General features: G+C 65.0%; 48 protein-coding genes and 1 other RNA gene. 30 read left to right on the forward strand and 19 right to left on the reverse strand.

Going from position 1 to position 56,380, the window contains the following annotated elements; all coding sequences use genetic code 11:
• Positions 1–765 precede the first annotated feature (765 nt).
• The 3 genes from argS to ACR9ZH_RS11870 all read right to left on the reverse strand — a co-directional run bounded on the left by argS (position 766) and on the right by ACR9ZH_RS11870 (position 4,410).
• On the reverse strand, positions 766–2,496 hold the full coding sequence (argS, locus tag ACR9ZH_RS11860) for an arginine--tRNA ligase (protein ID WP_481290953.1): 1,731 nt from the start codon (positions 2,494–2,496) through the stop codon (positions 766–768).
• Between the two features lie 90 nt (positions 2,497–2,586).
• On the reverse strand, positions 2,587–3,441 hold the full coding sequence (locus ACR9ZH_RS11865; protein ID WP_481290996.1) for a PA4780 family RIO1-like protein kinase: 855 nt from the start codon (positions 3,439–3,441) through the stop codon (positions 2,587–2,589).
• Positions 3,442–3,546: 105 nt separating this feature from the next.
• The gene (locus ACR9ZH_RS11870) at positions 3,547–4,410 is read right to left on the reverse strand and encodes a YicC/YloC family endoribonuclease (protein WP_481290954.1); all 864 of its coding nucleotides are present in this window, start codon (positions 4,408–4,410) and stop codon (positions 3,547–3,549) included.
• Positions 4,411–4,490: 80 nt separating this feature from the next.
• Between ACR9ZH_RS11870 and rph the strand changes: the two genes are divergently transcribed.
• From rph to pepQ, 8 genes are all read left to right on the forward strand, one after another.
• Complete coding sequence (gene rph, locus ACR9ZH_RS11875) at positions 4,491–5,222, forward strand: ribonuclease PH (RefSeq protein WP_481290955.1); 732 nt, start codon at positions 4,491–4,493, stop codon at positions 5,220–5,222.
• Positions 5,219–5,728, forward strand: coding sequence for a GNAT family N-acetyltransferase (locus ACR9ZH_RS11880; RefSeq protein WP_481290956.1), 510 nt, complete (start codon positions 5,219–5,221; stop codon positions 5,726–5,728). The genes rph and ACR9ZH_RS11880 overlap by 4 nt, the downstream gene beginning before the upstream one ends.
• A 3-nt stretch (positions 5,729–5,731) precedes the next feature.
• A complete protein-coding gene (rdgB, locus tag ACR9ZH_RS11885; RefSeq protein ID WP_481290957.1) occupies positions 5,732–6,325 on the forward strand; it encodes an RdgB/HAM1 family non-canonical purine NTP pyrophosphatase in 594 nt (197 codons plus the stop codon).
• The gene (hemW, locus tag ACR9ZH_RS11890; RefSeq protein ID WP_481290958.1) at positions 6,322–7,479 is read left to right on the forward strand and encodes a radical SAM family heme chaperone HemW; all 1,158 of its coding nucleotides are present in this window, start codon (positions 6,322–6,324) and stop codon (positions 7,477–7,479) included. The genes rdgB and hemW overlap by 4 nt, the downstream gene beginning before the upstream one ends.
• A 133-nt stretch (positions 7,480–7,612) precedes the next feature.
• Positions 7,613–9,823: a DUF1631 family protein gene (locus ACR9ZH_RS11895; RefSeq protein WP_481290959.1), complete on the forward strand. Its 2,211-nt coding sequence runs from the start codon at positions 7,613–7,615 to the stop codon at positions 9,821–9,823.
• A complete protein-coding gene (locus tag ACR9ZH_RS11900; protein ID WP_481290960.1) occupies positions 9,820–10,167 on the forward strand; it encodes a PilZ domain-containing protein in 348 nt (115 codons plus the stop codon). The genes ACR9ZH_RS11895 and ACR9ZH_RS11900 overlap by 4 nt, the downstream gene beginning before the upstream one ends.
• A 58-nt stretch (positions 10,168–10,225) precedes the next feature.
• Complete coding sequence (locus ACR9ZH_RS11905; RefSeq protein WP_481290961.1) at positions 10,226–10,837, forward strand: hypothetical protein; 612 nt, start codon at positions 10,226–10,228, stop codon at positions 10,835–10,837.
• Positions 10,838–11,006: 169 nt separating this feature from the next.
• The gene (gene pepQ, locus ACR9ZH_RS11910; protein WP_481290962.1) at positions 11,007–12,329 is read left to right on the forward strand and encodes a Xaa-Pro dipeptidase; all 1,323 of its coding nucleotides are present in this window, start codon (positions 11,007–11,009) and stop codon (positions 12,327–12,329) included.
• Between the two features lie 10 nt (positions 12,330–12,339).
• On the opposite strand, the gene ACR9ZH_RS11915 is transcribed toward pepQ, so the two are convergent.
• Positions 12,340–13,632 (reverse strand): aminopeptidase P N-terminal domain-containing protein, encoded by a 1,293-nt coding sequence (locus ACR9ZH_RS11915; protein ID WP_481290963.1) that lies wholly within the window; start codon positions 13,630–13,632, stop codon positions 12,340–12,342.
• On the reverse strand, positions 13,629–14,195 hold the full coding sequence (locus ACR9ZH_RS11920; protein WP_481290964.1) for a UPF0149 family protein: 567 nt from the start codon (positions 14,193–14,195) through the stop codon (positions 13,629–13,631). Before ACR9ZH_RS11920 ends, ACR9ZH_RS11915 begins: the two co-directional genes overlap by 4 nt.
• 94 nt (positions 14,196–14,289) lie before the next feature.
• On the opposite strand from ACR9ZH_RS11920, the gene ACR9ZH_RS11925 reads away from it, so the two are divergent.
• The 11 genes from ACR9ZH_RS11925 to ACR9ZH_RS11975 all read left to right on the forward strand — a co-directional run bounded on the left by ACR9ZH_RS11925 (position 14,290) and on the right by ACR9ZH_RS11975 (position 23,953).
• The gene (locus ACR9ZH_RS11925) at positions 14,290–14,514 is read left to right on the forward strand and encodes a TIGR02449 family protein (protein ID WP_036116258.1); all 225 of its coding nucleotides are present in this window, start codon (positions 14,290–14,292) and stop codon (positions 14,512–14,514) included.
• An 8-nt stretch (positions 14,515–14,522) separates the two neighbouring features.
• On the forward strand, positions 14,523–14,831 hold the full coding sequence (locus ACR9ZH_RS11930; protein ID WP_481290965.1) for a cell division protein ZapA: 309 nt from the start codon (positions 14,523–14,525) through the stop codon (positions 14,829–14,831).
• Positions 14,832–14,839: 8 nt separating this feature from the next.
• Positions 14,840–15,022: non-coding RNA, 6S RNA (ssrS, locus tag ACR9ZH_RS11935), on the forward strand.
• Positions 15,023–15,130: 108 nt separating this feature from the next.
• Positions 15,131–15,742, forward strand: coding sequence for a 5-formyltetrahydrofolate cyclo-ligase (locus tag ACR9ZH_RS11940; RefSeq protein WP_481290966.1), 612 nt, complete (start codon positions 15,131–15,133; stop codon positions 15,740–15,742).
• Between the two features lie 11 nt (positions 15,743–15,753).
• Positions 15,754–16,197: an EVE domain-containing protein gene (locus ACR9ZH_RS11945; protein ID WP_481290997.1), complete on the forward strand. Its 444-nt coding sequence runs from the start codon at positions 15,754–15,756 to the stop codon at positions 16,195–16,197.
• A complete protein-coding gene (rpiA, locus tag ACR9ZH_RS11950; protein WP_481290967.1) occupies positions 16,194–16,850 on the forward strand; it encodes a ribose-5-phosphate isomerase RpiA in 657 nt (218 codons plus the stop codon). The genes ACR9ZH_RS11945 and rpiA overlap by 4 nt, the downstream gene beginning before the upstream one ends.
• Before the next feature lie 154 nt (positions 16,851–17,004).
• Positions 17,005–18,369: a DNA recombination protein RmuC gene (locus tag ACR9ZH_RS11955; RefSeq protein ID WP_481290968.1), complete on the forward strand. Its 1,365-nt coding sequence runs from the start codon at positions 17,005–17,007 to the stop codon at positions 18,367–18,369.
• Positions 18,370–18,555: 186 nt separating this feature from the next.
• Positions 18,556–19,152: a GTP cyclohydrolase I FolE gene (folE, locus tag ACR9ZH_RS11960; RefSeq protein ID WP_481290969.1), complete on the forward strand. Its 597-nt coding sequence runs from the start codon at positions 18,556–18,558 to the stop codon at positions 19,150–19,152.
• A gap of 2 nt (positions 19,153–19,154) precedes the next feature.
• The gene (locus tag ACR9ZH_RS11965; RefSeq protein WP_481290970.1) at positions 19,155–20,465 is read left to right on the forward strand and encodes a hypothetical protein; all 1,311 of its coding nucleotides are present in this window, start codon (positions 19,155–19,157) and stop codon (positions 20,463–20,465) included.
• The gene (locus ACR9ZH_RS11970) at positions 20,458–21,168 is read left to right on the forward strand and encodes a hypothetical protein (RefSeq protein ID WP_481290971.1); all 711 of its coding nucleotides are present in this window, start codon (positions 20,458–20,460) and stop codon (positions 21,166–21,168) included. The genes ACR9ZH_RS11965 and ACR9ZH_RS11970 overlap by 8 nt, the downstream gene beginning before the upstream one ends.
• Complete coding sequence (locus ACR9ZH_RS11975) at positions 21,161–23,953, forward strand: AAA family ATPase (protein ID WP_481290972.1); 2,793 nt, start codon at positions 21,161–21,163, stop codon at positions 23,951–23,953. The genes ACR9ZH_RS11970 and ACR9ZH_RS11975 overlap by 8 nt, the downstream gene beginning before the upstream one ends.
• 129 nt (positions 23,954–24,082) lie before the next feature.
• Here the strand turns inward: ACR9ZH_RS11975 and ACR9ZH_RS11980 are convergent, their stop codons facing one another.
• Both ACR9ZH_RS11980 and cysK read right to left on the reverse strand, forming a co-directional pair.
• Positions 24,083–24,463 carry a hypothetical protein gene (locus ACR9ZH_RS11980; protein ID WP_481290973.1) on the reverse strand — a complete coding sequence of 127 codons (381 nt, stop codon included), beginning with the start codon at positions 24,461–24,463 and terminating at the stop codon, positions 24,083–24,085.
• Between the two features lie 189 nt (positions 24,464–24,652).
• Entirely contained in the window at positions 24,653–25,609 is a 957-nt protein-coding gene (gene cysK / locus ACR9ZH_RS11985; RefSeq protein WP_481290974.1) for a cysteine synthase A, read from the reverse strand.
• Positions 25,610–25,704: 95 nt separating this feature from the next.
• On the opposite strand from cysK, the gene ACR9ZH_RS11990 reads away from it, so the two are divergent.
• From ACR9ZH_RS11990 to ACR9ZH_RS12005, 4 genes are all read left to right on the forward strand, one after another.
• Positions 25,705–26,049 (forward strand): EF-hand domain-containing protein, encoded by a 345-nt coding sequence (locus ACR9ZH_RS11990; RefSeq protein WP_481290975.1) that lies wholly within the window; start codon positions 25,705–25,707, stop codon positions 26,047–26,049.
• 294 nt (positions 26,050–26,343) lie between these two features.
• Positions 26,344–27,525 (forward strand): cation:proton antiporter, encoded by a 1,182-nt coding sequence (locus ACR9ZH_RS11995; RefSeq protein ID WP_481290976.1) that lies wholly within the window; start codon positions 26,344–26,346, stop codon positions 27,523–27,525.
• Positions 27,526–27,540: 15 nt separating this feature from the next.
• Positions 27,541–28,800: a TCR/Tet family MFS transporter gene (locus ACR9ZH_RS12000; protein ID WP_481290977.1), complete on the forward strand. Its 1,260-nt coding sequence runs from the start codon at positions 27,541–27,543 to the stop codon at positions 28,798–28,800.
• Between the two features lie 65 nt (positions 28,801–28,865).
• On the forward strand, positions 28,866–30,224 hold the full coding sequence (locus ACR9ZH_RS12005; protein ID WP_481290978.1) for a GGDEF domain-containing protein: 1,359 nt from the start codon (positions 28,866–28,868) through the stop codon (positions 30,222–30,224).
• Positions 30,225–30,343: 119 nt separating this feature from the next.
• Here ACR9ZH_RS12005 and ACR9ZH_RS12010 read toward each other — a convergent pair whose 3' ends face one another.
• Positions 30,344–31,042 (reverse strand): VIT1/CCC1 transporter family protein, encoded by a 699-nt coding sequence (locus ACR9ZH_RS12010; RefSeq protein WP_481290998.1) that lies wholly within the window; start codon positions 31,040–31,042, stop codon positions 30,344–30,346.
• Positions 31,043–31,177: 135 nt separating this feature from the next.
• Here ACR9ZH_RS12010 and ACR9ZH_RS12015 point away from each other — a divergent pair, with 135 nt between their 5' ends.
• The 7 genes from ACR9ZH_RS12015 (at position 31,178) to ACR9ZH_RS12045 (ending at position 49,849) form a co-directional block, all read left to right on the forward strand.
• A complete protein-coding gene (locus tag ACR9ZH_RS12015) occupies positions 31,178–31,684 on the forward strand; it encodes a DUF1993 domain-containing protein (RefSeq protein ID WP_481290979.1) in 507 nt (168 codons plus the stop codon).
• Positions 31,685–31,837: 153 nt separating this feature from the next.
• Positions 31,838–46,444 carry a hypothetical protein gene (locus ACR9ZH_RS12020; RefSeq protein ID WP_481290980.1) on the forward strand — a complete coding sequence of 4,869 codons (14,607 nt, stop codon included), beginning with the start codon at positions 31,838–31,840 and terminating at the stop codon, positions 46,442–46,444.
• Positions 46,441–46,767, forward strand: a complete 327-nt coding sequence (locus ACR9ZH_RS12025) for a hypothetical protein (RefSeq protein WP_481290981.1) — start codon at positions 46,441–46,443, stop codon at positions 46,765–46,767. Before ACR9ZH_RS12020 ends, ACR9ZH_RS12025 begins: the two co-directional genes overlap by 4 nt.
• An 80-nt stretch (positions 46,768–46,847) precedes the next feature.
• The gene (locus tag ACR9ZH_RS12030; RefSeq protein WP_481290982.1) at positions 46,848–48,047 is read left to right on the forward strand and encodes an HNH endonuclease signature motif containing protein; all 1,200 of its coding nucleotides are present in this window, start codon (positions 46,848–46,850) and stop codon (positions 48,045–48,047) included.
• A gap of 1 nt (position 48,048) precedes the next feature.
• Positions 48,049–48,669, forward strand: a complete 621-nt coding sequence (locus ACR9ZH_RS12035) for a T6SS immunity protein Tdi1 domain-containing protein (RefSeq protein WP_481290983.1) — start codon at positions 48,049–48,051, stop codon at positions 48,667–48,669.
• Between the two features lie 177 nt (positions 48,670–48,846).
• Positions 48,847–49,383, forward strand: a complete 537-nt coding sequence (locus ACR9ZH_RS12040; RefSeq protein WP_481290984.1) for an SMI1/KNR4 family protein — start codon at positions 48,847–48,849, stop codon at positions 49,381–49,383.
• Entirely contained in the window at positions 49,355–49,849 is a 495-nt protein-coding gene (locus tag ACR9ZH_RS12045) for a hypothetical protein (RefSeq protein ID WP_481290985.1), read from the forward strand. Before ACR9ZH_RS12040 ends, ACR9ZH_RS12045 begins: the two co-directional genes overlap by 29 nt.
• Before the next feature lie 107 nt (positions 49,850–49,956).
• Here the strand turns inward: ACR9ZH_RS12045 and ACR9ZH_RS12050 are convergent, their stop codons facing one another.
• The 11 genes from ACR9ZH_RS12050 to ACR9ZH_RS12100 all read right to left on the reverse strand — a co-directional run.
• Positions 49,957–50,526 (reverse strand): tetratricopeptide repeat protein, encoded by a 570-nt coding sequence (locus ACR9ZH_RS12050; RefSeq protein WP_481290986.1) that lies wholly within the window; start codon positions 50,524–50,526, stop codon positions 49,957–49,959.
• A 5-nt stretch (positions 50,527–50,531) separates the two neighbouring features.
• A complete protein-coding gene (locus ACR9ZH_RS12055; protein ID WP_481290987.1) occupies positions 50,532–51,305 on the reverse strand; it encodes a sigma-70 family RNA polymerase sigma factor in 774 nt (257 codons plus the stop codon).
• A complete protein-coding gene (gene fliP / locus ACR9ZH_RS12060; RefSeq protein ID WP_481290988.1) occupies positions 51,302–52,075 on the reverse strand; it encodes a flagellar type III secretion system pore protein FliP in 774 nt (257 codons plus the stop codon). Before fliP ends, ACR9ZH_RS12055 begins: the two co-directional genes overlap by 4 nt.
• Positions 52,072–52,416, reverse strand: coding sequence for a hypothetical protein (locus ACR9ZH_RS12065; protein ID WP_481290989.1), 345 nt, complete (start codon positions 52,414–52,416; stop codon positions 52,072–52,074). The genes fliP and ACR9ZH_RS12065 overlap by 4 nt, the downstream gene beginning before the upstream one ends.
• Positions 52,413–52,721, reverse strand: a complete 309-nt coding sequence (gene fliN / locus ACR9ZH_RS12070; RefSeq protein WP_481290990.1) for a flagellar motor switch protein FliN — start codon at positions 52,719–52,721, stop codon at positions 52,413–52,415. The genes ACR9ZH_RS12065 and fliN overlap by 4 nt, the downstream gene beginning before the upstream one ends.
• A 16-nt stretch (positions 52,722–52,737) precedes the next feature.
• Positions 52,738–53,478: a FliM/FliN family flagellar motor switch protein gene (locus tag ACR9ZH_RS12075; protein ID WP_481290991.1), complete on the reverse strand. Its 741-nt coding sequence runs from the start codon at positions 53,476–53,478 to the stop codon at positions 52,738–52,740.
• A 23-nt stretch (positions 53,479–53,501) separates the two neighbouring features.
• Positions 53,502–54,698, reverse strand: a complete 1,197-nt coding sequence (locus tag ACR9ZH_RS12080; RefSeq protein WP_481290992.1) for a flagellar hook protein FlgE — start codon at positions 54,696–54,698, stop codon at positions 53,502–53,504.
• Positions 54,699–54,708: 10 nt separating this feature from the next.
• The gene (locus tag ACR9ZH_RS12085; RefSeq protein ID WP_481290993.1) at positions 54,709–55,116 is read right to left on the reverse strand and encodes a flagellar hook assembly protein FlgD; all 408 of its coding nucleotides are present in this window, start codon (positions 55,114–55,116) and stop codon (positions 54,709–54,711) included.
• The gene (locus tag ACR9ZH_RS12090; protein WP_481290994.1) at positions 55,113–55,787 is read right to left on the reverse strand and encodes a hypothetical protein; all 675 of its coding nucleotides are present in this window, start codon (positions 55,785–55,787) and stop codon (positions 55,113–55,115) included. Before ACR9ZH_RS12090 ends, ACR9ZH_RS12085 begins: the two co-directional genes overlap by 4 nt.
• Positions 55,784–56,188, reverse strand: coding sequence for a hypothetical protein (locus ACR9ZH_RS12095; protein ID WP_481290995.1), 405 nt, complete (start codon positions 56,186–56,188; stop codon positions 55,784–55,786). Before ACR9ZH_RS12095 ends, ACR9ZH_RS12090 begins: the two co-directional genes overlap by 4 nt.
• A 41-nt stretch (positions 56,189–56,229) precedes the next feature.
• The coding region (locus ACR9ZH_RS12100; protein WP_481290999.1) for a hypothetical protein at positions 56,230–56,380 on the reverse strand (151 nt) is incomplete at its 5' end.

Here is a 56,380-nt window from a genome sequence, read left to right on the forward strand (position 1 = left end):
GGTAACCGGTGAAGGTGCCGCCGGTGGGGAACCGGCGGGCGAGCGAGTGATTTACCATGGCTGCAGCCTCATCAACTGTTATGTAGTTGGTCAGGTCAGCGGCCCCTGGGTGTTTGCTGCACCCTTGGGCCGCGCTCTCACCGCTTCGATGCGATGGTTGCCTGCGACGCCCTTTGATCAGAAGTGCAGGCAACGGGCCGAACATAGCAAGTGAGTTGGGGCTTGTCTGTACGACGTAACTCAAACGACGCGCGCGTGTGCGCACGCGCTGCGGGAATCGCCCGCGACGCGCGACCTACACGATGTCGCCTCCCTTCCTACCCGTCGCTCCCGCGAAGGCGGGAGCCTAGTGACTCTTGCTGCAGGGTTGCGAAAACGCTCAGTGCGTACGTGTAGGTGGTCGCGAAAAGATGTCGCGCGCAAGGCGCGCTCCTACAGGACGGCGTGCGGTGTGGTCGCCAAAGCGGGCGCGCCGTTGCTTTGGCTTTTGCCGCATGCGTCCGCTGTGTTGGGAGGAGCCGGTGGCTGCCGTTTTTGGAGCGATTCCGCAGGGAGGCGTAGGCCGGACGAGGACTTAGCGAGAAAAACGGCAGCCACCGGCGACCCGCCGCCACGCTCAAGCAAAATGCGATGGCGAACAGCCGAGCCGGGGGTCAACGCTCCCTGCGGCGAAGCCGCTTAAGACATGGGCACGCGCAAGCGGGTCAACCGATGCGAAAGGCGGTCGCGCGCAAGGCGCGCTCCTACAGGGCGGTTCTTGGTGTGTTACATGCGGTTGGGGACGCGGATGCCGAGCAGGTCCAGGGCAACGGTGAGGACGCCCAACGTCAGTTCGGCAAGTGCCAACCGCGATTCGCGTGCCTTCGTGTCCGAAGCGCCGAGCACGGGGCACTCGGCGTAGAAGCGACTGAATGCCTGTGCGAGGTCATAGGCGAAGTCGGCTATGTCGTTCGGGGCGTAACGCGAGGCCGACGATTCGACCACCTCCGGGAACCTCGCACACAGCAGCACCAGCTGACGCTCGCTTTGTTCGCGCACGTCGATGGCCCCGGACACGGCGCCTTCGCGGGCAGCCTTCTCCAGGATCGAGGAGATGCGGACACAGGCGTACTGCACATAGGGACCGGTGCGGCCTTCGAAGGAAACCATCCGTTCCGCGTCGAACACATACCCCGACGTGCGATAAGTCGAAAGGTCGGCGAATTTCACCGCGGCGATACCGATAGCCGCCGCGAGTGCGGGGTCGCTTTGTTCCTGCCGCGCCCGCGCCTTGTCCAGCGCATCGGCGAGCAGGTCGCGCAATTGCGCCACGCCGCCGTCGCGCGTCTTGTACGGCTTGCCGTCGGCGCCGTTCACGGTACCGAAGCCGACGTGGATCAGTTCGGTTTCGCCGGCGAATCCGGCCGCCCTGGCGGCGCGGAAGACCTGGGCGAAATGCAATGACTGGCGCTGATCGACGACGTAGACGATGCGGGCCGGATGGTGCCGGCGCTGGCGGTCGACGATGGTTGCGAGATCGGTGGTTGCATAGAGGGATGCTCCGTCGGATTTTTCGAGGAGCAGCGGCGGCATCGGCGATTCGTCATCGTCCCGGGCCACCTCGATCACCAGCGCGCCGTCGCTGCGAACCGCCACGCCACGGGCGACGAGATCGGCGACCATGTCCGGAATCAACGGCTGCACGTGGCTTTCGCCCAGCAGTTCGTCGAAATGCGCATCGAGCGTGGCGAAGTCGCGCGCCTGCGCTTCCAGCGACACACGGCGGATCACTTCCCAGATCCGCATGTGCCGTTCGCTTCCCATCTGCAGCTCGGCCGTGGCGGCGCGCGCCCCGGCCATGCGCGCGGGATCGGCCTTACACGCGGCTGCCACGCGCGGATAGAGCTCCTGCAAGGTCTGCATGTCGAACGGTGGCGCCTCTCGCCAGGGGCCGTCTTCGCCGAGTTCGGGCCAGAGCACGAGCGCCTCGGAGATCAGCATGCCCATCTGCAGGCCCCAGTCGCCGAGATGCACGTCGCCGATGACCCGATGTCCCTGCGCCTGGAGGATGCGCCGCAGGCTCTCGCCCAGCACGAGGGAACGGAGGTGACCGACGTGCAGCGGCTTGGCGACGTTCGGGCCGCCGAAGTCGATGACGATCGTCTCCGGCGTCTGGGCCACGATGCCGCCGCGCGGCGCGGCAGCCTGCACGCTCGCGAAATGCGAGAGCAGGCGGTTGGAGAGCTTGATATTGATGAAACCGGGCCCCGCGGCGCTGACGTCCGCGAAGTCGTCCAGCGGTTGAAGCTTCGCGACCACGGCTTCCGCCAATTCACGAGGCGGGCGCTTCAGTCGGCCGGCGAGCGCCATGATGGCGTTGCATTGAAGGTCGCCAAGCTCGGGCCGCTGCGCCGGCACGGCTCGAACGCCTTCGGTTTCCAGGCCACATGCGGCGAACGCATCGGCTAGAAGGCGATCAACGTGTGCGAACAGGGTCGCACCGGCGGGCGATGGCATATCAGTAGTTCCACGTGGATGAATCGCGAGACGATTGGCGAGCAGCCGTTGCACACTCGATGTTGCGGGCATTATGCCAAGGAACAGGCCCTAGCCTTCTTCCGCCGCCTCGCGGCCCTGTTGGCGTATGAGCGCTTCTTCGCGGGCATCGTCAATGGACTGCCGGATGCTGTCGACATCCACCTCGGACTCATCCGGCTCGAAATGACCTGTCAACTCTGTATCGGTGCGAAGCTCGCCGGCCTGTAACAAGGCCCACATTTCCTCGCCATACCAGGTGTCCAGCAGCTCGGGCGCCGAGCGTCCAAGGTAAGCGGTAAGATTGTTGACGTCGCGCAGCAGCATCGTGCGGGCCGCATTGTTTCCCGCAGCACTGACGACCTGCGGAAAATCGATCACTACGGGGCCATCCGGGCCGATAAGGACGTTGTACGCGGAAAGATCGCCGTGGATCAATCCCGCACACAGCATCAGCACGACCTGCTGCATAAGTATGCGGTGGCATTCACGCGCATCGTCGGCGCTGAGATCGACATCATCCAGGCGGGGCGCGGAAAGGCCATCGGCGTCCGTGACCAGTTCCATCACCAGCACGCCGTGGAAATAGCCGAACGGCTCGGGCACGCGAACGCCAGCCTCGCGCAGCTGGTAAAGCGCATCGACCTCAGCGTTCTTCCAGGCGACTTCCTGTTGCTTGCACCCGTACTTGCTGCCCTTGCCGATGGCACGTGCCTCGCGACTGCTGCTTACCTTGCGGCCTTCCTGATACTGCACGCGTTGCTGAAAGCTACGGTGGGCCATGTCTTTGTAGACCTTGGCGCAGCGTATGTCGTGGCCGCTACGGACAACGTACACCGCCGCCTCCTTGCCGCTCTTGAGTGGCCGGAGCACGTCATCAATGATGCCGTCGTCGATCAACGGCTGCAGGCCTTGCGGGGTTTTCAAGGTATTTTGCGGGTCAGTGGCATGGCGAGGACTGCCATTGACCGTCAATCTTCACATTTTCCCGGGCAACGCGCCAACTCCGCCCCGAGTCTCGCGCCAGAGACATCATTCGATGTTCTGAACCTGCTCGCGCATCTGCTCGATCAGGACCTTCAGTTCCACCGCGGCATTGGTGGTGCGCGAATCGACCGACTTCGAGCCCAGCGTGTTCGCCTCGCGGTTGAATTCCTGCATGAGGAAGTCGAGGCGCCGGCCGACCGGTTCCTTCAGGGCCAGCACGCGGCGCGCTTCGGAGATATGGGTGGCGAGGCGGTCGAGCTCCTCGTCCACGTCCATGCGGGTGATCTGCAGGACCAGTTCCTGCTCGAGGCGGCCGGGATCGGCCGGCTGGCGGATATCGGCAAGGCGGGCCTCGAGGCGGGCGCGCAGCGCCGTGCGGATCTCCGGGAGCCAGCCGCGGACGTCGGTCACGATCTTCTCGACGCCGTCGAGGCGCTCGCGCAGCATCTCGCCGAGCTTGCTGCCCTCGCGGCCACGCGTGTCGCCGAGCGCCGCGAGCGCCCTGTCGAGCACGTCCAGCAGGGCGGCCTGCAGCGCATCGGCGTCCGCTTCGGGCTGCTGGAGCACGCCAGGGAAGCGGAGCAGCTCGGTGAATTGCACCTGCATGCGCGGGAAGCGCTGTTCGAGGTCCAACGCCAGTTCGGACAGGCGCGAGAGCATGGAGCCGTTGATGCGCAGGCCCTCGCCGGAGCCCGCGTCGGCCCGCAGGCGCACGGTGACGTCGACCTTGCCGCGCGACAGGCGGGCGGCGATGCGCTCGCGCAGGGCGCTCTCGAAGCTGCGCATCTCGTCGGGCAGGCGCGGGCTGATCTCGAGGTAGCGATGATTGACCGTGCGCAGCTCGCAGGTGAGCGTGCCGGAGGGGCCGGCGTGTTCGGCGGAGGCATAGGCGGTCATGCTGCGGATCATCGATGGCCTCGCGGCATGCGCGTCGGGAAAGGAGGGCAATGGTAAACTGACCCACCGCCCGTGCCCAAATCAGGCCCCCCATGACCTCAACCCGCCCTAGCGGACGCGCCGCCGACCAGTTGCGCGCCGTCAGCATCGAACGTCATTACACCCGCCACGCGGAGGGCTCCGTGCTGGTGTCCTTCGGCGACACCAAGGTCCTGTGCACCGCGTCGGTGGAAGAGCGCGTGCCGCCCTGGCTGCGCGGGAAGGGCGAAGGCTGGGTCACCGCCGAATACGGCATGCTGCCCCGCGCCACCACCGAGCGCACCCAGCGCGAGGCAGCGCGCGGCGGCCAGGGCGGCCGCACCATGGAAATCCAGCGCCTGATCGGCCGCTCCCTGCGCGCCTGCGTGGACCGCGCCGCGCTTGGCGAGCGCGTGATCACCCTCGACTGCGACGTCATCCAGGCCGACGGCGGCACGCGCACGGCCGCCATCACCGGCGCGTACGTGGCGCTGGTCGATGCCGTGGCGACGCTCACGAAGCGCAACGCGATCAAGCGCAACCCGATCCTCGGCGCCATCGCCGCCGTGTCGGTAGGCGTCTACAAGGGCCTGCCCGTGCTCGACCTCGACTACGCCGAGGACTCGAACTGCGACACCGACATGAACGTGGTGATGAACGACGGCGGCGGGTTCATCGAGGTCCAGGGCACGGCCGAGGGCCATGCCTTCCGGCGCGACGAGATGGACGCGCTGCTCGACCTCGCCAGCAAGGGCATCACGGAACTGGTCGCCGCGCAGCGCGCCGCGATCGAGGCGGCGCCGTGAGCGACGTCCGCGCCGCGACCGCCGCCGACCTGGATGCCATCGTGGCCGTACACCGCGCGGCGTTCCGCCGCGACGCGGAAGCCAACCTGGTGAAGCGCCTGGTCGAGGCCGGTCGCGACACGATCTCGCTGGTTGCGGTGGACGATGACGATGCGGTGCTCGGTCACGTGATGTTCTCGCCGGTGACGGTGGAGGAAGGCGACGACGGCAAGGCACTGGGGCTGGCGCCCATCGCGGTGCTGCCGGAGCGGCAGCGCCAGGGCATCGGGCGCGCGCTCATCGAGGAAGGCATCGGCGCCTGCTTCGTGCGCGACGCGCGCGCCATCTTCGTGCTCGGCTCGCCCGCGTATTACGCGAGCTTCGGTTTCGCCAAGGCCTCCGCGTACGGCCTGCACGACGCCTTCCAGGGCGGCAACGCGTTCCAGGTGCTGGCGCTCACGGTGGACGGCCTGGGCGACTACCGCGGGCGCGTGAGCTACGCGCCCGAATTCTCCGAGGGACTCTGAACGATGCGCATCGTCCTCGCCTCCGGCAACGCGGGCAAACGGGTCGAACTGGAACAGCTGCTGGCCGGCAGCGCCCTGGAACTCGTCGCGCAGAGCTCGCTCGGTGTGGACGACGCCGACGAGACCGGCCTCACCTTCATCGAAAACGCGCTCATCAAGGCGCGGCATGCCGCACGCGCCACCGGGCTGCCGTCGCTCGCCGACGACTCCGGCATCTGCGTTGACGCGCTTGACGGAGCGCCCGGCCTTTACGCCGCGCGTTATGCCGGCAAGCACGGCGACAACGCCGCCAACCGAGCGAAGCTGCTGCACGAACTCGACGGCGTCCCCGCGGAACGGCGCAAAGCGCACTTCATCGCCGTCCTCGTGCTGCTGCGCCGTGCGGACGATCCGGCGCCGATTATCGCGGAAGCACGCTGGCACGGCCGTATCCTGGAGGCGGAGCGTGGTACCGGCGGTTTCGGGTACGACCCGCTGTTCCTGCCCGACGGCTACGAGCTGTCCGCCGCGGAGCTCAACCCCGAGCTCAAGAACCGCCTGAGCCATCGCGGCCAGGCCCTGGCGCTGCTCAAGGCCCGTCTCGTCGAATTCGCATGATGCTGTTGCCGCCGCCGCTGTCGCTGTACGTCCACATGCCGTGGTGCGTGCGCAAATGCCCGTACTGCGATTTCAACTCGCATGGGGTGCGCGGCACGCCCGAATACGCGGCGTACGTCGATGCATTGCTCGCCGATCTCGACGCGGACTTGCGCGACTTCGGCGAGGCGGTGCACGGCCGCACGGTGGAAACCGTCTTCTTCGGTGGCGGCACGCCAAGCCTGTTCTCGCCCGAACTGGTCGGCCGCTTCCTCGATGGCGCGCGCGAGCGCCTGCGCTTCGCCGACGCTGCCGAGGTCACGCTGGAAACCAACCCCGGCACCGTCGAGCACGGACGTTTCGATGGTTACCTCGCCGCGGGAGTGAACCGTATTTCGTTCGGCGTGCAGAGCTTCGACGACGACAAGCTGCGCCGCCTCGGGCGCATCCACTCTTCCAACGACGCCGCGAACGCCGTGCGCGAGGCGCAGGACGCCGGTATCGACAACATCAACATCGACCTGATGTATGCCCTGCCGGAGCAGACCCTGTCCGGCGCGCTCGATGACGTGGCGCGCGCGGTCGCGCTGGCACCGGCGCATGTCTCGCACTACCAGCTCACCCTGGAGCCGAATACCGCCTTTGCCGCGAACCCGCCACCGCTGCCTGACGACGATGAAGCGTGGGCGATCCAGGAAGCCTGCGAGGCGCGGCTGGCCGAAGCGGGCTACGGGCAGTACGAGGTGTCCGCCTATGCCCGGCCTGGACGGCGTTGCGCGCACAATCTCAATTACTGGCGCTTCGGGGATTACCTTGGCATCGGTGCGGGCGCGCACGGCAAGATCAGCGGCGCCGCCGGCGTGCGCCGGCGTTGGAAGACCCGGCTCCCGGCTGCCTTCCTGGCCAGCGCGGGCCAGCCATCCCGGATCGGCGGCGACGGCCCGGTGGCCACGGCCGACCTTCCGTTCGAATACATGCTCAACGCCTTGCGCCTGATCCACGGCGTCCCGGTGACCGATTTCGCCGAGCGCACTGGGCTGCCGCTGGACACGATCGCCTCCGGCCTGGCCACGTGCAAGGCACGCGGCTGGCTGGTGGACGACCCGGCCCTGCTGAAAACCACGGCGCTGGGGCAGCGTTTCCTGAACGACGTCATCGAAGCGTTCATGGCCTGACTGTCTTTCCACAGCCTGTCTTCCCGCGACACCTATTCCAATCGCCCTAAGCCATAAGCGAGCCGTCTGTACGCTGGCGCGGCCGCCGTACGGCCACCTAAACTCGGCTTGCAAGGTTGGGAGAACCTCCGGAATGAGTGCAGGCACGCAGCCGCCGTACGGCCGGACGGGACCGCATCCCGTCGCCCTGTCGCCGCGTGCCGAACGCGAAGCGCAGCAGGGGCTGTCGCTGTGCCTCACCTGGCTCGACATGCCGCTGCGCGAAGCGCTGCGCGATGTGGACCGGCGTCTTTTTGCCGCCGCCGAAGCGAGCCGCAATCATCTCGAACAGCAAGCCTGTTTCGAAAGCCGCGGCATCGTGGAGCGCGAGGGTCCCGGCTTCCGCAACCGCTTCGCCGCGTACCTCTCGGACCGCTTCCGTCACCTGGGCGCGGCGCCCGGCGGTAAGTCCGGCACGGGAGCCGAACCCATCACCCTCAGTCTCGTCGATCCCGAGGAGCAGGAGCAGGCCGACGCCCTGGCGAGCATGGCCGCGCGCTGCGAGGCGCGCAGCGCCAGCAGCCTGTTCGAACTCGGCTACCGCCTGGCGGTACTCGCGGGCACGGCGCCCCTGGAGGGAGAGGCGCTGCCGGCGGGTCCACGCGCGCTCACTGCCGCGCTCGAGGCCGCGGTGACGCCGATGCCTCTCTCCGTGGCGCATCGCCTGTTGCTGTTCCAGGCGATCGACGCACACGTACTGGGTCGTGGCGAAGCCTTCTACGGCGCGCTCAATGAGCACTACCGCACGCGCGGCATCCTCCCGGGCTTTCGTGTGTATCCGAACGTACGCGTCGCGGCGACGCCCGCCTCGGACCGGCGTGCGAAAGGCGCGGAGGGGGCGTTACCGGAAACACCGGGGGCGGCGGCCGCACCCGTCACGACGACGGTCGAGGGGCATATCGGCGTACTCGAAGGGCTGCGCGCCCTGCTCGCCAGTCGCGTACAGACCGGCCGCGGCGCGGGCTTCGCGCCCGGCCGGCTGGCCTCGGACGACGAACTGCAGACGGCGCTGCTCGCCCTGCAAGGGCACGTGACCGAGGTGGCCGACGCCGCCCAGCGCGAGATCCGCAGTGCGCAGGCACTGCGTGAGGAACTGATCCACCAGCTCAATCTCGGCCGTCCCGCCGGCTCGCCGCCCGCCGAACTCACCATCGAGCAGGACGATACGGTGGAACTCACCGCGATGCTGTTCCAGAGCCTTGGGCAGCAGATCGCCGAGACGAGCCCCGGACGCGCGGTGCTCGGCGGCCTGCAGTGGCCCATGCTGCGCGCCGCGGTGAACGACCGCGGCTTCTTCGACCAGGCCGAACACCCTGCGCGCCAGCTGCTCGACACGGTGGGCGAAGCGGCGCAGCACTGGCTCGATCCGGCGGAAGGCGAGCCGGATGCCGCACTGGTCGACCGCCTCGAACGGCTGGTGGTCGAGGCCAGCCACGCGCAGGTGATCGATCCCGCGTGGCGCGCCGACATCGAGCAGCAGATCGCGCTGCTCTCGCGCAAGGCGCACGTGGCCGAACGCCGCCAGATCGAGGCGATGGAAGGCCGCGACCGCCTCGAGCGCGCGCGCCAACGTGCCACCGAAATCATGAACGAGCACATGGTGCGCGGCGCCGCGCCGCGCGGCGTGCTGCGCATCCTGCTCGAACGGACCTGGGCGGACGTACTCGCCCTGCACATCCTGCGCGGCGGGGAGAATGGCGAAGCTTTCCTTTACTGCCTGGGCGTGACCGACCAGCTGTTGGGCAGGCGCCCCATCACCGATCCGCAGAAGCTGCGCCAGGACGTCGAACGCGGCCTGGAGCACCTGGGCATGCACGCTGCCGAAGCGGCGCAGGTGGCCGCCGGCGTCTTCGAGCCGCCCGGCCGGCAGGCGAATGCCGGCCTGACTCCTACCGACGTCGCGCTACGTCTCAAGCAACGGCCTCGCCTCGGTGAAGGCACGGCGCACGGCGAAACGGTGGCCCCGGTACAGCCCACGCCGCTCGATCCGGCTGCGCAGGCGGTATACGACGGTTTCGCCAGCCTGCGCTTCGGCACCTGGTTCGAATTCGTGCAGCCGGACGGCGCGATCGCGCTGCGCAAGCTCGCATGGTTCTCGCCAGGCACGGGACGCTGCCTGTTCGTGAACCAGCGCGGCGGCCGCGGCGAGGACATCGACCTCACCCGCCTCGCCCGGCTCATCGCGAGTGGGGAGGTGCGCGAATGGAAGGAACAACGCCTGTCCATCGTGGACCGTGCATGGCGCGCGGTGGCACGTAACCTCCGGCGTGAAGGCGCGTTCGAACGCATGGCGGGCCACGCATGAGCAACACCTCCGACCAGCGCCGTGCCGCACGCAAAAGCGCAACCGCACCGATCCCGGTGGTCGACGTGATACGCGAGCGGGTGATCGGCCAGCTCGGCAACCTCTCGACGAGCGGCATGATGTTGCTGGTTTCCAGCGCACCGGTGCACGGCGGGGTGTACCAGGTGGCCTTCACCTTGCCTGACGCCCAGCACCGCGATCATCGCGTCGAAATCGGCATCCAGGAGCAATGGCACGAACCGGCGGCTTCGCCAGGACATTTCTGGTCCGGGTACCGCATCGTTTCCGGCGGCGATGACGCCGTGCGTGCCATCGACGAATGGATCGGACCACCCGCGGACTGAACGGAAGCCCTAGACCATGCTTTACGACGCCCCCGGCGGAAGCCCAACATCCCTCGCCATGAGCGACGCCACCACCATCCTGGTCGATACGGACCTCGAACGCGACGACGCCGCGGCCGCCGCAATGGGGCTGTACTTGCGCCTGGTGGGCGACGGAACCATCGCGGCACGTCCCGATGGCGACGAGGAAGCGCGCTTCCGCGTGCTCGACGAGCGCTTCGTATCCGAGACCGGGATCCAGGCCATTGGCCTGCATGCCAGCGGCCATCGCTGGTGCGGGGACGGCCAGGGTGGCGCCCGGCTCGTCGACGGTGGTCGCGAAAACGGCATCTTCTGCCGCTACGACCGCAACTTCACCATCCGCTGCCCGGATTGCCACGCCAGCCTCTCGCTGGGCGACGAAGGAAGCGACGCCCTGGAAGAGGCCCTCGTGCTCTGGTGCGACGCACCCGACTCCGCCTATGTGGCCTGCCCCGCCTGCGCGACCTGGACGTCCCTGCACCTGTGGCGCTCGCCGGAACACGATTTCGCGGTGGGGCATTTCGCCATCACTCTCTACGGCGCGCACCTTCGGGGCCTGCTCGGCGGCGACGAGTACGCCGCCACGACCCTCCGCCATCGCCTGGGCGACATCGCCGGCGATTACACCGTCGTCTTCGCCAAGGCGTAGGAGCGCGCCTGCGCGCGACATCTTTTCGCCCCAGTCAACGGAATCACGCGCCAGCTCCAGGTCACGGCCTCAAGACATGTCGCGCGCAAGGCGCGCTCCTACGGGCTTGGCTAGAGCGCGATGGAGGCGCACCATTGGCGTTTGCCCCACGTCCCTCCGGAGATTCCCCATGAACGACGCGCTGGCCGCGCTCTACCCCCAGCACCTCGCCACCTTGCGCGAGCGCACCGACATCGCGCTGGCCCGCGGCAAGTTCGACCATCTGGTGGTCCCGGCCGGCCGCCCGATCACGAAATTCCTCGATGACCAGGACTATCCCTTCATCGCCAACCCGCACTTCAAGCACTGGCTGCCGCTGGTCGATGCGCCGGGAAGCTGGCTGGTGTACACGCCGGGCGAGAAGCCGAAGCTGGTGTTCCTGCAGCCGCGCGATTACTGGCACGTGGTGCCTGAAGCGCCATCGGGCTATTGGGTGGAACACTTCGACATCGTGGTGGTGCGCAAGCCCGCCGATGCCATCGCCGAGCTGCCGGCCACGCTGTCGCGCTGCGCGATCATCGGCGACCAGTACTGCAACCTGCAGGAAGTCTGCGCGAACAACCCGCCGGCGGTGATCGATCACCTGCATTACCACCGGGCCTACAAGACGCCGTACGAACTCGAGCTGATGCGCGAAGCCAGCCGCCGCGGCACGCGCGGCCACCGCGCCGCGGAGCGCGCTTTCCGCCAGGGCGAGAGCGAACTGGGCATTCACCTCGCCTACCTCACCGCCGTGGGCCAGATCGACGCGGAACTTCCCTACGCCAGCATCGTCGGCCTCAACGAACACGGTGCGGTGCTGCATTACACGAACTTCGACCGCCGTGCGCCGGCGGAAAGCCGCTCGTTCCTCATCGACGCCGGCGCGAGCGCGTCGGGTTACGCGAGCGACATCACGCGCACTTATGCCGGCAGCCAGGCCGCGGAGTTCCAGGCGCTGATCGATTCGGTGGATGCCGCGGAGCGTTCCTTCGTGGCGAAGGTGCGCGCGGGCCAGAGCTATCCCGACCTGCACGTGCACGCCCACCACGCGCTTGCCGGCGTGCTGCGCGACCACGGCTTCATCCGCATGAGCCCGGAGAGCGCTGTCGAATCCGGCGTCTCCTCAGCCTTCTTCCCGCACGGCCTCGGCCATGGCATCGGCTTGCAGGTGCACGACGTCGCGGGCTTCCAGGCGGCGGAAACCGGCGGCACGATCGCCAAGCCCGACGGCCACCCGTACCTGCGGCTCACCCGCAACCTCGAGCCGGGCATGGTGGTGACCATCGAGCCGGGCATCTACTTCATCGACATGCTGCTGGCCGAGTTGAAGAACAAGCCGTTCTCGTCGGACATCGACTGGACGAAGGTGGATGCGTTCCGCAAGTACGGCGGCATCCGCATCGAGGACGACGTGGTGTGCACGACCGGCGAGCCGGAGAACCTCACGCGCGACGCGTTCGCCCTGCTTTGAAGCGGTGAAGTCAGCGCTCGAGCGCGTCGGGCGCTTTGGGCACCATCGCGGTCATGACCTCAGGGGCGCCCTTGGTCACTGCGACGTCGTCCTCGATGCGGATGCCAATGCCACGCCAGCGCTCGTCCACGCGCTTGTCGCCAGGCGGCACGTAAATACCGGGCTCGACGGTGAGTACCATGCCTTCCTCGAGGACGCGCGGTTCGCCGTCGATGCGGTAATCGCCGACGTCGTGCACGTCGAGGCCGAGCCAGTGGCCGGTTTTGCTGGGGAAGTACGCCTTGTAGCTGCCTTCGGCGATGACGCGATCGGCCCCGCCGCGCAGGATGCCGACGGCGCAGAGGCCTTCGGCGATGATCCGCACGGCCGCCTCGTGGGCTTCGCCGAAGGAACGGCCCGGACGCACGGCATCGATGGCCGCCAGCTGCGCCTCGTGCACGATCTCGTAGAGGGCTCGCTGCTCCCTCGTGAAGCGTCCACCCACGGGGAACGTGCGGGTGATGTCGGACGCGTAGTAATCGACTTCCGCGCCCGCGTCGATCAGCAGCAGGTCGCCATCCCGCAACGTGGCCCGGTTGGCCTGGTAATGCATGATGCAGGCGTTGGCACCACCGGCCACCGTGGGTGGAAACGCCGGCACGGCGCCCTGGCCGCGGATGCTGCGCAGGATCTCGCCCTCCACCTCGTATTCGGCCACGCCCGGACGGGCGGTCGCCATGGCGGCGAGGTGGGCGGCCCCTGCCACTTCGGCCGAGCGGCGCATGAGGGCCAGTTCGTCGCGGGATTTGAACAGGCGCAGGTCGTGCAACAGATGGCCGAGAGCCACGAGGTCCTTGGGCGCCACGCCGCCGCCCCGCGCGGTGCGCAGGCGGCGCATCCAGGCGAGCAGGCGGGCGTCGAAATCGGGCTCCTGGCCGAAATGGCAGTACACCCGCGACCTGCCTTCGATCATGCCGGGCAGGATGTCGTCGATGTCGTCGATGGGAAAGGCATCGTCGAGGCGCAACTCGCGCGCCGCACGATCGGTGCCCATGCGCTCGCCGTCCCAGCGTTCGCGGTCGGCGTCGCGCTCGCGGCAGAACAGCACGCTTTCGCCGTGGGCGCGCCCCGGCAGCAGGGCCAGCACGGCATCCGGCTCGTCGAAGCCGGTGAGGTAATGGAAATCGGAGTCCTGCCGGTACGGCCAGGGCGCGTCCGAGTTACGCATGCGCTCGGGCGCGGCGGCGAGGATCACGACCGCGTCCTCGCCGGCCATGTGCATCAGCTCCCGGCGGCGCCGGGCATACTCCGCCGCGGCGATCAATGCAGCGTATCGCTCGACGGCTCGTTCCCGCCGCCGGCTTCGGCGTGAAGCAGCAGCGCGCCCACGCGGACGAATTCCTCGATCTCGGTAAGCGATTCCTCGTCGCCCTCCACGTCCTCGTCGAGTTCGAACTCGGACGCGGCGATGGTCGCCATGTCCTTCAGCACCTCGCGCGCATCCTCGCTCAGGCCTTTCGCCGTTTCGACGGAGCCGCCGAGCCCGAATCCGCCCAGGAAACCGCGCGTCCATTCGGCAAGGCTTTCGGCACGTTCAGCGAGCGGCGCGTCGTCCTCCGGCAGCCAGGGGCCGAAGGTCAGGTCGCTGTCGGCCAGCCAGGCCTCGGTCTGGTGGCGCAGGCGCTTCAGCATCGCCTGCTCGTCGGCGGTGGGGACGGGATCGGGCTCCAGGCGCAGGGCATCCAGCAGTGAATCGCCCGGAAACCGGCCGCCGGCGCTGATGTAACCCACGAGCGAGCCATGGAATTCGCTGACCGTGGTGGCCAGGTTGCAGCGTCCGATGAGTTCGGCGATGTCTTCGGGATCGACGGTCTGATTGGCCGGCATGGCGGGCACTCCTCGGGGCTGGAACCAAAGTCTAATGCAGAGGACGCGCCCGCCGGGCTGCCGGGAAGCCCGGACGTCCTGTTATAGTCCGCGCATGACGAACCCGGATGCCTTCAAGACCGAACTGGAAGCCTTGAGCGCCACGCTCGACCGGCTCGTCGACACCGTACGCCGGCTTACCGAGGAAAACCGCAGCCTGCGGCACAGCCAGGAACAGCTGGCGAACGAACGCGCGGGACTCATGGCACGCAACGAACAGGCGCGCAGCCGTGTGGAAGCGATGATCCAGCGCCTGAAGGCGCTCGAGAACACGGGCTGATCCGTCACATGAATGCACCTGCCAGTGAACCGGTATCCCTCCGCCTGCTCGATCGCGAGTTCCATATCGCCTGCGCCCCCGAGGAGCGCCCCGGCCTGATCGCCGCGGCCCAGTTCCTCGACGGCAAGATGCGTGAACTGAAGTCCAATGCGAAGGTGCCGGGCTTCGATCGCATCGCCGTGCTGGCGGCCGTGAGCATCGCTCACGAACTGCTCACGCTGCGCAAGGAGCACGACTCGCAGGAACAGGTGCTGACCGACGGACTGGCCGCCCTGCGCAGAAAGCTTGATGGTCTGCTCGACGCATCGGTAAAATAGACCCCGGGCGTTCCCTGCGATGTGCGCCAGCGCACTTTACATTTGCCTTGTTCCTACATACGACCCCGGGTCGGCTTTTCGCGACTGTTGTGCATGTCCGCCTCGTACGGAAAGCCTCGAAGTTGCGTAGCTCTCCCACCTGATCCTTTGGATCAAGGTCGTTTGGTGCGCAGCGGCATCGCGGAGAACGCCTCTCCATTCCAGCCGATCGGCCCCCAGGGGCCGGTCAGCGTCGCACCCGCGGCACCGGGTGCGGCGGCTCGACGGCGACCTTGCCTGTGCCGTTCAGCTGAACGACCATGCCAAAGCTTCCCGAGAGACGTGAACTGCGAGCCGACCTCGTGCAGCGCCGCCGCCAGCTGAAGCCGGCCGAACGCGTTGCGGCAGCCCAGGGGCTGCGCCAGTCGCTCGAAAAGTTGCCGGAATTCCTCACCGACAAGCACGTGGCCGGCTATTGGGCCACCGGTGGCGAATTGCCGCTCAACATGGCCATCGCGCCCATGGCCGAACGCGGCCAGACCTTCTACCTGCCCATCGTCACGAAGTCCGGCGGCAAGCGCCGTCTCACCTTCGCGCCGTGGACCACCGGCCAGGACGTCGAGGCCAACGAGATGGGCATTCCCGAGCCGAAGGCCGCGGAACGCATCATCGAGGCCAGCGCGCTCGACCTCGTGCTCGTTCCCCTGCTCGGCTTCGACCGCCGCGGCAATCGGCTCGGTTTCGGCGGCGGCTACTACGACCGCAGCTTCGAGTTCCTGCGCGGGCAGAAGCGCCCGGCGCAACCGTTGCTGGTCGGCGTGGCCTACGATTTCCAGGAACTGGACGACATCGAGACCGCCGAGTGGGATATCTCGCTCGATTACGTCGCGACCGACAAGGAACTGATCGACTGCACGGGTGACGACGCGTGAAGTACTGGCTCATGAAAACCGAGCCGGACACCTTCTCGATAGACGACCTGAAACGCAAGGGCGTCGAAGCCTGGGACGGCGTGCGCAACTACCAGGCGCGCAATTTCATGCGCGATGGCATGAAGGTCGGCGACAAGATCTTCTTCTACCATTCGAACACGGAGGTGCCCGGCATCGTGGGCATCGCCACCGTCGCGTCGCCGGCGTATCCGGACGAAAGCCAGTTCAACCCGAAGTCCAAGTATTACGACGAGAAAAGCACGCGCGAACAGCCGCGATGGGTGCTGGTGGACGTGAAGTTCGAGCGCAAGCTCACTCGCACCATCTCGCTCGAGGAGCTCAAGGGATACGACGAACTCGCCGACATGCCGCTGGTGCGCAAGGGCAACCGCCTTTCCGTGATGCCTGTGGCGAAGGGCGACTGGGATTTCATCCTGAAGCTGGAAAAACAATGAGCCAGGACAACGAGAAGCGCCTCGCCGCCGAAACCGCCGCCTTCCGCTACGTGGGCAACGGTACTTTCAAGGGTGGCATCATCGGCGTGGGTACCGGCTCCACGGTGAACTTCTTCATCGACGAACTCGGCCAGTACCGCGACCGGATCAAGGCCGCGGTGTCCAGCTCCGAAGCGTCCTCCGCGCGCCTGCGCAAGCTCGGCATCGACGTGATCGACCTCAACGCTGCCGGCCGCCTCGACCTCTATGTCGACGGCGCCGACGAATGCGATCCGCACAAGCGCCTGATCAAGGGCGGCGGTGCCGCGCTCACGCGCGAGAAGATCGTCGCCGCGGCGTCCGACCGCTTCGTCTGCATCATCGACGCGAGCAAGCAGGTCGACGTGCTGGGCAAGTTCCCGCTGCCGGTGGAAGTGATTCCCATGGCGCGCAGCCACGTGGCGCGCGAGATCGTCGCCCGCGGCGGCCAGCCGGTATGGCGCGACGGCGTGGTCACCGACAACGGCAACTGGATCCTCGACGTGCACGGCTGGCGCATCACGAACCCCGTGGAACTGGAAGCCGACCTCAACCAGATCGTCGGCGTCGTTGCCGTCGGCCTGTTCGCGAAGCGTCCGGCCGACGTGGTCATCGTGGGCAATCGCGAAATCTGAGACGCTCAAAGGCGAAGCTCCTGTAGGAGCGCGCTCTGCGCGCGACAGCTTTTGGGGCCAGGAGCAACAGGCCCTGATGCTCCTGGCGAAAAACTGTCGTACCCGACGCGGGCATAAACGCGCAAGGCACGCTCCTACACGGTAACCTCGCTCAATGACGCTCGAAACCATCCTGCTTATCGTCCTGCTCCTGCTTGCCGCAGCCTGCCTTGGGCTGCTCACCATCCTGCTGTCCAGGAGCCGCCAGGACGACGGCAGCGCCGCCCGCTTCGACGTCCTCCGCGACGAGACCCGCCGCCTCGAAACGCTGATCCGCGAGGAGCAGCGCGCGGGCCGCGGCGAACTGGGCGAACGCCTCGGCCAGTTCGCCGAGCGCACCGACAACGGCCTGCAATCGCTGCGCCAGGGTCTGGCCGACGATTCGCGCAAGAATCGCGAGGAATCCGCGCTTACGCTGCGTCGCTTCGGGGAACTCATCGACCAGCGTTTCGCCGCCCTCACCGGCGAAAACGAGAAGCGCCTGGGCGAGGTCCGCGCCACGCTGGAAACCCGGCTGGGCGCCATCCAGCAGGACAACGCGGCCAAGCTGGAACAGATGCGCGCGACCGTGGACGAGAAGCTCCAGGCCACGCTGGAAACGCGCCTGGGCCAGTCGTTCCAGCTCGTTTCCGAGCGCCTGGAGGCCGTGCAGCGCGGCCTTGGCGAAATGCAGGCGCTGGCTGCCGGGGTGGGCGACCTGAAGCGCGTGCTGACCAACGTGAAGACCCGCGGCACGTTCGGCGAAGTGCAACTGGGCGCCCTGCTCGAGCAGATCCTCGTCGCCGAGCAGTACGCGGGCAACGTGGCCACCGTGCCCGGTTCCGCCGAACGCGTGGAGTACGCCATCCGCCTGCCGGGCGCGGACGAGGGCAGCCCGGTCTGGCTGCCCATCGACGCCAAGTACCCGGTCGAGGACTACCAGCGCCTGCTCGACGCCCAGGACGCCGCGGACGTGGAAGGCGCGCATGCGGCCGGCAAGGCCCTGGAACTGCGCGTGCGTGAGGAAGCAAAGCGCATCCGCTCCAAGTACATCGCCCCGCCGCATACCACGGACTTCGCCATTCTCTTCCTGCCCACCGAAGGGCTGTACGCAGAGGTGATCCGCCGGCCGGGCCTGTCTGAGCAGTTGCAGCGCGAATGCCGCGTCACCGTGGCCGGCCCCACCACGCTCACGGCCCTGCTCAACAGCCTGCAGATGGGTTTCCGCACGCTGGCGATCGAGAAGCGGTCCTCCGAGGTCTGGCACGTGCTGGCCGCGGTGAAGAACGAGTTCGGGAAATTCGCCACCGTGCTGGAAAAGACCCGCAAGCAGCTGGATACGGTGCGCAACAGCATCGACACGGCCGGGGTCCGCACCCGCGCCATCGAGCGCAAGCTGCGCGGCGTGGAGTCGCTCGGGCCCGAGGAATCCCAGGAGCTGCTAGACCTGGTACCAGGGCTGGACGACACGGACACCCCCTCCGAGGACGCCGAGGGTTAGAAATGCGCCTTACCCACAGGTAGGAGCGCGCCTTGCGCGCGCTGAGCTTTTGGAGCCAAGAGCAACAGGGCCAGATGCTCCTGGCGAAAAGCTCAGCGCGCGCGGGGCGCGCTCCTACCCCCGTGGGCCTCTTGCAGCCGCCAACAACGCTACAATGCCGGTTTGCACCCGAAGGAACCAGCTCTCATGAGCGACGACGCAAAGTCCCGTCCGGTCAGCCGCGAACAGGCCGAAGAGGCCGTGCGCACGCTGCTTTTGTGGGCAGGCGAAGACCCGAAGCGGGAAGGCCTGCTCGATACGCCGAAGCGCGTGGTGAAGGCCTATTCGGACTGGTTCAGGGGCTATGACGAAGACCCGGCCGATTACCTGCGCCGCACCTTCGAGGAAGTGGAAGGCTACGACGAGATGATCGTGCTGCGCGACATCGAGTTCGAGAGCCACTGCGAACACCACATGGCCCCGATCATCGGCCGCGCTCACGTGGGCTATGTGCCCACCGACCGCGTCGTGGGGATCAGCAAGCTCGCCCGCGTCGTGGATGGTTACGCCCGCCGCTTCCAAGTACAGGAAAAGCTCACCGCGCAGATCGCCCGTTGCATCGAGGATACGCTGCGTCCGCGCGGCGTTGGCGTGGTGATCGACGCCAGCCACGAATGCATGACCACGCGCGGCGTGCACAAGCGCGGCGTGTCGATGGTCACCAGCCAGATGCTCGGCAGTTTCCGCGAGGATCCGCGCACACGCGGCGAGTTCCTCCGCTTCGTCGGCGTCGATCGTCGCTGACCTTGAACGGTCCGGCCGACACCACCGTCCACGACGAACGCCTGCAGGATCTTTTCCGTGACGGCGTCGTCGCGGAAGACCTGCCCATGGTCTTCCCGCTCCTGCGCGGGCGTGGCCTGTTGCGCACGTTCTCGGCGCTGTTCCATGGCAGCGAGGCACAGGTGCTGCTGCGCCTGCTCGTGCTGCGCACGCTGGGCGGCCGCGCGCACGCCACGGAATGGACGCCACAGGAAATACGCGACCAGCTCGCTTTCGTCGATCCGGTGAAGCTGGAAACCGTTGTCCAACGCCTGAAAGACCACGACCTGCTCGTGTACGACGGCGAGACGATGCGTTATCGCGTCGGCCCGCCCGGCCGCAAGGCGCTGGCCGCGCTGGCGGCCATGCTCGAGTTCGAGAACGACGATGACGACGGCCTCGGCTACCTCACGGCCCAGCTCGCTGCGGGCCAGGCGGTGGGCCGCGTGTCCGTGGACGAACTCGGCCATCTCCTCTCGCGCCTCACCGAGCTGAAGGAAGACTTCGACCGCGCCGTGCTCTCCGGCTCGGAGCATCGCATCCGCCAGGCCGCCGAGCGGCTGGATTCGGTGTGGACCTGGGTGGAGAAAGGCACCGGCGTGGTCGCCGCCATCACGGAGAAGGACGACCTCGAACCGGCCGCGCACCGCCTCGCCCAGGCGGTGGGCCGGGCACAGAGCGCCCTGCTCCGCCAGGCCGGCACCTTCCAGCGCGAGCTCAACAAGATCGACCAGCACCGCGTGCACCTCGGCCGCACCGGCCTGTCCTCGTCGGACCTGGTGGGCTGGCTGCGCGCGCAGGACATCGACACCCTGGCGTCGTTCGAGGATGGCCAGCTCCTGCTGCCGCTGCCGGCGCCGTTCGTGCACGACCAGATCGCGCTGGACGTCGCCGAGTACGAACTGCTCGAACGCGAACGGCTGGCCGCCGAGAGCACGGCGCTTCCGGGCGCCGAGGAGCCGCCGGATACGGCCGACCTGCCGATGGATGAGGAAGACCTGCGCTTCCTGGAACAATGGCATGCCGAACTGGCCGCCGTGAGCGCGCCGCTGGAACTGGAAGCCACGCTGGTCGGCGACGACTACGCCCTCTCCGCCTACCGGCTCTCGCTGCTCGGCCTGCTGGGCGATCCGGAATCGGCTGCACTGGAAGGCGGCACCGCCGACCTCGCACGCCTGCCGCTCGCCCTCGAGATCGAGCCGCGCCTGATCGAGACCGACCTGCCCCAGATCGCGCTGGTGAGCGCGGGACGCCTGCGTCCGCGCGACACCGCGAAGGACACGACCGATGCATGACGACACCGCCAGCCTGGTTACCCGCCTGCTTGCCCAACGCTGGCTTCCGCGCGACGACGTGCAGGCGCGCAAGGCGCTGCTGGACGAAGCCTTCCGCGAAGAGCTCGACCGCCGCCTCGAAGCAGTGGGCCTGGAGTTGCGCGAACACCCGTACGCCGCCTACATCGGCCTCGCCGTGGCGAGGAAGAGCGAACGCGCCGTGTTCGGCGGCAGCGACAGCTGGATCTCCAACACGCTGCAGCTCGACCGCGATGGCGTGGCGCTGCTGGTGGTGATCTGGGCGCTCATCGTCCTGCCCAAGCGCCAGCGCCAGGTGGAACGCCAGGAGGTCGAGGCCGCCGCTTCGCAAAGCCAGATGTTTGCCGAGGAAAAGCCTATCCCGCGCGATCCGTCGGTGTCGCCCGTCATCGCCGAGCGCACGCTGCTCGCGGACTTCGGGGAAAAGCTCGGCGGCAAGACGCGGGTCGGCTTCAACCTGGGCACGCTGAACCGCCTCGGTTTCATCGTGCGCCGCAAGGGCGAGGTGGCCGAGGGCCCCTTGCTCGACCTCGCGTTCGATTACGAGCGCACGGCGCGGCGCATTCTCGACGGCGCCCTGGGCGATCTCCTGGGCACCGCGAGTTCCTCCTCAACCGTGGCTTCCTTCGCAACCATGGATTCCTCTGAAACTGAGCCCACAGAGAGCGACGACGGCAATGTTTGATTTCCGCAGCCTCGAGGTCGTGCACTGGGATTACTGGCAGCGCTTCAGCCTGCCGCTGGACACGAACATCGTCACCGTCGTGGGCCCGAACGGATCGGGCAAGACCACCCTGCTCGACGCCCTGCGCACCCTGCTGACCATCGACTGCGCGGGTAACCGCGACTACAAGAGCTACCTGCGCCACAACGGCAAGCCGTTCGCATGGTTGCGCGCCCGCGTGGGCAACACACCGGGTCCGAGCGGCGAGCGGCCTTTCTTCCCGCTGATGGATCGCGAGGTCACCCTCGCCTGCCGGATCCAGAAGAAGGGTGGCGAGTGGACGCGCCAGTACGCCGTGCTCGGCGGCGACGTGAGCGTGGAAGAGATCGAAGCCAGGGGCGAGTTCCTCGGCCTGCGCGAGTACCGCGTACGGCTCGAAGGCGCCGGCCTGTCGCAGGCGATCCGCCGCGTGCTTACCCTCGAACAAGGTGCCACCGACAAGCTCTGCCAGCTGCCGCCGAAGGCGCTGCTGGACCTCGTGTTCGACGTGTTCGGCGACAAGGCCGTGCTGGACGATTACCAGCGTGCCCGCAACGACCAGATGGAAGCCGACCGCGAACAGCACGGTCTCGAGCACCAGCTGTCGCTCATCGGCGTGAGCCTTCAGGAAGCGGAAGCGCGGGCGCGCTCCTTCCAGGAATGGACTGCGCTCAAGACCGAGCGTGTCGACCTGGTATCCGACATCCTGCCGCGCACGGAACTGGCTGAACTCGGTGCCGGCATCCGTGGCGCGCGCCCCCAGCTTACCGGCGTGAAGCGCCGCGTGGCGGAACTGGAGCGCCGCGATGCCGAGCTCACCCGGCAGCTATCCGAATGGGATGCCGCCGGCGAGACGCTGCGTGCCGAACAGCACGAAGCCGATCTCGCCCGCCAGCAAACGCAGAAAAACCTCGACTCGGCTCGTGCCGAACTCGCCCAGAACGACCTGCTGATCAAGCAGGAGACACGGCTGCGCGAGATGGTGGCCGCGCAGGGCGGGGCCGACCACGAGCGCCTCGCCGACGTCGCGCGGGACGCGCGCGCCCTGGTGAACCACCTGCAGGCCGAGGAAGGACGCCTGCGGCAGGACCTCACGACGCTGACCAGCCAGCTTTCGGCATGGCGCAGCGGCCGCCGTTACACGCCGGATTTCGAGGCTTCCTTCCGGCGGGCGCTCGACGATGCCGGCATCCGCCACAGCATGCTCAGCGAGATCGTGGAGATCATCGAGCCGCGCTGGCAGCCGGCGGTGGAAGCCATACTTGCCGGTTATCGCCACGTGGTGCTGCTGGACGATCCGCGCGACCGCGAGAAGGCCTGGAAACTCGGCGAGCAGCATCGCTACAAGCACTTCGTCGTGGCCGATCGCGCGCCCGCGGAAACGGCCACGCGCGGATCGCTGCTCGAGGTGGTGGCATTTTCCGCGGCCGCACCCGACTGGCTGCTGCGCAACCTCGACCGCATCCGCCGCATCGACGACGTGACCGAGGGCTCGAAGCTCGGCCGGGAGCAGGACTGGATCACGCCGCAGGGCTATTTCCGCGAACGGCGCGGCGGACGCCATCTCGGCGTGGACGACATGTACTTCGGGGCGTCCGCCCGCGAGCGCCAGCTGCGCGACGGCGAGGCGAAGCTGCGCGACATCGAAGCCCGCCTGCGCGATATCGCCACCGAACGCAAGGAAGCGCTTGCGCGCGCCAGCGACGCCGAGGCCGTGCTGCGCGGTGCCAGCGCCAGCAGCCAGCTGGCCGATCGCGCCGACGAATTCGCCGAGGCGCATGAGCAACAGGCCCGGCTTCGGGAAGATGTACAGCGCACGGCCGACAGCCACGTCGCGGCCGAAGCGCACTACGAGGCGGTCCGCGAGAAGCGCCTGAAGACGTCCAATGCGCGGGACAACTCCGCGCGCGAACAGCGCGACGTACAGCGGCAGCTTGCCGACGCGGTGCGGCAGCATCATCAGTTGCGCGGCGAACAGGTCGAACGGTTGAAGGCGTTCCGGGCCAGGCGGGCCCACGTACCGCTGCACCATCGCAGCCGTGCCGCCACCGCCGCGCTCCGCGAGCGCTACGAATCGCCCGCGGCGGTGCGTCGCGAGATCGAGCGCGTGGAGCGCCGTCTCGAGGAAGGTCACTGGGAGCAGGACCCCAGCGTGCTCGCCCTGCGCGAAAAACTGCTTTCGGACCACGAAGGCCTGAAGCAGGACCTGGAAAAGCGCAGGCTGCACCTGGAGCGCGCTTCGCGTATCACCCATGAAGCGCGTGGCGCCTATATCCAGGTGCTGCGCAATACCGTGCGCCGTTACGCGAAGAACCTGAAGGTCCTGGCCGAACTCGCCGGCATCGGCGTGGAAGTCGACCTGCCGGAGCTCAGCAACGATGACCTCGCCCTCGCTTCCGCGGCGCTGCATGTGCGCTTCGAATTCGACAAGAAGGGCTGGATCGGCATGGACGACGGCGAGGCTTCGGGCGGCCAGCAGGTGATGAAGTCGCTGCTGCTCCTCGTCGCCCTCATGCGCGACGAGGACCGCCCCGGCGGCTTCGTCTTCATCGACGAGCCGTTCGCCCACCTCGACATCTTCAACATCGACAAGGTGGGCGCCTTCCTCAAGAGCACGCGCGCGCAGTACATCCTCACGACGCCGGCCACGCACAACATCAATGTGTTCCAGCCATCGGAACTCACCCTGGTGACGAGCAAGCGCAGGCCGGGCGCGACCTGGGCGCAGCCGCTTGCGGTATTGCGGCGCCGCTCGGACGCTGCCTGAGTCGCTAGGCCCCTGCCTTCGCAGGGGCGACGAGCGGGACACGGTCGTTCCGGGGCAGCATTACTCACAGTCGTCCTGCGCAAGCACCCTCACCGTCGTCCCTGCGAAGGCAGGGACCCAGTGACTCCTTTAGTACAGCCCCGTCTCGCCCGGGATCGGATTGTCCTCGCCCGAGCCATCCAGTGCGTCGCCGCTGCTGTTCGTCGGCCGCTGGCGGGTCGGGTCGTGTTCGTCGTCCTCAGCCCGCACGTGTGCGCGGTGACGCGACATCAGATAGGCGGTGACGAGCACGCCGATACCCACGCCCACGGCGATGCTGATGCCAGGGTGACGCCGCACGCCGCGGCTGGCGCCGCCGAAAGCGTCGGTGGCCAGGGCGCCCGCGCGACCGGCGTATTCGCGCGCAGCGCCGAAGGCTTCGCGCGGATGGCTGCCGATCGTCGCGCCGGCGATACGGTGGGCGCGGCCGAGCAGCTCTTCACCGACGCTCTTGCTACGGAAAAATGTCATGACAGGTGGCCTCCTCACTTCGAGGAAGCCACCGTGACGGGTCGGGCGTGACGGGAACGCAGTTCCCGCGTGGGGTCCCTCGTGACAGGTAGGAGCGCGCCTTGCGCGCGACGGCTTTTAGCGATCACGCAACAGGCGCCCTGCTGCGCCTCGCGAGAAGCCGTCGCGCGCAGGCGCGCTCCTACAGGATCAGGGCAGGCTGTTCAGCCAGGCTTCGTCGGAGCCTTCCTCCACGCCTTCGAACAGGAAGGTGGAGAGGTAGCGTTCGCCCGTGTCCGGGAGCATGGCAAGAATCACGCTGCCTTTTTCCGCGTCCTCGGCGAATTTCAGCGCCGCGGCCACTGTCGCACCGGCGGAAACGCCGACGAACAGGCCTTCCTCCGCGGCGAGGCGCCGCGCGGTGTCGCGTGCCACCACCTCGTCCACGGGAATGTCCTGATCGAAGATCTTCCTGTTCAACACGTCGGGCACGAAGTCCGGCGTCCAGCCCTGGATCTTGTGCGGTGACCAGGGCTTGTCCTGCAGCATCGAGGCCACGGCTGGCTCGGCCACCACGATCTTCACTTCCGGTCGCGCGACCTTCAGCACTTCGCCCACGCCGGTCAGCGTGCCGCCCGTACCCCACCCGGTGACGAACGCATCGAGCCGGCGGCCGGCGAAATCCTGCTGGATCTCGGCGGCCGTGGTGTTGCGGTGGTATGCCGGGTTGGCCGGATTCTGGAACTGCCGGGGCAGGAACCAGCCATGCTTCGCCGCCAGTTCCTCCGCGCGGCGGACCATGCCGCTGCCGCGCTCGGCGGCAGGCGTGAGGATCACCCTGGCGCCATAGGCGCGCATCAGCTTGCGCCGTTCGACGGAGAAGCTGTCGGCCATCGTCGCAACGAACTTGTAACCTTTCGCCGCGCAGACCATGGCGAGGGCCACGCCGGTGTTGCCGGACGTCGCTTCGATCACGGTATCGCCGGGCTTCAGCAGGCCCTTCTGTTCCGCATCGAGGATGACGGCAATCGCGAGACGGTCCTTCACGGAACCGCCCGGATTGAACGATTCCACCTTCGCATAGAGCGTGACGTGGGCGGGGGCGACGCGATGCAGGCGCACCACCGGGGTACGGCCGATGGTGTCGAGGATGCTGTCGTGGATCATGGAAGCGTTCCTTGGGTGGGGTCTGCCAGAAGCCAAAGGTACTCCCGCCCGGCACGAGGCGACAAACGTCCCGTGTTCGCGCAGACTGCCTGCCCATGAACAGACGTCCTTACGCCCTGCTTGCCGGTTTCGTCCTCGCTACACCCCTCTTCGCGCAGGACTTCCCGCGCACCCCGGCGGAGTACCTGCGCTGGATGGACGGCAATGGCGATGGCCGCATCGATGAGACGGAATACGTGCGTTACATGAGCCAGGGTTTCCAGCGCATGGACGTCAACGGCGACGGCGTGCTCGACGCGAACGACGGGCCCATGCGTCCCGGGGCCCGGCCCGTGCACCTCGAGGAATTCCAGCGGAACCTCATCCAGCAGTTCCACAAGCTGGACCGGAACCACGACGGCGTTTTGAACGCGAAGGAACTCTCGCAACCTCCGCGGTGAGAGCGATTTGTAGGAGCCTACAAGCGGCCGGGCTTTGTGTGGGAGCCGCTTCAGCGGCGATGGGGGCTTGCGGCTAGCTTGCCCGCTGCCGCGGGATCGCCGGCATAGCCGGCTCCCACATGCCTGCGCCAACTCCCAGATGCCTGCACCAAGTCTCCGATGTCTGTGACTGGTCCCGCGTGCCTGTGCCGGCTTCCACATGTCGGTACCTGGCCCCCGGGTGCCGTGCCGGGTTCCGCATCTGCTGTATTCCGGCGGGTTTCGGCTATCCTCGGCTCTCCCTGGGGAGGGCCAATGAATACGACCGAAATGTTCCTGATCGCGATGACGATCATCCTCGCCGTGCCGTACCTGATCTGGCGGCTGGCTGGTACCGATTACTGGGCGCCGCTGGTGGTGGTGCAGATCATCGTCGGCATCGTGCTGGGGCCCGGCGTGCTGGGCAAGATCTTTCCCGACTACTACGCCACCGTATTCGCCCCGCCCGTGATCGGCGCGCTCAACGGCATCGCGTGGTGGGCCGTCATGGTGTTTGTCTGGCTCGCGGGCATCGAACTGGACTTGCATGAAGTGTGGCGGCGCCGCCGCGAGTGCGGTACCACGGCCGCCCTGGCCCTGGCGGGCCCGCTGATCGTCGGCTGCGCGGCCGCCGTCGGCATGCTGGCCTGGCGCAACGGTTGGATGGGCGAAGCTGCCGCGCCCTGGCAGTTCGTACTCGGCGTGGGCATGTCGTGCGCGGTGACCGCGTTGCCCATCCTCATCCTCCTGCTGGAGAAGCTCGACATCCTGCGCGAACCGTTGGGCATGCGGGTGCTGCGTTATGCCAGCCTCGACGACGTGGCGATCTGGGGCGTGCTGGCGATCATCCTGCTCGACTGGAAGCGCGTGGGTCACCAGGCCGCCTTCCTTGCCGGCTTCGCGGTTGCGGCGTGGCTGTTCCGCCTGCTGATGAAGCGATTGAAGGAAACCGACCGCTGGTACGTCGGGCTCATATGGCTGACGGTTTGCGCGTACGGCGCCGACTGGTCGGGCTTGCACTATATGGTGGGCGCGTTCCTTGCGGGCGCCATCATGGACCGCGACTGGTTCACCCTGGAACACGTGGACAAGCTGCGCCACAACGTGCTGCTTATCCTGATGCCCATCTTCTTCCTCTCCACGGGCCTGCGCACGAACTGGTCGGTGGGCGGTACCGCCGTATTCATTGCCGCAGGGGTGTTGCTCGTGGCCTCGGTAGGCGGCAAGCTCGCCGGCGTCGGCATCGCCGGCAAGATCCTCGGCTGGAACCGTGGCGATGCGTGGACGATCGGCTGGCTTCTGCAGACGAAGGCCCTGATCATGATCATCTTCGTCAACATCCTGCTCGACCGGCAGGTGATCACCAGCGAAACCTTCACCGCGCTGCTGCTGATGGCCGTGGCGAGCACGATGCTGACGGTGCCGATCGTGGCGCCACGGCTGAAACAACTGGTCTGACCGCTGCGGAATTCCATGGAAACGCCCTCGCATACCCCCGTTCGCCGCGCCGCGGTGATCTTCATCTTCGTCACGGTGCTGATCGACATCCTCGCGTTCGGCATCATCATCCCGGTGCTGCCGCACCTGATCGAGCAGATGACCGGCGGCACCGTGTCGAATGCCGCGTGGTGGGTGGGTGTGTTCGGCACGGTGTTCGCCATCGTGCAGTTCATCTTCTCGCCCATCCAGGGCGCGCTGTCGGATCGGTTCGGACGGCGCCCGGTCGTGTTGCTCTCAAACCTCGGCCTCGGCCTGGACTTCATTTTCATGGCGGTCGCGCCGTCGCTGTGGCTGCTGTTCGTCGGGCGGGTCATCTCCGGCATGACGGCGGCGAGCTTCACCACCGCGAACGCGTACATCGCCGACGTGACGCCGCCGGAAAAACGCGCCGCCGCGTTCGGCATGCTCGGCGGCGCCTTCGGCATCGGCTTCATCATCGGTCCGGCTCTGGGCGGCTTCCTCGGTGGCATCGACCTGCGCCTGCCGTTCTGGGTGGCGGCCGGCCTCGCGCTGACCAACTTCCTGTATGGCTTCTTCATCCTTCCGGAATCGCTGCCGCCGGAAAAGCGCGCCGCGCGCTTCGAACCGCACACCGCGCATCCGCTGGGCGCGATGAAACTCCTGCGCCGCAACCCGCAAGTGTTCGGCCTGTCGATCGTGATGTTCACGTTCTACCTGGCCCACTACGTGCTGCAGACCGTGTTCGTGCTCTATGCCGACTACCGTTACCACTGGGGGCCGCAGCAGGTGGGTTATGTACTCGCCCTGGTCGGCGCGTGCGACGGCACGGTCCAGGCCTTCCTCACCGGCCGCCTGGTGACGCGCTTCGGCGAGCGGCGGGTGATGCTGGCGGGCCTGGTCTTCGGCGCGACCGCCTTTGCCGTGATGGGGTTCGCCTCCACCGGCTGGGCCTTCCTGATCGGCATCCCGCTGATGTCGTTATGGGGACTTGCCGGGCCGCCCATCCAGTCGATCATGACCCGGCACGTGGCGCCCGACGAGCAGGGCCGCCTGCAGGGAGGCGTCACCAGCCTGGGCAGTTTCGCCGGCATCTTCGGCCCCTACCTGTTTGCCCAGATCTTCGCCTTCTGGATCGATCCAGTCCGTACCCTGCATGTGGCAGGCATGCCGTTCCTGGTCGCGGCCGCCCTCATCGTCGTGGGCCTCGTGGTCGCCGCGCGGGCCACCAAGGGGGAGCCCGAGCCCGCCATGAGCCCTGAAAACGTGAGCTAATCCACAAACTTCATCGTATGATGTGCCCCGAATCGGCAACTTGACGCGACCGTCGGGGCGAGCGTTTGGACAACCAGCTCTGGGAAAGCAAGTATCACGAAGCCGTGGAGCGGTTGACCCGTGAAGAGGCGCACTGGCGCACCGCGGAGTCCCTGCTGCGCCAGCTGGTTGGCTGTCTTGGCCGTGTCGCGCATGGCGCGAACGACCAGGTCGATCCGCATATCGAACGCCTTTCCGCAGCCCTTACCGGGCCGATGGAACCGATTGCCCTCGAGCCCCTGGTGAACGGCCTGGCCGAGGCGGTCCACGCCCTGGGCGAACAGCCCGCCATGGCCTACCAGGAGCGCTCCATTTCCATCGGCCGTCCCAAGAGGACAGAGCACGGATCGTCCGTGCAGTCGTCGCTGAGCCGGCTGGTCGACCGCATCGTGGTACTGCCCCGCCTCGCGGATCGTGCACAGGACCTGCGCCTCCAGGTAGCCGATGCGGGCGACCTCGTGGCGCTCGCTGCCTGCGGCGACCGCCTCGCCGATCTCATCAACGAACAGCGCATCGGCCTGCAGCGCGAGATCGACGCGTTGCAGGTCGTGCTCCGCCATGTCACCGGCCGTCTCGACGAGATGAGCCAGTACATGTCGCGCGAGCTGGCCGACCAGTCCACCGGCGAGTCGAATGGACAGGCGCTGGACGCCTCGGTGGCACACGAGATGCGCCTGCTCAGCGAAGCCGCCCTCGAGATCGACGATGCGCACGAACTGCGCGAGCGCGTGAACCGCAGCCTCGAGACGATCGCGCTCTGCTTCCGCGATTTCCGCGACCGCGAAAGCGCGCGCCTCACCGCGTATCGGGAGCGGGCCGAGAAGATGCGCCAGCGCATTGAACAGCTGGAGACCGAGCGCAACGCCTTGCAGCGTTCGCTCGAGCGCGAACATGAGCTCGCGCAGACCGACACGATGATCGGCATGCCGAACCGGCTGGCCTACGAGAAGCGGATCGAGGGCGCCTTCGAGGCCTGGCAGGCTACCTCGCGCCCCCTCAGCATCGCGGCGATCGATATCGATCACTTCAAGAGCATCAACGACACCTACGGCCATACGGCCGGCGACGCCGTCCTGCGCATCATTGGCCAGGCCTTGTTGAAGCACGTGCGCCCGCGCGACTTCGTGGCGCGCTACGGTGGCGAGGAGTTCATCGTGATCTTCGAAGACACCGACGAGGCCGAATCGCTCCAGGTGTGCGAGCGCCTGCGCGGCAAGATCCAGCACCTCGCCTTCCACGCGAGCCGCCAGCCGGTACGCGTCACCGCGTCGATCGGACTCGCGCAGTTCCAGCCCGGCGACACGCCGCAGTCGGTGTTCGATCGCGCGGACCTGGCCCTGTACACGGCGAAGAACGGCGGAAGGAATCGCTGCGTAGCAGGCTGACGCCCATCTGTAGGAGCGCGCCTTGCGCGCGACAGCTGTTGAGGCCGTGAGCAACAGGCCCTGCTGCTCTTCGCGAACAGCTGTCGCGCGCAAGGCGCGCTCCTACACACGATCCAAGACTACGCCGCAACTCCGAACAGCCGCCCCACCCCCGCCGTAAGCGCCATCGCCAACGCCCCCCAGAACACCACACGCGCGACGCCGCGCCCTATCGATGCACCGGCCATGCCCGCGGAAACCGCACCGAGTATCGCCAGGGCCAGCAAGGACACGCCCACGGTCACCGGCGCCGCCAGTTCCCGCGTGGACAGCGCCACGGCGAGGATCGGCAGAATGGCACCGCTGGCAAAGCTCACCGCCGAGGCGGCGGCGGCCTGGAGTGGACGCGCCGCCGTCGTCACCGAAAGGCCCAGCTCGTCGCGCGCATGGGCCTCCAGCGCATCATGGTCCATCAGCTGCTCCGCCACGCGGCCTGCCAGCTCACGATCGAGCCCTCGGCGAACGTAGATCTCGGTCAGCTCCTTGTGCTCACCCTTCGGGTCCTCGCGTAGTTCCCGCGACTCCAGGGCCAGCTCTGCCTTCTCGCTGTCCGCCTGGGAACTCACCGATACGTACTCGCCCGCGGCCATCGACATGGCACCGGCAACCATCCCTGCGACGCCCGCGATCATGATGTCCGACGCGCCTGTCTGCGACGCCGAAGCCACGCCGACGACCAGGCTGGCCGTGGAGAGGATGCCGTCGTTGGCCCCGAGCACCGCGGCACGCAGCCACCCGATGCGGTCGAGCCGATGCTTTTCGCGGTGCCGTGTTCGCAAGATCATGCGTTCTCCTCTTCACCGCCAGCCCGGCGCCATGCTAACCGGGAACGCCGTCGACGCGCCGCCAACGACACCGCACAATATGCCGCCGCGGCCAGCCGGCCGCCCATCACCAGAAGAGCCCACGACCCCATGTCCATCTCCATGTACCAGACCTGCGTGCCCGTCCTCGTCCGCGCGCTGACCAACCTTTCCGGCGTGCTCGCGAAGGGTGCGGCGCATGCCGCCGAGCGCAAGATCGACGATCACGTGATGCTGACCACGCGCATCACGCCCGACATGTTCCCGCTGGCTCGCCAGGTACAGATCGCAACGGATATGGCGAAGGGCGCGGCCTTTCGTCTGGCCGGCCAGGACGTGCCGAAGATGGAAGACAACGAGACCACCTTCGACGAACTGCAGAAGCGAATCGCTCACGTGATCGACCTGCTGAAGGGCTTCAAGCCGGAACAGATCGACGGCAGCGAAGACCGCGACATCCTGCTGCAGATGCGCACTGGGGAGATGCACTTCCGCGGGCAGGATTACCTGCTCGGCTTCGTGCTGCCGAACGTGTATTTCCATTCGACCACGGCTTACGCGATCCTCCGCGGTGCGGGCGTGGCGCTGGGTAAGACGGATTTCATCGGCAAGCCGTAAGACCGGACGGGTCGCTGCCCCTCCCCTCCCCTTGCAAGGGGAGGGGCAACGGCCCCTCTCCACCAGCCCTAAACAAATTCCTCAAAAGCCGGATTACTTCCCCGATGCCCCTGACTCCAGGGGGCGCTCCATTATCGGCAAGGGGAAGGTTTCATGGTCGGCATCGTCACTGGAAGTGGTCTGGGGCTGGGCAATTCGTCGCTACAGACCTTGGGAGACAAGGGCCTCATCGGGAACCCCTCCGAGGGCAAGACCGGCGAATCGGTCTATGTGAATGCCGCCAACGGCAACGTGATCATCCGCGACCAGGACGAAATGCTCCTGGGCACGGGCCTGGGCGCCGCGATCTTCCGCTCCTATAACACCCTTGACGGAAAGTGGCGCGAGGGCGCCACGCCGACCGTCGCTGGCCTGACCGGCACCCTGAACACCGCCGGCAGCACAGTCACGCGCACGGACTGGGACGGCTCGGCCATCGTCTACACCTGGGACGCCAGCCGTTCGGCCTATGTGTCGGCCGCTCCCGGGGCCGCCAGGCAGACGATCACCGGCGACGGCGCGCATTGGACCTTGCACGACGATGGTTCGCATGTCCTGGAAACCTACGAAGCCACCACGAGCGGGCGGCTGGTCACCCGGAGCGACGTAGACGGCAACGCCACCACCTACACCTACAACGCAGCGGGACTGCTGGCGAAGGTGACCACGGCGGGTAACGAAAGCGTCAGGCTGGACTATGACGCATCGAACCGCCTGGTTTCCCTCACGTCCACCTATACCAATGCGGATGGCACGCTGGTGACGGCGACGGGAACGCGTTACGGCTACGACAGCGCCGGGCGGCTGACCTCGGTTACCGTGGACCTCAGCCCTGAGGACAGCAGCGTCGCGGACGGCAACGTTTACGTCACCTCGTACGGCTACGACGGCAACACACTTTCGTCGATCGCCCACCCGGACGGCGACACGCTGAGTTTCCATGGCGGTCTCGTTCAGGAAAATACGCCGCTTGGCGCCGAGTGGATAATGAGCGTCTACGGCTCCGGTGCGTCGATAACGGATTCCGATGGCAATACCCTCGAATCCTATACGTACGCCACCGACGGCCAGGGCCGACTCACCGACCTGATCAAGGGCGGGGTCGCGCACAGCCATTACGACTACGACACGGCAGGCCACGTCATCCGCTCAGTGGATGCCATGGGCCTGGTCACCGTTTATGCGTACGACGCGGACGGCAACCTTACCCGTACCGTCGATTCTGCCGGCAACGTGGTCGGTCGCACCTACGGGGCACACGACGAGCTGCTCAGCGAGTGGCGATACACCGCAGCTGTCACGATGGACGCGACAAACTCGCCCGTTATCAGCGCGGGCACGAAAACCACGCAGAGCCTTGTCCACTACGCCTACGACGCGGAGCAGCACCTGCGCTTCACGGTCACAGCCGAGGGTCGCGTCACCGAGTACCGGTACAACGCCGAAGGCCAGCAAACATCGAAGATCGTGTACTCCAAGGCGAAGTACCCAGTAGACGCGGCGCCGCAAGCGGTGGAAACGGAGGCCATGCTCACGAGCTGGCTCACGACCATCGATCTGTCTGCGTCGCAGCGCACCGATTTTCAATACGACTTCCGCGGGCAGGTCAGTCTCGTAACCACCTACGGTACGACCAACGCCGACGGAACGGGCTCGCTCACCGGGGACCTCCTGCAAACCCGGTATATCTATGATGCCCATGGCCGCCTGATCCAGCGCTACGCGGGCACTGGCGCATCGATCCGCGTGGAAAGCGACACCTACGATGGCCTTGGCCGGCGCACCAGCACGACGGCCAGCGACGGCGCCGTGACGCTCTACCAGTACAGCCAGTCGCTTCGAACGATGGTGCAGCGTTTCGCCAACGGATTGGTACGCACCTCCGCCTACGACAGCGAGGACAGGTTGATCTCGCTGGTGGACAGTGGCGGTGCGGGGACAGTAGCCAAGACTACCTACGCCTACGATGCCGTGGGCCGCCTCGTGTCGATGACGGACCCCAGCGGCGGCGTTCATACGTACGGGTACGACACACGGGGACGTAAAACGACGGAAATCGACCCGACCGGCAAAGTTACCGCTTACATATACGATGACCTCGATCGCCTGACATCGACGATCATCTATGCCAAAGCGGCGGACGATGCCACGCGTAATCAGTTGAGCCATAACGGCGCGATCAATCTGCCGCTCACTACCGCGGACCGCCGCACCTTATATCTTTACGACACCAGTGGCCGTCTCGTTAAAACCGTGGACGCCGAAGGTGGAGTGATCGACAACATCTACGACGCCAGCGGACGGCTGGTACAGACGATCGCTCGGACCAACCGGCTGGACATGTCGACGTTGGGCACTATGCCGAGCCTGGCCGATGCCACCACCGTGGCCAGTCCGTTCACGGATCGTAGCACTCGCTACTTCTATGACAGGGACGGCTTGCAGATCGCCAAGCTGGATGCGGAAAACAATCTTTCCGAATCGCGGTATAACGCCGCCGGCCAGCTTGTCGAAACCATCAAATATTCGACGCCGGTTGCAAGCTATGAACGAGACAAGGATCTAGAAGCGCTTCGCCTATCGGCAGCCCCTGCCTCGGCAGATATACACGCATTTTACACCTACGACGACCGTGGGCTGCTGACAAGCGAGGTCGAAGGTGAAGGCAACCTCACCACCTATACCTATGATGCCTTTGGGAACGTTGCTTCGCGCAGCCAAGGGGCGAGGGTAGCGCTGACTAGTACTATCAGCTTTCAAGTGACAATCCTTGGCGGCAGCGGGCAGAGCCACGTAACGGTTTACGTAGACGGCGTCTCGGCGGGATCGCAGCTTGTGTACTTGCCGAGTACTCAGACCTGGGGATTCATGTCAATCGCCGTGTCGCCGTTCGCAGACCATGTGATTTCGTTTGCCGCCGACGACGGAGTTCCCTTGGAGGTGTCCAACGTCTCTTTAAGCGGTAAATCCATCCCACCATCAACGTCCGATCAAGGCTCGATCTCATTCCTAGTGGATTCTCAGACCTTGCTGAATGGGCATAGCACGACACCTACAGACATCACTACCTATAGCTACGACCCCGCCGGGCGGCTGCTGCAGACCACTACGAGGGCGGCGGATCGCCAGGACGGCAGTACTCATTATCTTTATGACTCCATGGGGCAGGTCATCGAAGAGCGCGGCCCTGACCACACCGCGATGTATCGCTATGACCTCGAGGGTCATGTCATCGCTCGGCTTGATGGGCGCGGCGTGGACGCGCTTGACGCGTTGGGCATTTCCCCTTCGCCTGCGCAAACGGAATCGGTCTGGTCGGCGTGGGCCACACACTTTGCATATGATGCCGCGGGTCGTCAAATCAGTGTGACCGACGCCAATGGAGGCCGGACTGTCTTCTTCTACGACGCCGACGGAAGACTCAAAGCGCAGGTCAACGCGCTTGGCGAGGCGAGCCTGCGCGATTACGACAGCTTCGGCAATCTCGTGCGTACCACGGCTTACGGCCGGCGCCTTGCCGCTGGAGTGACGGCGCTTCTGACTGGCGGTTCCTTCGACGCGTCAACGCAAACAATGCTGGCTTCGGTCGATGGCGACGATGCCAGCGTCACCAGGATGAGCTATACGGCAACCGGCCGGTTGGCCGAAGTCGACAGCCCGCTAGGTCATTTCATCCGTTACACGTATGACGCATTCGGCGACACAACAGAGACGCTTTCCCAGATCGATACTACGCGAACAACCCGTACGGTTTCCACGTTCGATCGACTTGGCCATACGTCTAGCATCATGGTCGACGCTGACGGTCTACAGCTCACGACCACCTACCAGTACGATGCATTTGGTCATCTTCGGACTTCGATGGATCCTGCGTGGATATCGCGATCGTGGACCTATGACAGGGACGGCAATCTAGCGTCCGCTTCTATTGGAAGCTACCTCCATTTGTCATACACCTATGATGCTCTTGGCCGCGTGCTGACGAGTACAGACCTTACTGGGTACTCGACGAGCTATGAGTATCTGCATGAAGGCGGCATTCGTATTACCACGACCGGAGGCATCGTCACCACACGGGTACTCGACGCGAACGGCCAGACCATTTCAGTGACCGACGGCGAAGGTAACACCACTCATTACACGTACGACAGCGAAGGGAACCTGCTTTCCACCACGGACACGGCAGGCACCTCAACGACCGAATACGACAAGGTCGGACATGCCCTTCGGACCACCGATGCCGCGGGTCATGCTGTAGCGTACACCTACGATGCCATCGGCCGCGTGCTCACCCGGACGGCTGATCCTGACGGCTTAAAGCTCACGACAAGCTACACCTACGACGCGCACGGCAATGCGTTAACCACGACGGATCCTGCCGGTCGCAAGGTGACCAACCATTACGACCTGGAAAACAACGTCGTATCGATGGTGGTCGATGAAGGTGGCCTCGGCCTCACCACGACCTTCGTTTACGATGCGTCGGGGCATGTGGTACGCAAGACGGAAGGCGATGCCTCGGCTCCGGCAAGGGTGACTCAGTACATTTACGACGGCGCCGGCCGTCTGGCATCGACTGTGGTCGATCCTGACGGCTTAAAGCTCAGCACGACCTACACATACGACGGCGCTGGCAACGTCATCGCCCTGCGCGATCCAGCAGGAAATATCTCACGTACGGTTTATGACAATAGCGGGCGGGTTGTTTACACGATCGACCCTCGTGGTGCGGTCGTACATATAGAGTACGACATTATGGGCAACGTCGTCGTGAAGCGGACGGCTTACGCGACGTTAATCGATCCATCGATCTATGCGAATCAGGCGCCAACTGAGTTCGACGTATCGCAAAGGGTGCAGACCTCTATAGGAGACCACGTTACCCGCTACGCCTACGATGAAGACAAGCGACTTCGCTTCACTCAGCAGCCTGACGGGTTCGTCACCGAACTAACCTATGACCGCGATGGCCACGTGGTCCGCAGCGGCACGTACGCTCAGCCGATCGATCTCCCCTGGTCCTTCGTAGTCCCCTCTGTCGCGCAGGCTGTAACTAACGTTCCCGAGCGCGCCACGCGTTACGTGTACGACTCAGCAGGTCGACAGGTCTACGCAATCGATCCCGCGGGCGGTGTCAAGGCGACTACATACGATGCGTCGGGCCTGGTCACGTCGACCACGGCATATGCCACGGCCTATACCGGCAGCACGGCCAGCCTGACCGACCTGCAAACCTGGGCGCAGGCTCACGGTACGGGCAACCGGGTTACCCGCAACGTTCTCGACGCTGCCGGTCGTAGTGCATATATTGTCGACGCGGCTGGCCGCGTCACAGCCTACACCTACGACGCCTCAGGACTGGTCACGTCCACAACGGTGTATGCCGCCGCCTATACCGGCACCACGGCCAGCCTCGCTGACCTGCAAGGCTGGACGCAAGCGCATGCCGCGGGCAGCCACGTCAGCCGCAACGTCTTCGACGCCGCCGGCCGCAGCGCATACGTCGTTGACACCGCGGGCCGCGTCACGGCCTATGCCTACAACGCCCTGGGTCTGGTCACGTCCACCACGGTATTTGCCGCAACCTATACCGGCGCCACGGCGAGCCTCGCTGACCTGCAAGGCTGGGCGCAGGCGCATGGCGCAGGCAGCCACGTTACGCGCAACGTCCTCGACTCGGTCGGCCGCACCGTGTATACCGTTGACGCGGCGGGTTACGTTACGGCGTACGCCTATGACGCCTTGGGCAACATCATCGAACAGCGCCGCTACGCCGCGGCGGTCATGGTCAATGATGGCGCCACGCCGGCGACTCTCGCTGCGCTGGTCAGCGGCGTCGCCTTCACTCGTACCCTGATGGGATACGACAAGGCCGGCCACCTCACCTCGCGTACCGATGCCAGCGGCGCGGTCACGCGCTACGGCCTGGATGCATTCGGCCTTGCGGTCACCGAGACCGACGCCGACGGCACAACCGATGCGGTCACCATCGTGCGCACGTACGACGGAGATGGCGACCTGCTCACCGAGACGCGCGCGGGCAGCACCACGCAGTACGTCTACGACGCGGACGGCCGGCGCATCCAGACGATCGATCCGCGCGGCGTAGCCCTGGCCGATCGCGCCAACAACACGGCCCAGGTCCTCGCCCTGCGTAAGCAGCTGGGTGTGGTCGACACTGCCGGCAACGGCAAGGCCGGGGCAAACCTGACCGATGCGGACATCGCGCGACTGCGCTCGTTCTTCACTACGTTCACGGATTACGATGCGGCCGGGCGCGTGGTGTCGACCCGCTCGCCATACGGCGCCCTGACCACCGGCCAGCCGAGCTATGCCACGGTCACCACCACTTACGACGCCTTCGGTGACGCGGTGAAGGTGGTCGATGCCCGCGGTGGCGTGGGTTATTTCTATTACGACGCGATGGGCCGCGTGGTCGGCCAGGTCGATCCAGCCGGGCACTACACGCAGACGGTACGCGATATCTTCGGCAACACGGTGACGATCAACGCCTATGCGGGTGTGTCTTCTCCGATCGACCCGTTTGTGCCGCCGGCCGGTGTCGGCACCCTGGCCACCACCACGCTGACCTATGACGTCCTCAACCGCCTCATGTCGACCACGGACGCCGTGGGCGGTGTTGAGTCGTACACCTACGACATCTTCGGCAACCGAGCGAGCCTGACCAACAAGCTCGGCGGCGTGACGACCTACACCTACGACGCCCTGGGCCACGTGCTCAGCGAGACGCTGCCAATCACGACGACGAACAGCGCCGGCCAGGCGATCGCGGTGGTCAACACCTACGAATACGACGCACGGGGCAACCGTACTTTCGCCCGCCTGGGTGCCGGCTCCGCGGAAGAGCGCGACACCCTTTACCGCTACGATGACCGTAACCTGCTGATCGCCACGTACACCGGCGATCTCAGTCACATCAACCACGACGGCACCTCCGGCGACGGCGTGGGCGTGGTGATCGAGCAGCGCAGCTACGACCTGCGCGGCAACCTGGTTGCCGTCGCCCGCGGCGCACTGCCGGACGCCCTCGCCGGAGCGCATACGCCCACCACGTATTATTACTACGACGCGGCGAATCGCCAGGTCGGTCAGATCGCTCCCGATGGCGGCTACGTGCAGACCGTTTACGACGCGGCCGGCAACAAGATCAAGTCGCTCGCTTACCTCTCGCCGGTGACCAATGTCGGCGGCCTCACCCCGCCGGCCCTGCCGCTGGCACCGCCCTATGCCCGCGAGACCGATTACACCTACGACGCGGCCAACCGCCTGATCGGCCAGTACCAGCCGAACGTCGTCATCGCCCAGGCGCAGGCGAACGCGGACGTCAGCACCAAGTTCGAACAGACCACCGGCATCACCCAGAGCTGGACCTACGACGCGAGCGGCCAGCTGGTCAGCCACACCGACGGCGCCGGCCATGTGACCCGGACCTGGTTCGACGCCCTGGGCCACGCCATCCTCAGCATCGATGGCGACGGTTATCCCACGGTGTGGACGCGCGATGCCGACGGCAACGTGCTGACCGAAACGCGCTACGCCACGAAATATGCCGGCGATCCGGCTGCGATCACGAACCCTTCGGCAGTCGCCTGGGCCACCAGCGCGAGCGACCGCCTGACTGTCTACACCTATGATGCCAACGGCCGCGTGCTTACCCAGACGGTGAAGGGCGTAAGCTATGGCGCGGTCAACGCCAACGGCGGGCTCAGCCAGGCCGTGGGCGATGCAGTGACCACTTATGCGTATGACGCAGCCGGCAACCTGCTGCGCAGGACCGACGCCAACGGCAGCGTATTCACCTTCACTTACGACGCCGCCGGCCGCGAGCTGACCGAGTCCTCGCCGGCATTCACCGACTACGCAGGACATGTGGTCCAGGTGACCACCTCATACGCTTATAACGCGCACAACGACGTGGTGAGGGAGACCCGCAGCGGTGGCCCGACCAACGCCGACCAGGTCAGCACCTACCGGTATGACGATCTGGGTCATCTTGTCAGCAAGACCAATGCCGCCGGCGTCACCACGACGATGGCCTACGATGCCTGGGGCAACATGGTCCGCATGACCAGCCCGCTGACCAGCATCAATGGCACCCAGCAGCAGGTGGTGACCATCAGCTACGACGCGATGAACCGCGAGGTCGCGCGAACCACGACGGTGGGTTCGGTGTCCGGCCAGGTCCGCAACACCCGCTACAACGTATTCGGCGAGGTGACCGGGCGCGGCATCGGCGGCGTCTACCAGGAGCAGACCGAGTACGACCTGGCGGGTCGCGTGCTGCGTACCAACGCCGACCAGGGCCGGCCGAAGATCTACCTTTACGACGGCAACGGTAACGCCACTTTCGAGATCGAATCGCAGACGGTCGATCTCATGGCGGTCAACGTCCTGCTGGCCTCGGGGCTGACCGACAAGGATTCCATCTTCCAGACCCAGAACCTGGCCTGGACGATGACCGTTTACGACGGCAAGGACCAGGTCGTCGACGTCATCCAGCCCACCATGGACCTGAGCACCGCCTATCTCGCCTTGCAGGCACAGCAGGTGCCGGGCGGTGGGCCGGGGCAGATCAGCGTGGACGTGGGTGGGCCGGTGGGCCGGCCCGTGCAGGTGCCGATAGTCGATGCCACGAATGCGCTCACGGTATCACCGGGAGGCAATGCCGCAGGCTCGATCGTGGGCTCTACGCGCCTGGAGCACTCCGGTGGATGGACGACCTTCCCGAGCAGCTATCTTCTCGACCTGTCGCTACCCGACCTGTCGGCGGTTTTTGGCGCCTACCAGTTACGTGTCGTCATCCGCCCGAATACGTCCGGTCCGATCGAGCGGGTTTTCACGGGTCCTCCGTACAGCCTGACGAGCTTCCCCATCAACATGAGTGGTGCGTGGGTGCCCAGCGGCACCAGCGCCAACCAGTGGGTTGCCAGCATCTCCTATTCCGTCGACGTATATGTCACCCCGCGCGGCTTCCCGGAGCAGCTGATCAGCAGCGCCACCTCATCGGTTGCCACCGGCAGTTATACGCAGGCGATCGTGTCCGGGGGCTCCGGATTCGCGAGCGTGGGCAACGCGTCCATGAATGTCGCGCCGAGCCTTGGCTCTCCGAAGCTCCGGCTCTCCTCCGCCGATAGTGGCCAGTTCATTGCCCACAGCGCGGCGGACCAGATCTACATCCGTCCCAACGGGACGAGTTTGCCGTACGCCAACCCGCCGATCGTCGGCAATCCGGCCTATGTGGACCTCGGTTTCCTCCCCGCCGGGAACTACGACGTGATCTACGTCTCGGCACGCACGGATGGACAGGGGCTCAACCGTCTCGACAAGTACCTGTTGAACATGGGTCCGCCGCCGTCCCTGAGTGGACAGAGCTCGGTGGGCTCGGGCGCACCTCCCGCGACGCAGGTGAGTGGTGCCGGCACCTTCATCATGACGGCCGATGCCCTGGTGGGCGTGGACATGTTCACGTCCACCAACGTGCGCGCATATCGCGCCACGCTCTCGTATCGTCCTTGGGGGTCCACCGGTGCATTCCTCACCGCGCCTGCCTCGGCGCCATACGCACCCGGCACAGGAGCTATGTCGCTAGCCGGCATCGCGAACGGCGACTACAACGTCGTGGTGACCCTGTTCGATGCGGCCGGCAACCCGTTGCAGCAGCTCAGCGGACGGATGATCAAGGGCAACGATGCGCTCATATCGCTGTCTTATCCCGCGCCTGCGAATAACAACATTACGCTCACTAACCTGCCGCCTGGCGCCCAGACTGCGAACATCGTGTTTACGAGCCCAGGCAAGACTCCGATCAGCACCGGCAACCTGACCATCGCCACGCCGGGCAGCCTGGCCTGGACGATGCCGCAGTCCATGCTTGACGCGTCCGGCTCGCTGACCAACTGGACGATGACCGTCACCTTGACGGACGGCCGCGTGCAGCCGCCGACGACGTACCAAGCAGGCGGCAGCATCTGGGTCGGCCCGAATCGTGTGCAAGTTCCTTTTGGCGTGACCGTGTCCGGCAATCTGTACACGCTGGATTTCAATCCTGTCACACCGGCCAATCAGCCGATCGCCAGCGGTCAGTACATGGTGCTGCGCTTCTGGCCAGACGGCACGGACATCGCCGCCGATCCGTCGAAAATCCAGCGCCGAGTGATCCAGAAGAATCCAAACGGACACTACGTGTGGGATAGCCTCGATCTCGATCCCAATACGACCTACGCCTACAACTACGACGTTTACGCCACGCTGTCCGAGACCCAGAACGAAACGCCGGCAACGAGCCTGTCGCGGAGCAACGGTTACTTCACCCCAAAGAACTCGACGACCAACAAGGAAGCACACTGGGTCATCGACCATATCAACGACAACCAGCGTACAGTTCACCGCAAGCAGTCGTGGGACGCCTTCGGCGACATCGTCAGCGAGACCGACGGCAACGGCCATACCACCGACCTGGCCTACAACACCCTGGGCAAGCTGGTCACCCGTACCGAAGCCTCGGTATCGGTCACCTACGCTAACGGCTACCAAGCGCTCGTCAGGCCGACCACGCAATACCTCTACGACCGGATTGGCCGCCAGGTGGCCGTGATTGACGCCAACAACCACGTTACCACGCAATCGTGGAACAACGCGTTGAACAAGGTGGAGATGGAGTTCCACGCGGATGGAGGCGTTGTCTCGCACCAGTACGACGCCCTGGGCAATGAACGCGTACGCACGACCGCGCTTGGTATTGGGCTGCTCGGCGCCACCAGCGCTCGGCGCACTGACTACACCTACGACTCCCTCAACCGCCTGGTTCGGGCCGACGGCCCGATGGTCAATGGCCAGCGGCCATTCGATACCTACACGTACGACGAGTTGGACCGACGCATCTCGCACACAAACGTGCTCGGGACCGATACGGTGACCTTCGACGTGGAAGGCAACGTCAGTGCGGTAACCTCGGCCGCGGGTCGTACCACGACCTACACCACCGTTTGGAATGCCTCATTGGCCGGTGGCCTCGGCGGGTGGGTACAGACCACCACGTTACCTTACAACATGGCTTCTACATACGCCGAAGATCATGTCGTGCATACCTTGGTGGATGTAAGCAACTCGTTCGGACAGGCCCTGAGCCATACCGACGGTGGCGGCCATAGCTACACCTTCACCTACTACTTCAACGGGCTTCTGAAGCAGCAGGGCAACAGTGCCTACACGTACTACAACAACGGCCTGCTTCGTACGATCACCGATGACGTCACCGGTATTCGTGAAACCTTCGAGTACGACAACAATGGCAACGTCACGTTCGACAGCCTGACCAATCGCGGCGCGAACTGGGCTTTCCAGCAGAGCGTGTCCACCTACGACGCGCTCAACCGCCTCGTGAAGGTGCAGGATCCGCGCTACAACATCGACTACGAATACGACGCCGTCGGCAACCGCATTCACATGAAGTCCGTGTACACCGATGGGCTTGGCAAGGCCAATCAGGTACAGGACTACTGGTACGAGTACGACATGATGAACCGGTTCACGGTCACCATGGGTCAGCTCGCCGGCAACGTGCGAGGCACTAGCCAGACGGATACCACGGCACACGTGATAGCAGGGAGCGGCGGCGATGGCATCCTTATCGGCTACGATGCCTTCGGCCAGCGGGTGAGCGCCACCTACGCCTACGATAATCACAACGAACGCTACGATTACGATGCCGGCGGTTACCTTACCGTCACCACGATCAGGAATGCCAGTGGCGCCGTCACGGGAACGGCCATTCGTACCAACGACCTGGCCGGTCGCGTGACGGAATACGTCGAGAGCAGCGGCGGAACTACCGTGCAGGACATCACGCACGTGTATGACGCCGACAGCCTCGTGACCAAGGATATCGATAACGTCGCTTCCGCCACGATCGGCCATGAAACCGGAACGGCCACGGGTCGCCTTGCGGACGGTACCGTCAAGGAGACGAACACGTATGGCCAGTCTGCAGTAACCACCACGACGTACAACTACGTGTGGTTCGACTCCGAGAAGCAAAGCGAGATCCATGTTGGTGGCAGCTTCACTGGCGGACCGCAATGGAAGCCTGGCCTTTCGAAGTTTACCTACGACACCGAAGGGCGCCTGGTCTCGGCGATCGACGTGGTGGGTCAGCGTGCATTCCAGTACCAACTCGACGCCGAGGGCCGCGTGCTCCAGCGAGACGAGTTGCTCAACGTGCAACTGGATACCAACGGAAATGTGAAGTACGGCGACGCAAACCGTTCGCATGCGTACTACTACATGGACGGCAACCAGATCGGCAATGTGGGCAACGATGGCCCCGAACGCATCGACTACGCGCGCGAACTGGCCGAGCATATGCAGCAGACGGCCAACAAGGACGACAGCCACAAGCGCTTCACGCCGGTTGCCTTCGCGGACTTCGACGCAAACTACCAGCCAATCAACAGCACGTATCCGGGCACCGCGCCCACCAGCTACATCGTGCACGCCAACGACACACTCACCAGCATCGCCCAGGCGATCTGGGGTGATTCGAGCCTGTGGTGGATGCTGGCCGATGCCAACAACCTGACCCTGGATTCGCCCCTGGTACCGAACACGGTACTGACGGTGCCGAACAAGGTCACCAATATCCACAACAACAGCACCACGGTGCGTCCGTACGACCCCGGTAAGGCCATCGGCAACACCCAGCCGACCATGCCCGATCCGCCACCGCCCCCGGCTCCGCCGAAGCCTCATGGAGGCGGTTGTGGCGGGTTGCTTCAGATCGTCGCGATCGTAGTGGCGGTGGTCGCGACAATTTACACGGCCGGCGCGGCAGCGGGTCTACTGAGCGCAGCGGCTTCGGCGGCCGGAGCGACCGCCGCGACAGGCGCGGCGGCGCTCGCAGGTTCCTTCGGAGTGGGCGTTGCCATCGGCACTGGAGCCATTGCGGGTGCGGTGGGAGCCATTGCCGCCCAAGGCGTACTTATCGCAGGAGGGGCACAGAACGGTCTCGACTGGAAAGGCGTGGCCATGGGAGCTATCGGCGGGGCAGCAACCGCGGGCATCGGAAGCTCCTTTAGCGTCGGCGGCAAGACCCTGGCCCAAGCCGTTAGTAGCGGAAGCGGCGGGATCGGCGCTGCCGCGGCGTGGGGCGCGGGGAGCGCCGCGGCTTCCTCAGTGGCCGATTCAGTTCTCGGATTGCAGTCGTTCAGTTGGCGTAATGTCGCCGCCTCGGCGGTATCTTCAAGCGTGTCCTATGGTGTAAGCCACGAGACGCAGGGATGGGGCGGCAATGCCGGACTTGTCACCACCGGTCTGGCCGCCGGGACGGCAAGTGCGGCCGTCCGGGGCAATCTCTCGCAGAGTTGGCAGGGAATCACGCAGGATGTGGTCGGAAGCACCATCGGCAACTCGATCTCCGACGAGATCGCGAGCCGTCAGATGGGCCCCGCCATCCCGCTGGATCCTCTGGACTTTAGCGACGATTACGCGATCGATCCCGAATTTTCCGTCCAGACCGATGGACTGATTGCTCAAGGCCAGGCCCGCGCGTCCCTCGCACAACAACCAGTCGATACTGCGAGAAATGACCAGCGGCTGGGAGTTGCGTCCAGCGATCTGTCGACTGGCACGGCATTGCAGCCGGGCTCTGTCTCCGGACCGACGATTCAATGGCGACCCGAACTTGATCCGGATATTGTGGACTTCGGCACGCTCAGCCCCGTAGCGGCGCAGATTGATCCATCGGACAAGCTTCAGTATGCCTTCACGCACCAGGATGAGATGTGGGGAGCGTTCGGGGGGGGCTTCGTGCAAGGCGTCGACAGTGCCCTTCGACCGGTCGGGACCTATATCGGTCAGGAAGCGGCAAAGTATTCGTTGGGTCAATACAACCAGACCACGCTCGGTCGATTGGGAGATTTCGTGCTCAGCGAGGAGCTCGATGGGGCCCCGCAGACCCGCGGATTCCTTGATGCTGTGAATGGTACTTACCACGGCATAATCGACGACCCCGGCAATGCGATCAGTGAGGGATATGAATTTGCGAAGGGCGTGGCAGTTAGCGCGGGCGCCGCATTAGGCGATTGGCTCAACCGGAGCAGCCCGGCCGAGATTGCGCAAGGTGCGGGTGTTGAGGCTGGTAAGTTGGCCGCACTGGATGGAGTCGGAAAGATTATCGACCTCGGGGCGGCTGCGGGAGGCCTAGTCACCCGTGGCACGCGCGCAGCCGAAGGACTCAGCGATGTTTCCGATGTCGACGTACTGACAGACGCAGAGAGGATTGCACAAGCTCAGCAGAGGCAGTTCCAAATGCTGAAGGACAACGTGGGATACAACATCAGTCCCACTTCGTGGAACCAGTTCCCGACAATTGGTCTAAAGGAGACGTATCTGACCGACTTTTCTGGGATTAGCAGATATCTCAAACCCGCATCTGGTCAAACGGAAATGACGATCTCTGGTGACTTAGCCTCCCAAATTGAAAGTGGGATGGGACTGGAGCGCGGCTCGCTCCAAGATGGTTTCGTTGTGCGTCGAGTCGCCGGCATCACCGAGAGAAGTCCAGCAAGTCCCCTTCAAGGAAACTCATATTTTCGAGGCCCTGGCCTGCATCTTCCGGATGGTTCCCCTGAAATGATAGTTTCACCCATTCCGACAGTCGACAATGATCGCGTCATGTCTATTCTCAAGGTGCACGTCCGATGAAGTATCCCAAAAATGCAGTGATCGTCAGGGACTTGGCAGGGGCCAAAGCCTCTCTGGAGGTCACGTGGGATGTTTGCCCGCAAGACGTGGGCGCGCTTGGCTTTCATGAGGAGGATGGACGCTACGTGCGACCAATCCGAAACGATGAGGATCGCCGCCATCTGGCGCGTGCGCTCATCCAGCTTGGAGCCCTCTTCTCAGTGGGACCGGGGTGGGCGCCTTCGGACCTTCTTCAGTACTACCGGATGCAGGGTGAAGATATCGGCCCATTCAAATCTATTGCCTGGTCGTCGCCCGATTCATTTATCGTAGAGGCGCATTAGCAGGGAAGACGGCAATGAGGTGGGCAATCTGGCCACCTTGACGGGATGGCAAGTTGCCGAGCTCGGACGCAAGCCGTCAGATGGGCCCCGCCATCCCGCTGGATTCTCTGGACTTTAGCGACGATTACGCGATCGATACCGAATTTGCGGTCCAGGATGGCGGCACGATCGCTCAGGGCCAGGCCCGCGCATCCCTCGCACAACAATTCGATACGTCGGGAACTAGTTTCCCGTCGGGTAGCGGACCGACCATCCAATGGAAGCAAGCGGCCGGGGACTCCGAATTCACGACGGAGCCAAGCATCCAACGGAAGCCCGCACGCGATCCGGACATCGTCGATTTCGGGACCCTGGCGCCCGTCGTCGTGCACCCGGATACGACGGCCGCGCCGGACGGCCAGAGCATGGCAGACAAGGCCTTCTATACTTTCACTCACCAGGGTGAGATATCGGCCTCGTTCGGCAAGGGACTCGCCAATGGGTTCTACGAAGGTCTACGCCCCATCGGGGAGTTCATCGGTGAGGAGGCTGCCCGGTATTCGCTCGGCCAGTACGATCAGACAGCCTTGGGGAAGCTGAGCAATTTCGTCGTCGGCGAAGAACTGAACGGGTTCCCACAGACACGCGCCTTCGGCGATGCCATAGGCGGGACCATCGACGGCATCGTCAGCGATATCCCCAATGCCCTGAGCGAAGGATACGATTTCGCCAAGGGTGCCGTCTCTTCCGCCGGATCGTCCCTCCTCGACTGGCTCGACCGAAGCAGCGCGTCCGAGATTGCGGAAGGTGCGGGCAACGAGGTGGGTAAGTTTGCTGCCCTTGACGGGGTGGGTCGCGTCGCCGACCTGGGAATCGCCGCGGGTGGATTGATAACTCGCCAATCTGGCACACTTAGCGAACTCGCCCGCGTTCCAAGCACGGTAGAGACTGGACCAGGTGGCGTAGATCTGCAGCTGAGGTATAAGGATGGTTGGACTAACGCACAGCGCGCCGAAGCGGACGCAAAGGTCCAAACACTTAATGACTCGGATACTGTCGTAACCCAGGTCGATCGCTCCGGAACATCAGCGTCAAGCCGATATCGTCAATCTGGTGGACTTGTCCAGCCCGGGTATGATGTGGACCATATAGTTGATTTACAGTTGGGCGGCGCCGACAACGTTTCAAATATGTGGCCGCTCAACTCCAGTGTAAACAGAAGCTTGGGCGCGCAGATCCAGTGGCAGATAAAGGGACTCCCGCCGGGCACTGTAATTAATCGCGTCACGATTGGAGATTGACGTGTACGAAAGGTTTAGAGAGAAGTTTTCTGCGGACAGTTCGAGCGAGGCTATTCGCACGGATTGTCCAACCGAAAACGGGGAACCTCACCTGCGCGCATTGTTGGCGCAGTTCGGCGGCCTTTCGTTCAATAAAGGTTTATATCGCATCATGAGCGCCGAAGCTTCGGCTAGTTGGTCGAGATCAGTGGTCAATGCGTTTCCGACATTCAAGGAGGTTGCCACCTGCTTTGGTTTCGACTGGCTTGGTCGGATCTTCGCGCTGGATGCCAGGAGGTTGGTGCAAGGGCTTCCCGGTGTCGTCATGCTCGAACCGGGCACGGGTCAGGCATTGGATATTCCGTGCAATATCCATGGCTTTCACGAAAGCGAACTCGTCGACTTTCGCGAAGAAGCTTTGGCCGAAAGCTTCTTTTTGAACTGGATTTCGATTGGCGGAGATGTCCCCAAGATTGAGGAATGTATTGGATACAAAAAACCACTATTTCTTGGTGGAAAAGATACGGTCGAAAATTTGGAACGCTCGGACATGGATGTGTATTGGAGCATAGCGACACAACTTATCGAAAGGGCCAGAGGCCTCCCAATGGGCACCCGCATTGGAAGTGCTCGCATCGATTAGTACCTAAGGCCCGCCCAGTGCGGGCTTTTTATTGTTCGAGGCAGTGGCGCGCTCGGCAGCGCTGTTCCGGTGACGTTGAATTGAGACCACCGCAGAGATCAAAAGTCTTGGCGGTCAGGCGACGAGATATCCAGCTGGGTATCAACCAACGGAATTTATATTTGAAGGGCCGGAGCGATGATTGACTGGAAAGCGGAAATTGCTCGCATCGTTTATTGGAAGCAAATGATTGCGGAGGACGATCGCTTAAATGCGTATCCCTGGCATCTTCCGAACGTTGCAGCGACACGCGGAGATATTGCTGCGGCTGAAAAGGCCGTTGGACTTAACTTTTCCTCTGAATACGAAGAATTCCTTCGGTACGCAGATGGGTGGCAGGGATTTGTGATCACTGTCGATCTGTTCGGCACAAAGGACTTTCTGGATGGTCGCTTTCAGAAAGTGATGCAGCGGGAAGAACTATCCACGTTTGTTAAAGAGCAAGGTTTTGACGAGCGCGAGCTCGTGCCTATCGGTGCTTCCGAAGCAGAGCTTGACGTGTTTTTACATTTCTCTCCGGACGCAAAAAATCTGCCCGGCGGCGTCCTTTGGTTTGCTAACGAAGAAGTAGATCGATTTGAATCGTTTGCGGACTTTTTCGCAGCTATGGTCAATTACAATGCAAGAGTCGCGCAGCGTATAATGGGTGGCGCATCGCCCTACAATAAGGGCTAGCGACCTGAACTATCAACTTATTCCCTCAGCCATCGCGAACCCCCTTGATCGCGAGGCTGCCATTGCCGCTGTCAAGCACTATTCAGACGGAAAATTCTTTGCGGTATTGTTTCGACATGGATCATGGGCAGTCCCATCCTGGGACGAAAATAAGATCGAGAGCAGCGTAGACCACTTAAAAAAGGTAGGTGCGAAAAGGATTCAGTTCGAGGTCCGCGAGATGGACGATGGAAGTTATGTCGTCGCTTTCAACGAAAAAGTTTTTACCGTGGTGCTGAGGAATGAATACCTTAGCCTTCGTGACCAGATCATTCTGGAAGCCAAGACCCCAGGCGTGGATGAGACAATTCTTGCTAAGGAGGGAGCGCCAGAGGACTACGTCTTTATCGGCCTCTTTGGACGGACGCGGCTGCTGCAGGACATCGAAAAGCCGGAGCCCGTAGCCGAGCTTTCTCCAACGAACTGAAGGGCTGATCACAATTTCTTGGAACCTGCTCTGCGGCCCAGCCGAACGTAGTGAATAGCTTCTCCAAGCATCAGCCACGCTCGAGTCATGACTGAGCACGCTGTAACTCAATGCCGCGTCTGCCCCGACAAATAGTCCGATAGCAGAAAGTGCGGCATGGCCCCACCCTCGGCCTCTGCCGATGCATCCGTCCCCATATCCAGCTGCCCGAGCAGCCGCTGAACATGCTCGCGAACCGCATCACTCGGCTGACGCTCAAGCGCGGCCAGCAACTGCTGGCGCGCGGCGTCCAGGTTCCCATCGAACGAATCCAGCATGGCTGCACCCATGTGTGCCACCGCAGAGGCTTCATCACCCGGGTTGTGAAATGCGCTCCATATGGCACGTGCCTCCCCCACGTTGCCCTGCATGTACTCGAGCTGGCCGAGCATGAAGCGAGCCTCGTCGAGCGACGGCGACAGCAGGGTGGCACGCGACAAATCCGCGCGGGCGCTGTCGTGAGCATCCATGCTGGCAAACAGCGCACCGCGCAGCAGGTGCAGCCGTGCATCGCGCGGATGGCTGGCGATCGCCGCATCCAGGCGTTCGAGCGCCTCGGTCGCCGGATCGTTGGCAACAGACCGCGCCAGCAGGTCGAGGGTCTGTTGATCGCAGGGAAGGAGGGCTTCGTCGGTCATCGGGGTTATCCAGTGATCTGCATGGAAGTGTCGGGTGGGAGCGCCGCGCGCATCTTGTTCAATCCGGTGCGATGAAGTTGGGACACGCGGCCACGGGTCACTCCCAGCAGCGAGGCGATCTGTTCGAAGGCAAGCGCATCGAAATAGTGGAACGAGATGACTTTTCGCTCGTTGACCGTCAGGCGTTCCAGTGCGTCGCGGAGGCGGGAACCGAGTTGTAGCCAGCCCGCGGTTTCGTAGCTTTCCCCGTAATGCCACGCCGACGCATCCGCTTGGGCGAACATACCCGTCCCCTCAAGCATGAAGCCGATCGCAAGTCCCGCGGTCAGATCGCCCAGTGCCTGGAGCCGCTTCGCTCCCGTGGCCTCGCCACGCAGGGACTCGACGCGTTCGGCCCGCCGGCGGCGTTCGAACGAAAGCTGCTCTTGTGCCTCGCTGAGCTTTTCGATCCCGCTCAGCACGGCCCCGCGCACCCGAGGCGTGCAGAATGTGGTGAAAAGGACGTCGCGCGACGGGTCGAAGCGACCGATCGCCTCGATAAGTCCGATATTCGCCAGCTGCACCAGATCGTCGAACTCGACGTCTTTACGGTGCCGCCCCTCGAAGAGGCGCGCAGCGATCGCCTTTGCGTAAGGTGCGTAATGCAGGAAGAGCACCTCCCGGGCCTCGCTCGAGCCCTCTTCACGCAAGGCGGCCCAGAACGCGTCCAGCGCTGCCGGCGGCTCGGCCGCCGACGGTGCTTCTTCCGGCATGGCCGGCATGGCGGACACGTCCGTCATCTGAAGCTGCTGAGCACGCCTTGCAGGATCAGGCTCCAGCCGTCCACGAGCACGAACATGAGTACCTTCAGCGGCAGCGAGATCGTTGCCGGCGGCACCATGAGCATGCCCAGCGAGAGGAGGACGCTGGAGACCACCAGATCGATGAGCAGGAACGGTAGCAGCACGACGAAGCCGATCTGGAAGGCTACGCGCAGTTCATTGAGGATGAAGGCAGGTGTCAGCTGCAGGAGGGATACCTCCTCCTGCGTCGCCGGAAGTGGCTTTCCCGACATCTCGTACATCGTCTTGAGCTCGTCCTGGCGGACCTGGCGGAGCATGAAGTCACGTAGGGGTCCGCTGGCATGTTCCGCCGCGACAATAGCGTTCATGTTGCCGGCCATGTAAGGAGCAAGTGCCTCGTCGTTTACCTTCTGCAAGGTCGGGAGCATGGCGAACACGGTCAGGAACAACCCGAGGCTGATGAGGACCGCCGTCGGCGGCGTCTCCGGCATGCCGAACGCATGACGGATCATCGAGAGCACGATCACGATGCGTATGAACGCCGTCATGGACACCACCAGCGCCGGCACGAAGCTGAGCAGGGTCAGCAACGTGGCCATGCGCACCGTTTCCGACGTCGGTCCGCCGCTCAGCGCTTGCAGGGACGAAACCGGAGCAGACGCGCTAGCAGCAGGCAGGCCAGCCGCGTGCGCGACGCACAGCGACGAAGCCAGCAATACAAGCCCCAGCCCCAGCTGGATCGTCGGTCGCAGGAGACGGCGCATCATCCCACCTCCTTTCCGGGAGCGGAAGGACCCTCTTCGGGTGACTCGACCAATGAGATGGCCACGCCGCCTGCTTGCGCTGCGATCAGCGCATGCTGCGAGCCATAGCGCACCGCATGCACGGACGTCCGGGCATCGAGTCGAATCGTTTCGAGCAGCACGAGCCGTGAAGTGGCGACATTAGCGCGTACACGCTGCACCCGCCGGGCCAGGAAGGCCATGCCAACTCCCAGGGCGAGGCAAAGCACCAGCGAGAGCACGACGCGGATATAGTCAATGCCATCCGACAACGGTGCACCACCCGACAGGGCCGGGCCGATCAACGACAACGCCACGTTCGTCACGCTTCGGGTCGGATCGCCGTGACGCGCACACCGAAGCGGTCGTCCACTGCCACGATCTGGCCGTGCGCGACCACCTGGCCGTTGAGGAGAATCTCCACGTCGTCCTGCAAGGCGCGTTCCAGTTCGACGAGGCTACCCGCTTCCAGCGCCATGAGATCGCGTACGGAGATCTCGCGCGTGCCGAGGCGGATGTCCAGGCTAACCCTCACATCGTTGAGCAAAGCAAGGTTGGCCCGCTTCCCACCTCTGGGCTCGGCGTCACCGCTATGATCGGGCAGGTCGAGGTGCATGATTTCGGCGTTCATCTGATGCGTGTCCGTGTCAATGAATGGATTCGAGAACGAGTGCGACGCGACCGTCGCGGCGAACCGGGCGCGCCTCGCCAAAGGGTGACGCGGCGGCTCCCGGCGCGTGCACGGCCAGGCGCATAGGCTGGTCGAGCGCCGTATCCGTTACCAGCACATCGCCGATGGCGAGTTCGGAAAACTCGAGGGCGCTGATGTCGCTAGAGCCGACGATGGCCGCGAGCGCGACCGTGGTTGCTTCGAAAGCGGCACGGCGTGCCGCGGCGGGAGCCGTGGCGGAGAGAGGCCTGGGGCCGAAGCTGTCCCTCACCCATTGTCCCCTGGCTGCCATGTGCAGAAGCACGTCGCCGTCGTCGATGCCGATCGCGAGCTCGACGGTGTCGCTCGAGCGATCACGGGGCGTAATCCGGCGTTCGGCCAGATCGGGAATCCGTAGCCCCTCGCTGAATCGCCCGATGAGGTCGGCCAGCATGGCTTTGGAAAGTGCGTCGACCACGTCGAAAGAGGCACCGCCGAGGGGCAGCGCCACGCCCTGCGGAAGATCCAGCGCGCGGCGGACCAGGCGGTTCCATCCGCGTTCGCCCAGCCGCAGACTGATGCCTGCGGTGCTGCTATGCCAGCAGCGTGCGCCTTCGCTTGCCGCCGTCGTCGCAGCGCCCACCGGCATGTCCACCGGCTGTGCGATCCATTCGGCGGCCCAGCCATCCAGCACGGCGGCGACCGCAGCCGAAGCGCGCGATACATCGCTGCGGGACAACGGCCACCAGCGGCCTGCCCCGTTCACTGCTGCCCCCCGCGCATCTGGAACAGCTCGACCAGCATCTCGTTAGCGGTGCTGATGATCTGCGAGGATGCCTGGAAACCGCGCTGGATGAGGATCATCCGGCCGAATTCGGTGGACAGGTCGACGTTGGAGCTTTCCAGCTGACCGGAGATCAGCGTACCGGCCCCGCCTGCCCCGCTACCCACGTATGCGGGAGGCGTGGTGTGAGACGCGTCGAACAAGCCATTACCCATCTGCAGCAGGGCCTGTTCGTCCGTGAACTTCGCTATGGCGACGGTGCCGAGTTCGGCCGTCTTTCCATTCGAATAGCTGGCAACGAGCACGCCATCGGAGTTCACGGCGAGCTGGGCAAGATCGCCCTGTGCGTGGCCGTCCACGTCGCTCACGCGCAGGGTGGACGTGCTGCCGGACGAAAAGCTCGTCACCCCGGAAGAGAAATCGAGTTTGAAATCGAGCGGCACGGACCCTTGCACGGCCAGGCTGACATCGAGCGAGTCCATGCCCGGCTCCGGAATGCCACCCAGGAACTGGAGCGGACCGTCTGCCACCGTGGTCGAGTTCTCGTCCGTGACGGTCACGTCCCAGCGCCCCGGAAACGTAGCCGAATCCGGTTTGAACGCCACGGTGAGCGTGTGCTTGCCACCGGATGCGTCATACACCACTACGTTCGGAACAGAGAAGCTGGTCGCACTGGACGAGAGGTTGTCGGTGAACTTCACCGCCGTGGTGGCCTCCGGAGGACTGGACATCTTTCCGACGGTGGAGATGGCTGCAGGCTGCCCGTCGGCTCCGAGGGCCGCGAGCTTCATGTGGGTGACCGAGTCGGTAATGAAGCCGTCGTCGCCCGTCTTGAACTGCCCCGTCCGGATGTAGTGCGTACCCGTGTCGTCGACGACCGCGAGGAAGCCATCGCCCTGGATGGCCAGGTCCAGCTGGCCCGAACTGGCACGCAGTTCGCCCTGCTGGAAATTGAGCGCGGAATAGCCGTATTCGACACCGGTGCCGAACCGCGTGGTGTTCGCATGACCATTCGTTCCCTGCGCGAACGCGGGACTGAAGTAGAGGTCGGCAAAGTTCGGCACCGTGGCCTTGAAGCCCGGCGAATTCATGTTGGCCACGTTGTTGCTGATGGTTTGCAGGCCTTTTTCGTAGGCCGTGAGGCCGCTCATTCCGACATAGATGCTTTCGAGCATGGCGATACTCCTAGCGGACCTGGACGACCTGGGACACGGTCGCATTGGTGAGCACCTCGCCGGTGCTCGAGGTAATGGTGAGTTCGGGCTGGTCGCCCTTGAAGGAAATGCTCTTCACGGTACCGCTTACCAGGGCCGTATCGGTCTGGACGTCCACGGTACGACCCAGCAAGCCCATGCTTTGCGTCGCTGCCTGCACACCGAGCAGGTTGTCGAGCTTGCTTCCGGTTTCGCGCGACTGCTCAAGCGACATGAACTGCGCGAGCTGCGAGACGAACTCGAAGTTATCCACCGGCTTCAGGGGGTCCTGGTAGGTCAGCTGGGTCAGGATGATCTTCATCAGCGACTCGGTATCTAGGCCCCCGGCTGCGAGGCCCGCGCTCAGGTCGCTGACGGAAGTGGGAGGGGTGATGCTCATGCGCATTCTCCATGGCGATGGGGATCGTCGGTGACGACACCGTTGACGGTGATGCGTCGCGGCAGGAGGCCGTGACGGCGGATCTGGGCAAGTGCGTCACGCGCGAGCCCGGTACGCGCGTCGTCGCGTTCGGACTGGCGGATGACGAGCTCCGGGCCGTGTGGACCTTCGGCCCACGTGACGCGATGCTCGGCCTGGTCATCCATGGATTGGCTTCGATCCGCAGCCGTGGCCCGGCGGGATACCGGCGGCTCGTCAAGGATCGGCGAAGCGCCGGAAGCCGTTCGTAAAGGCGCAGCGACGGTCGCAGGCAGCATGCCGGTAGCCGCTTCCGTCGCGATCGCGACGACACGGGTTGGTGCAGCCGCATTGGCCTGCCCAACGACCGTCGGTTGGGGTGCGATGTATGGCGCGAATGATGCCGGTGCTTCCATGGCGATCGTTCCGACCGGCTGTCCCAGCGCCACCGGCGGAAGCAAGACGGCCTGCCCGGTCGGCGGTCGGCGCTGCGGCAGCCGCGCCGCCGGCTGGGTACCCACTTTCCCTCCCTGCCACATGGCGGCTTCCATCTGCTCCATCGTGCGGTCGAATGTGGCTTCCCTGCTCAGCCTGAGGCGGGGTGCCGATGCCAGCTGTGTTTCCTGCGCAGGCAGGTCGCGGTCGATTTTCATGCCAGAGGCCTCCGGGCCAGTCTCAGTTCGACCAGCATCGCCTCGCGCTTCGCCTCGAGGTGGCGGCGCAGGCCGGTCTCCGCGTCGACCGCATCGCCATCGGTGCGTTCGGCCAGCGTCTGTGCCACGACAAAGGCATCGATGGCTCTGGTGGCTGCGTCTTCGGCGGCCAGCGCCATAGCCGAAAGGCGCTGCGCTTCATGCTCGGCGTGTCCGGTGACGACCGACCAGGCGCCGGCTTGCACGGGATCGAAGGACGATGCCGAGATGGCGCGCGACCATTCCATCGCCAGGGCAGCTACAGCCTGGAGTTGCCGGCTTTCGTTCTGAAGGGCTGCGTCGCGCTCCCTCACTTGCGTCGAGGCATGAAAGGCGGCTCGGCGCCGTTGCAACTCGCGCAATCGGGCGATTTCCCGAGTCCGCCCGGCAAGTTCGCGGAGACTCATGCCGTCGCTCCGAGTACGGCAGCGAGCGCCGCGCGCGTGTCTTTCATCGCCGTTGGGCGCGAGGCTTCCTGGCGAAGGAAGGCGACGAGACCCGCGCGGCGCGCAAGCGCACGATCCAGCGCCGGCTGGCTACCTGCGACATAGAGG

Source organism: Luteibacter sp. SVR4-7G (assembly GCF_056755555.1).

What these genes read in the sequence shown, in the direction of transcription:
- ACR9ZH_RS11925 (WP_036116258.1), top strand. Translation starts at nt 14,290, where the DNA reads ATGACGAACCCGGATGCCTTCAAGACCGAACTGGAAGCCTTGAGCGCC.
- ACR9ZH_RS11975 (WP_481290972.1), top strand. Translation starts at nt 21,161, where the DNA reads ATGTTTGATTTCCGCAGCCTCGAGGTCGTGCACTGGGATTACTGGCAG.
- ACR9ZH_RS11980 (WP_481290973.1), bottom strand. Translation starts at nt 24,463, where the DNA reads ATGACATTTTTCCGTAGCAAGAGCGTCGGTGAAGAGCTGCTCGGCCGC.
- ACR9ZH_RS11900 (WP_481290960.1), top strand. Translation starts at nt 9,820, where the DNA reads ATGAGCAACACCTCCGACCAGCGCCGTGCCGCACGCAAAAGCGCAACC.
- rpiA (WP_481290967.1), top strand. Translation starts at nt 16,194, where the DNA reads ATGAGCCAGGACAACGAGAAGCGCCTCGCCGCCGAAACCGCCGCCTTC.
- ACR9ZH_RS12085 (WP_481290993.1), bottom strand. Translation starts at nt 55,116, where the DNA reads ATGAGCATCACCCCTCCCACTTCCGTCAGCGACCTGAGCGCGGGCCTC.
- ACR9ZH_RS12055 (WP_481290987.1), bottom strand. Translation starts at nt 51,305, where the DNA reads ATGACGGACGTGTCCGCCATGCCGGCCATGCCGGAAGAAGCACCGTCG.
- ACR9ZH_RS12030 (WP_481290982.1), top strand. Translation starts at nt 46,848, where the DNA reads ATGGGCCCCGCCATCCCGCTGGATTCTCTGGACTTTAGCGACGATTAC.
- ACR9ZH_RS11945 (WP_481290997.1), top strand. Translation starts at nt 15,754, where the DNA reads ATGAAAACCGAGCCGGACACCTTCTCGATAGACGACCTGAAACGCAAG.
- ACR9ZH_RS12025 (WP_481290981.1), top strand. Translation starts at nt 46,441, where the DNA reads ATGAAGTATCCCAAAAATGCAGTGATCGTCAGGGACTTGGCAGGGGCC.
- rdgB (WP_481290957.1), top strand. Translation starts at nt 5,732, where the DNA reads ATGCGCATCGTCCTCGCCTCCGGCAACGCGGGCAAACGGGTCGAACTG.
- ACR9ZH_RS11995 (WP_481290976.1), top strand. Translation starts at nt 26,344, where the DNA reads ATGAATACGACCGAAATGTTCCTGATCGCGATGACGATCATCCTCGCC.
- ACR9ZH_RS12000 (WP_481290977.1), top strand. Translation starts at nt 27,541, where the DNA reads ATGGAAACGCCCTCGCATACCCCCGTTCGCCGCGCCGCGGTGATCTTC.
- folE (WP_481290969.1), top strand. Translation starts at nt 18,556, where the DNA reads ATGAGCGACGACGCAAAGTCCCGTCCGGTCAGCCGCGAACAGGCCGAA.
- ACR9ZH_RS11970 (WP_481290971.1), top strand. Translation starts at nt 20,458, where the DNA reads ATGCATGACGACACCGCCAGCCTGGTTACCCGCCTGCTTGCCCAACGC.
- ACR9ZH_RS11930 (WP_481290965.1), top strand. Translation starts at nt 14,523, where the DNA reads ATGAATGCACCTGCCAGTGAACCGGTATCCCTCCGCCTGCTCGATCGC.
- fliP (WP_481290988.1), bottom strand. Translation starts at nt 52,075, where the DNA reads ATGATGCGCCGTCTCCTGCGACCGACGATCCAGCTGGGGCTGGGGCTT.
- rph (WP_481290955.1), top strand. Translation starts at nt 4,491, where the DNA reads ATGACCTCAACCCGCCCTAGCGGACGCGCCGCCGACCAGTTGCGCGCC.
- ACR9ZH_RS12050 (WP_481290986.1), bottom strand. Translation starts at nt 50,526, where the DNA reads ATGACCGACGAAGCCCTCCTTCCCTGCGATCAACAGACCCTCGACCTG.
- fliN (WP_481290990.1), bottom strand. Translation starts at nt 52,721, where the DNA reads ATGAACGCCGAAATCATGCACCTCGACCTGCCCGATCATAGCGGTGAC.
- ACR9ZH_RS11895 (WP_481290959.1), top strand. Translation starts at nt 7,613, where the DNA reads ATGAGTGCAGGCACGCAGCCGCCGTACGGCCGGACGGGACCGCATCCC.
- ACR9ZH_RS11955 (WP_481290968.1), top strand. Translation starts at nt 17,005, where the DNA reads ATGACGCTCGAAACCATCCTGCTTATCGTCCTGCTCCTGCTTGCCGCA.
- ACR9ZH_RS12020 (WP_481290980.1), top strand. Translation starts at nt 31,838, where the DNA reads ATGGTCGGCATCGTCACTGGAAGTGGTCTGGGGCTGGGCAATTCGTCG.
- hemW (WP_481290958.1), top strand. Translation starts at nt 6,322, where the DNA reads ATGATGCTGTTGCCGCCGCCGCTGTCGCTGTACGTCCACATGCCGTGG.
- ACR9ZH_RS11905 (WP_481290961.1), top strand. Translation starts at nt 10,226, where the DNA reads ATGAGCGACGCCACCACCATCCTGGTCGATACGGACCTCGAACGCGAC.
- ACR9ZH_RS11870 (WP_481290954.1), bottom strand. Translation starts at nt 4,410, where the DNA reads ATGATCCGCAGCATGACCGCCTATGCCTCCGCCGAACACGCCGGCCCC.
- cysK (WP_481290974.1), bottom strand. Translation starts at nt 25,609, where the DNA reads ATGATCCACGACAGCATCCTCGACACCATCGGCCGTACCCCGGTGGTG.
- ACR9ZH_RS12040 (WP_481290984.1), top strand. Translation starts at nt 48,847, where the DNA reads ATGATTGACTGGAAAGCGGAAATTGCTCGCATCGTTTATTGGAAGCAA.
- pepQ (WP_481290962.1), top strand. Translation starts at nt 11,007, where the DNA reads ATGAACGACGCGCTGGCCGCGCTCTACCCCCAGCACCTCGCCACCTTG.
- ACR9ZH_RS12090 (WP_481290994.1), bottom strand. Translation starts at nt 55,787, where the DNA reads ATGAAAATCGACCGCGACCTGCCTGCGCAGGAAACACAGCTGGCATCG.
- ACR9ZH_RS12015 (WP_481290979.1), top strand. Translation starts at nt 31,178, where the DNA reads ATGTCCATCTCCATGTACCAGACCTGCGTGCCCGTCCTCGTCCGCGCG.
- ACR9ZH_RS12080 (WP_481290992.1), bottom strand. Translation starts at nt 54,698, where the DNA reads ATGCTCGAAAGCATCTATGTCGGAATGAGCGGCCTCACGGCCTACGAA.
- ACR9ZH_RS11920 (WP_481290964.1), bottom strand. Translation starts at nt 14,195, where the DNA reads ATGCCGGCCAATCAGACCGTCGATCCCGAAGACATCGCCGAACTCATC.
- ACR9ZH_RS11990 (WP_481290975.1), top strand. Translation starts at nt 25,705, where the DNA reads ATGAACAGACGTCCTTACGCCCTGCTTGCCGGTTTCGTCCTCGCTACA.
- argS (WP_481290953.1), bottom strand. Translation starts at nt 2,496, where the DNA reads ATGCCATCGCCCGCCGGTGCGACCCTGTTCGCACACGTTGATCGCCTT.
- ACR9ZH_RS11940 (WP_481290966.1), top strand. Translation starts at nt 15,131, where the DNA reads ATGCCAAAGCTTCCCGAGAGACGTGAACTGCGAGCCGACCTCGTGCAG.